Origin of the sequence: Desulfofundulus thermobenzoicus (assembly GCF_009428905.1) — a bacterium.
GTDB lineage: Bacteria > Bacillota > Desulfotomaculia > Desulfotomaculales > Desulfovirgulaceae > Desulfofundulus_A > Desulfofundulus_A thermobenzoicus.
On sequence record NZ_WHYR01000014.1, the window covers coordinates 1 to 57671 of the forward strand.

Genomic DNA, 57671 nt, shown 5'->3' on the forward strand with positions numbered 1-57671 from the left:
CCCCCGCCCACCACCAGCACATCCACATCGTAATCGACACGGCTGAGGTCCACACGGTCGGGGTCAATACGGCTGTAGGCCTCCAGGAGATCCACCAGTTCGTTTTGCATACGCTGTCCCCTGTTGGGACCCACCCTGACCGGCCGCATCCCGTCGGGACGAAAATCGGGGTGGCACTGTTCCAGCAGGCGGTTTTTTTCCTCCGGCGTCAGGCGCGGGATTTCCTGCTGGAGGCGAAAGGCGCGGGTAGCTTCCAGCTTTTTAATTGATTCCTGCATTGCTTCAGGATAGCCCACCTGAAATCTCCTCCCCGGCGTTATAGCTTTTCAAATTCCCGTTCCACGTAAAGTTTCTTTAATTCTTCTTCACTGGCGGCGGCAATGGCATCCAGATCCCGGTCATAGCGGCCGGCCCGGATGGCGGCCACCCGTTCCTGCAGGTGCCGGGGTTTGGGCCGCATGTGCCTGCTGTAATACCGGCGGACAAAAATGGCAATGTTGTACGGCACCAGCTGGGCCGGGCAGCGGGAGGCGCACAGGCCGCACATGATGCAGTCAAAGGACAGTTCCGCCGCCCGGGCAAAATCCCCCCGTACCGCCGCGGCCACATAATACATGGGCTGCAACTTCTGCGGGCAGACACTGGTGCAGGTGTTGCACCCCAGGCAGCGGGTGGCCTCCGGGTAGAGCTGCAGCAGGGTTTCCAGGGGGGAGCCCGCCTGCTCCAGATCATACACGGCTTTGTTTACCGGAAAGTAGGGCAGCTGTACCAGGGTCATGTGGGGCACCACCGGCGTCTGGCAGGCCAGTCCCACCTGAATGCGGAAATTGCCGGGCACCCGGTAATAGGTGGCGCAGGCGCCGCAGAACCCGCCCCGGCAGCCGCACCCGCGGATCAGCCGGTAACCCGCCCACTCCAGGGCTTTCATAATGGTAAGGCCCTCGGGTACGTCGTAGCGCTTCCCCATGATGTAGACTGGAATTAACGACTCTGCCACAGGGGACTACCTCCTTACCCGCGCATTTTGTCCACAACGGCCCCGGCCATTGCGGAGGTGCTGGCGGTACCACCCAGGTCGTAGGTAACCACCCGTCCTTCGCGGATCACTTCGGCCAGCGCCCTTTCCACCCGGTCAGCCGCTTCTTTTTCACCCAGGTGTTTGAGCATCATGACGGCGGAAAAAATCATGGCCGCGGGATTCACCCTGTTCTGCCCGGCGTATTTGGGGGCGCTGCCGTGCACGGGTTCAAAGATGGCTATATCGGTGCCGATATTCGCCCCCGGGGCCATCCCCAGACCGCCCACCAGGCCGGCACAGAGATCCGATATGATGTCCCCGTAGAGGTTGGGCATCACCAGCACATCGTACAGCTCCGGTTTTTGCACCAGCTGCATGCACATGTTGTCCACAATGCGGTCCTCAAACTCAATCTGGGGGTAATCCCCGGCTACCTGCCGGGCCACGGCCAGAAACAGGCCGTCGGTACATTTCATGATGTTGGCCTTGTGCACCGCCGTCACTTTTTTGCGCCCTTCCCGCACGGCATATTCAAAGGCAAAGCGGACGATCCGTTCCGCCCCCCGGCGGGTGATGATCTTGATGCTTTCGGCGGCGTCTTCCCCCACCATGTGTTCGATACCGGCATAGAGGTCCTCGGTATTTTCCCGGACCACCACCAGGTCCACCCGATCATAGCGGGTTTTGACCCCCGCATAGGTCCGGGCGGGCCGCAGGTTGACATATAAATCAAATTCTTTGCGCAAAGCAACGTTCACACTGCGGAACCCGGTGCCCACGGGGGTGGTCAGGGGTCCCTTCAGGGCCACCCTGTTTTTTCTGATGGAGGCCAGGGTATCCTCCGGCAAAAGGGTGCCGTATTCCTTCAGGGCGGTTTCCCCGGCCAGTTTCTCCTCCCACCGGATGGGCACCCCGGTGGCCGCCAGCACCGTTTTGGTGGCGGCCGTGATATCGGGGCCGATGCCGTCCCCGGGAATCAGGGTAATGGTATACATTTACGCCTCTCCCCTCTCAAATAATGGTTAGTCGCCTATTTTTCCGGCCAGTAAATCTGGCGCGGCACGTAGACAAACCCGTCCATAATGCGCCGGGCCGTGCGGGCCACGGCGGCCTTTTCCAGGCGGGGACCGCCGCCGGCGTCCCGGGCAATTTCTATTTCGAACTCCAGGACACCGGCAGGATGGCCCAGCCTGACCACCCTGCCCTGCCGGGCGGCATGGCCCAGAACGCGGCTGACCACCGTCCCTTCCAGTTTGGCGGCGGTGGCCGTGCAGATTCCGCCCGTGACGGCGAAGGCCTTGTGCATCTTCTGCATGGACATGGTCCGGGCCACCAGGTCAATCTGACCGGCGGCGATCACCCGGCCGTCACTGGTCCGGTAGTCACAGGGCGGGGAGACAAAGACAATCTTGGGTACCGCCGGGCTTTTGGCCGTGGCCTCATGCCGGCCGGCCAAACCCATCATTTCCGCGGCAATACTGCGGATTTCCTCAATGCGGGCCAGCAACTGCGGGTCGCTGTTCACCGCATCGGGCAGTTCCACGCCGGTCAGCCCCAGGTCCGCCGCCCGGAAGAACACCGCCGGATTGGCCGCGTCCACCAGGGATACGGTCAGCCCGGTGCCGTCGGACAGGATTATTTCGTCCTGCAAATTGCCGGTGGGGAGCAATTTGCCGGTCACCGCCCCCCCCGAATCCAGGAAGTTCAGGGTGATGCGGGCACCGGTGCCGGGTACGCCGTCGATGGCCAGGTCGCCCCCGGTGAGGGCCCTGCCGTCCTTTACGGGCACTTCCGCCGCAATGATTTTCCCGGTGTTGGTATTGAAAATGCGCACCGTGGTCACCGGCTCCACCGCCTTAACCAGGCCCTCGTCGACGGCAAAGGGACCCACGGCCGAAGAAATATTGCCGCAGTTGCCCCTGTAATCCACCAGGGGGGCCGTGATGCTCACCTGCCCGAAGGTATAATCCACATCGGCGTCCGGCCTGCCGGAGCGCCCGATGATGGCCACCTTGCTGGTTAAAGAATCCGCCCCGCCCAGGCCGTTAATCTGCCGGGGATCGGGGCTGCCGAAAATGGCCAGGATCACCCGGTCGCGGATAACCGGATCCCGGGGCAGATCGTTTTCCAGGAGGAACACCCCTTTGCTGGTGCCTCCCCGGATGATGGCGCAGCGTATTCTTTCAAACTCACGCATTTATGCTCAACCTCCCGCCCTATCTTTTATGGAACCTTGTAAAACAACAAGGCAACCAGCATGTAACTTTTGCTGTTACAACTGGTTGCCTTATCCACTCCGGCCGCCCGGTCCCCCCGGGCGGTGGCAGATAACCGCAGTTGCACCGGAGTTCCCGGCCTCCCGGCCCCAAAGAAACTCCCCGGTATGAAGAAGTATGCAGTTGTTCATTTTCACGATCAACTTCCCGTTTAAATTTTAGCGCATCAACGACGGCAGGTAAAGGGAGATTTTCGGGAACAGCACCAGACAGATAAGGCCAAGGATCATTACCAGAATAAAGGGCAGTATACCCCTGACCACCTCTTCCAGGCGTTCCCGGCCGATGCCGCTGACTACAAAAAGGTTCAACCCCACCGGGGGCGTAATCATGGCCAGTTCCATATTCACCACCATCACCACCGCAAAATGGATCATGCTGATATCCAGGTGTTTAATGATGGGAATAAGCACCGGAAGGGTGATCAGCACAATAGAGACGGCTTCCAGGAACATGCCCATGATGAAAAACATGGTCTGCACGGCCACCCAGAACATGGCCACCCCCAGGTTGCTGTTGCTGATCCACTGGGCAATTTTATAGGGAATCTGCTCACTGGTTAAATACATGGCAAAGGTCATGGCCGCCGGAATAATCAGGAAAATCATCGCCGTGATGCCGATGGATTCTCTGAGAATGGAATGGAATTTGCTCCAGGTCATCTCACGGTAAATGAAGATTGTCACGAAAAGGGCGTAAAATATTGATACTATGGAAGCCTCCGTAGGCGTGCATACGCCGCCGTAAATGGTCCCCAGGATGAGCACGGGCAGCAGGAAACCGGGAATGGCCTTATATGTGTATTCCCACCTGGTTTTCCAGTCGGTTTTCGGTTCGCCGCCGTAATTTTTAATGCGGGCATAGATGATGGCCGTGACCAGCAGCACGCCGCCCAGGAATATCCCCGGCAATACACCGGCCATGAACAATTTGCCGATGGATTCACTGGCTGTGACGCCGATGAGCACAAAGGTGATACTGGGCGGGATTAAGATCCCCAGGGTGCCGGAGGCGGCCACCAGCCCCATGGCATAACGTTTTTCATAACCAGCCTCCACCATGGCCGGTATCAGAATACCGCCAATGGCCGCCGCGGTAGCCGGACTGGAACCCGATATGGCCGCAAAGATCATACAGGCCAGGATGGTGACTATGGAAAGCCCGCCCCGCAGGTGGCCGACCCAGGCCCGCAGGGCGGCAATCAGGTATCGGGATATGCCGCCATGGGCCATAATGGCGCCGGCCAGGACAAAGCCGGGAATGGCCATTAAAGGCGGTGATTCCAGGGCGGAAAACATCTTCTGGGCTACCATGTACAGGTTAAAATCTGTGGTTACCGCCATGGTTACCACACTGGAAATGGCCAGGCTCAGGGCGATGGGGACGTTTAAAAGAAACAATACTACGAAAAGACTAAATAGAAGAGCCGCCTCCATGGTGGGATACCACCCCCTTATTTCTGTCTGCGATTTCCCTGGTCTTTTCTTTGAACCAGCCCTTTCCCCCGTCCTTTAAAAGACGATATAATTCTTCCATAAAACGAACGGCCAGCATCAAAGCGGCCAAAGGCACAAAAAAGTACACTATCCATAGGGGAAACTGGGTATTCATGGACAGCTGACCGGTATGCACATATTTAATTTCCAATAGATAACCCATATAGGTAAGGAATAGGCAAAACAGGATGCTGGCTGTACTGGCAAATATGCTTACGTAACGCTGTATTTTTAACGGCAGAAAATCGTATAACAAATTAACCCGTATGTGACGCCCGTCCCGCTGGGCCAGGCTCCAGCCCAGAATACACCCCCAGACCAGTATGTAAGTGGAAATCTCGTCCACCCAGAAAAGGGGATTTTTAAACACATACCGGCTGATTACCCCGTAGAAGATCAGTGTCACGCCGGCAAAGAAAAATACCCCGGCAACGGCATCCTCAAAAAGGGAATAAATACGCTGGAGACGGCTCATCTCTTTCCACTCCTTCGCCTTAAAACCGGGAACGGTTGGGGTGCACCCCATTACGACATATGTTGTACACCGCTCCGGGCGCCGCACCTGTTGCTCTTCAGCGGCGTGCACTGCATTCGCAGGCCACGAACAGGACGGCACCCAGCCGGCGGTAGATTTGTCGGGCGGTTACCGGCGCACCCCAAGCCCTTCCCTTATATGCCTTTTCCCCGGCCGATACTACTGGTTTACCTTTTTTGCCGCCTCAAAAAGCTCTTTGCCGATAATAGGTTCATACTTGGCCCACACCGGCTGCATGGCCTGTACGAACGCCTGGCGTTCCTGCGGCGTTAACTCGTACACTTTAATCTTCTGCTTTAATTTAGCCAGGCTTTCCTGGTCCAGTTTGTCGGCCTCCTGTCTTTCGTAATCGGTGGCTTCCTTCAGGCACTGCTCCACCGTTTGGCGCAGGTCCGCCGGCAGGCCGTCCCAGAATTGTTTGTTCACCACCACAATATAGGAGAGGTTGTTCACATTGGCTACGGTAAGATAATTGAGCACCTCGGCATATTTTTCGTTTTCGATGTTGTCAAAGGTGGCGATGGTCCCATCCACCACCTTTTGCTGCATGGCGGTGTAAACTTCACTGAAGGGAATGTTGGAAGTCCCGGCGCCCAGTGCCTGGAAGATATCCACCAGCACACCACCGGCGGGAATGCGGAACTTCAGCCCCTGGAAATCGGCCGGGGTTTTCAGTTCCTTCTTGCTGTTCATGAACTGCCGCATGCCGTTGGGCCAGGCCGTAAGACCGAGCATACCCTGTTTCTCCAGGCTTTGCAACAACTTCTTGCCCTCTTCACTGTCCCAGAAGCGGGAAGCGCCCTGGTTGTCCTTGAACAGGAAAGGCATGTCCCCAATCTGGAAACGGGGGTCAAAGCTGATCAGCTTGCCGGCCGAAGGGGCAATAAACTGCACATTGTTGGCCTGCAGGGCTTCAAACTCGTCCTTGTCCCCGTAAAGCTGGGATGATGGGAAAACCTGAATCTCCATCCGTCCCTTCGTACGCTCTTTGACCAGATCGGCAAACTTTTGCGCGGCCAGCCCTTTAGGCGTGCCGGGAGCCGTTACATGACTGAATTTGGCCACAATTTTCTCGGAAGACTGCTGATTCCCGGTTTCCTGTTTCCCGCCGCCGCAGCCGGCAACTAAAAATGATAGCAACAGCACCGAAGCGAAAAGTAATAGCAAATTTCTCCATCTTTTCATTGCTAAAACCTCCTTATTTAAATCAATGAGAATTAGTTAGGATTTTTTATCCCGAAGCATCACCTCCAATTAATTTTAAAAATCAAAACCAAAATAAAAGTTTGAAAAATAAAAAATAGGCAACCACTTAACGCCCGGCGTAAACTGGCTACCTATCCACTCGTACCGTTCGATCACTCGAACGATTGTAGATATTACAGTTGACCGACCAAAATTTATTAAGGACAGTATGATTATTTTTGCGGGTTTTAAGATCTGCCTTGTCCGGGACCGTTGAGATAAGTCCGGTACAGATCTTTGAGGGCGGCCACCAGGGCATTCTGCGCCGCCCCGTGGTAATATTCCTTAATTTCCTGTATTGGCCCTTCTATACCATCTAAAAGGCTGTGGCCCACCAGAATTGAGCTGATGTAGTCCTGGGCCAGGGGAGTAACCAATGTGCAGGATGCCTGCACGATAACCCCGTATTTACGGTCAATTTCCGCCACAATGGCCAGCGTGCCGTATATGCCCTTGGCGGCCATGCCCTGGGGAAGACTGGCATGGCCGGCCACAAACACCGTCTTTTTCACCTTCAAGCCTCCATATACGACAACTCTACCTGCAAATAACCATCATCACCATATATTATGGTGAATTATTTTCATCCTTCGGTGATGCTGCTTGAAAGCAGCATGGAGGTCCCGTGGCAACATACATTTCCCGTTTCCAATTTTCCGAAAACAATAGCGTTTATATTCGACATAAATATTTAATTTTCCTCCTGCCCGGGGCTAAAAATTTTTCTGGGTTCCGCCAGGGATTTAACCACCCATACCGCATTGATCAGCAAAAGTGCACCGGTAACCGGGAAAACGGCATGCACACTAAACCGGGCGGCAATCAATCCCCCGGCCAGCGGCCCGGCAAAATTGCCCAAAAAAGTGGCGCTGGATATTATGCCGTAGGCCTTCCCCCGCTTTTCCTTCGGGAAAAGGTGCCCCACTATGGCATTGGCGGCGGGGAAAATGCCGGCCATGCAGAAACCCAGGAAAAATCTTAAAATGCCCAGCTGCCAGGGGGAACCGGCCAGGGTTTGGGCCAGATACAGGAAACCCGCACCGGTAAGGGACAGCACCAGGGTTAATTTGTAGCCGGCTCTGTCACTGCGGCGCCCCAGCACAGGGGCGCCCAGCACATTGGCCACACCCGTGGAAGCGATGATTATCCCGGCGATTAAGGACAGAAAGCGCTCATCCCGGTATAAGGATTTCACAAAGACAGGTACCATTGGTTCCACAATGCGTACGGATAGCTGGGCAATGAAAATAACGACAAAAACAACCCATAGAGGGGTTTGTCCGGGGGAAGATCCACTTTCCTCCGCCGGATTGTGCATATCCCGCACGGTGCAGCCGGGGCCAAAACTTTCCCTGATCAAACTATATACCATTACCGCTGCCAGGGCGTTAATCAGTGTAATCAGATAGAAAACCGGATGGTAACCGTAAAGGCTGGCTATTAATCCACCAAAGAGGGGGCCCGTGATAGTCCCCGCCACCTGGGCCGTTTGTAAAAGCCCAAGGGCATAACCCAGGTGCTGTTCGGGCGTGTTCACCGCCACCAGGGCAATGGCTGCCGCATTAAAGCCGCTGAAGGCCCCCATCAAAGCCCTGACGGCCGTAAACTGGTAAACATTCTGCGCCAGACTTAAAAAGACGGCAAATACCGCCAGGGCAACCAGTGAGCGCAGAACCATAATTTTGCAGCCGAGGCGTTCGGTCATATTCCCCCACACCGGGGACATAATGGCCGAAGCCAGAAAATTGGCCGAGGCAATGATACCCGTCCAGACGGTTACGGCCCCCGGTTCTGTAACGCCCAGTTTCTCAATATAGAAGGGAAGGAAGGGCATGATCAGCTGCATTGCAGACATGACCAGAAACTGGGTCAGGCACAGGACGTACAAATTTTTTTTCCATAGCAATCTTTTTTCCCCCGATGGTCATGGTGACCGCCGCTACCCGTTTATAAAAAAGACGTGAGTGCGCCGGTCAAAGCATTCAGTGATTGACATTGCACTGAATGCCGGGCCATGAATGCGCCGTTTTGACTGAATTATTACATAACGTCCGGCATAATGATCGGGTGCCGATTTTCCCGGATCTCACTTGGCTTGTTTCATAATAAGATACTGTCGCGCAAACAACCGGAAGGATATTTTTCCTGGATTGGCGACAGTATCGATTGATTACAGGCTCTATTGGTTTTCTTCTATACCGGCAGTGTTTTTCCTTTGGCAGTTTATGCCAGTCAAACAATTCCGTCGGAAATGCCTTTCCCGGACCGTAACGCCATCTTAAATGGTCGCCGGAATAGCAGGGAATTCTCCGCAGTCACTTCCCCTTTCCGATTTTCATTGCCGGTGAAGGACCTGTTTTCCCATGAACAGCTTTTCTTTTAAGCCGGAACCTTTACCGAAGAGGCCCTCGCCAGTTCAAACCCCGCTTCCAGGGCCTGCATATTCAAGGTTTCGGTACCTCCGGGGATGCGGGAAAGCAGCGCCTGCTGCAGCGACAGACGGGATACCGCGCCGGTGAGGCCCACCAGGACGCCCAGGGCCACCATGTTGGCCACCAGTTCTTTGCCGGTCCTTTCCCGGGCCAGGCGGCTGATGGGGAAACCGTACACCCGGGCGGGAGTAGGCGGTACGTTTTTCACGTACGTGTTATCCACGATCAGCAGGCCGCCCTTTTTGACCTTCCCGGCATATTTATCGGCCGCTTCCTGGCTCATGGCCAGCACCACATCGGGCAGGACCACCTTGGGGTAATCAATTTCACCGTCACTGATAATCACTTCCGCCTTGCTGGCGCCTCCCCGGGCTTCCGGGCCGTAGGACTGGGCCTGTACGGCGTTTTTGCCGTCCCGGATGGCGGCATCGGCTAAAATAACGCCCGCCAGGATCAGGCCCTGGCCGCCGGAACCGCTGAGTCTGTATTCCCATGTAGCAGTCATTTCAGATCATCTCCTTAGGGTAGTCGTTAGTCGCTGGACGCAAATAAGGGTCTGTCCCCTATTGTTAATCGCTTCCATTTCTGGTTGTTTCGGCGGCCCGGCCCCGGGCCCGGGCAATGACCTGTTCGTACATGGCGGTATATTCGGGGGCTTCCCCCTTATACAGCTCGCCGATGATGATCTTGTCCTGCAGTTCTGCCGGGCTCATTTTTTCCGCCTGTTTTCTGGTTACGGCATGCTCCTTCTGCCACAGGAGCATCTTTAATCCGTTGCCCATTTTATTGCGCCGCCCGTAACCCACCGGGCAGGCGGTGACGGCCTCGATGACACTAAAGCCCTTATTATTTGCCCCGGCTACAATCAACTTTTCCAGCATGGTGGCGTGGTAGGTGGTGGCCCTGGCCACATAGGTGGCGCCGGCGCCTTTGGCCAGTTCGGCAATATCAAAGCTTCTCTCTATATTGCCGTAGGGAGCGGTAGTTGCCCTTTTGCCGGAAGGAGTGAGGGGTGAATATTGCCCCCCGGTCATCCCATAGATGCTGTTGTTAAAAATGATGGCTGTGAGGTCTATATTGCGCCTGGCAGCGTGTATAAAGTGATTTCCGCCGATGGCCGTGGCGTCGCCATCACCCATCAGTACGAAGACGGCCAGTTCCGGCCGGGCCAGCTTTATGCCCGTGGCAAAGGCCAGCGCCCGCCCGTGGGTGGTGTGCAGCGTGTTGAAATCCAGGTAGCCGGCCGCCCGGGAGGAACAGCCGATGCCGGAAACCACCACGGTTTTGTCCGGGTTCAAGTCCAGTTTCTCAACGGCCCGGACCAGCGCCGATAAAACAATGCCGTTGCCGCATCCGGGACACCATATATGGGGAAAGCGATCGGACCGCAGGTGGGATTCAACTTGCGTGAGCATTTATGGTCACCTCCCTGATGGCCGACAGTATTTCGTCAAAGGCAATCAGTTCGCCGCTTAACCGGTGCACTCCCGTCACCGCAGCCCGGCCCCGCACCGCCCGTTCCACTTCTCCTTTGAGCTGGCCCAGGTTCATTTCGGCCACGATGATGTGCCGCACCCGGCCGGCCAGTTCCGCCACCGCTTCTTCCGGGAAGGGCCAGATGGTTACCGGCCGGAACAGCCCCGCCTTGATGCCGGCCGCCCGGGCGTCCTTCACCGCCCGCTTTGCCGACCGGGCCACCCCCCCGTAGGCCACCACCACCACTTCCGCATCGGCCAGTTCATAGCTATCCACGGTGACAATATCATCCAGGTGATCCGTCAGTTTCCGGTGCAAACGCAGGATTAAATCTTCCGCCACCCGGGGGTCGGTGGTGGGGTTGCCCCGCTCATCGTGCACCAGGCCGGTCACGTGGTAGCGGTAACCATCTCCGAAATTGGCCATGGGCGGCACGCCGTCTTCATCGGACCGGTAGGGCCGATAATCCTGCGGCTTTGACCCGGGCTTTTTCCGTTCGATGATCTCCAGTTCCTCCGCCCGGGGCAGGACCACCCGTTCCCGCATATGGCCGATCACTTCATCCATGAGCAGGATCACCGGCACCCGGTACTTTTCCGAAAGATTCACCGCCCGGACGCTTAAGGTGTATGCTTCCCGCACCGAGGAGGGGCAGAGGACGATTACCGGGTGGTCGCCGTGGGTTCCCCAGCGGGCCTGCATGACGTCTCCCTGGGCGGGGGCGGTGGGGATGCCCGTGCTGGGGCCCCAGCGCTGCACATTGACCACCACGCAGGGTATTTCCGCCATGGCCGCATAGCCGATATTCTCCTGCTTCAGGGAAAAGCCCGGTCCGCTGGTGGCGGTGAGGGCCTTCACCCCGGTGAGGGAGGCCCCGATGACGGCGGCCATACTGGCGATTTCATCTTCCATTTGAATGAACTTACCACCCAGTACGGGCAGGCGCTCGGCCATGAGCTCGGCTATTTCCGTGGAAGGGGTGATGGGGTAGCCGGCAAAAAAGCGCACCCCGGCCGCCAAAGCCCCTTCCACCACCGCCTCGTTGCCCTGCATCAGACGGGCCATTTCCACCACATCACTCATCTTCCCTCACCTCTATGCCAATGGCAAAGTCCGGACAGTGGATTTCACACCGGCCGCAGCCGGTACACCGGTCGGGATTGGCCACCGCGACCCTGCCGGAATCATCCAGGGCCAGCACTTCTTTGGGGCACAGGGCCACGCAAATCCCGCAGCCCTTGCACCACCCCTTGCGCACCTGTATATGCACGTTCCGTGGTAGAACCTGCGCTTCAGCCATTACCATCACCCCATCACATTCAAGAATCCCCGGTCGTCAGAAGTCAACCGTCGGATTAAGCAGGAATCTACTAAAGCGAATTCCAGATTGAAACCTGATTTATCGATTTGCATTGTTTTATGAAGGGTACGATCATTCCCATCGGTACCTCATCTATGAAACCTGCCGAAGCAATATTTATGCCCGAGCTTCATTTTTCGGAAAATATAAAAAGAAAAAGCCGTAGAGCCCTTTTATGGCACGGCTCTGGCAAAAAATAAAGCAGGAAGCCGGTGCTTCCTGCAACCCGATTTTCCGAACCATTATCTCTTCCCGAGACAAAGTCCGTCTCATATTGCGACCAAAGAATGGATCCGGCCAGGAAAATGGCGGTAAACTCAGGCCTCCCGCACGGCCATCTCATTATGAGAGGCAGTCGGGGTGGTTTGACCGCCCCCGGCAGCCTGATCCTTCAAAACCAGGGCCCCGGTTGGACAAACTTTTGCACACTCCCCGCAGCCACTGCACCCCGCCTGCCCCAGGGGCACATCCCCAAAGGTGGTCATTTTCCGCTCAAAACCGCGGTGGGCAAACCCCAGAATGCCTTCCCCCTTAAGCCGGCAGGCCTGCACACACCGGCCGCAGAGGACGCATTTATTGGGGTCGTAGATGACCGCCGGGCTGCTGTCGTCCACCGGCAGGTGGCGGTCCAGCTTCTTCAGCCGCTTCACCCGCAGGGGCAGCCGGCGCTCCCGGGCTATTTTTTGCAACTCACAGGAGCGGTTCCGGGCACACCGGGCGCAATCCAGGTGGTGGTTGGACAGGAGCAGCTCAAAGGCCGTAGCCACCAGGCGGTCCACCCGGGGTGAGCGGGTTTTCACCATCATCCCCTCCCGCACCGGCTCGGTGCAGGCCGTCACCGGCCGGGGATAGCCCTCCACCTCCACAAAGCACAGGCGGCAGGCGGCGGCCGGGTGGTCCCCGGAACGATGGCCGCCGTCACCGGCGGTTCCAGACCGGTCGGGGGCGGCGGGAGCCCCTGCCTCTTTCAGGGCGCAGAGGTTGGGAATGTATATGCCCTTTGCCAGGGCGGCCCGGAGCAGTTTTTCCCCTTCCCTGGCCTGAATGGTTCGTCCATCTATGGTTATGGTGACTGTTTTCATTATCGTCAGCCCTCCGCCAGTTGAAAATGGACCATGCCTGTATTTACCTCGCACAACCACGGGGACCGTCCCCCTGGCCCACCCCGGGCAACCACGGGGACTGTCCACCTGTCCTACCCCTGGCCTACCTGAGGGATTATGTTCCGGTACCCGCCGCCCCGCCCTTTTCCCTTTCGGCCACCAGCCCCGGCGGGGAAAGCTTCACCACCGCCCGGTACTGGGGCGGGCAGGCCTCCATGCAGCTGTTGCACTTCACGCATTTTTCCTGGTTGATCACCTTGATGCGGTCCTCGTTGCTGTAAATGGCCTCCACCGGGCAGCTGCCCACACAGGCGTCACAGGAACGCTCGCATTTTTCCGGCAGGATGTAATAGGCGATGAGTTCCGGACACATCAGCGCCGGGCAGCGCCCCTCTTTTATGTGCGCCTCGTATTCCTCCCGGAAATAGCGGATGGTGCTCAACACCGGGTTGGGCGCCGTTTTGCCCAGACCGCACAGGGAGCCGGCCTTCACGTCTTCCGCCAGTTCCAGCAGCAGGTCGATGTCCTCCGGCCGGCCCCGCCCTTTAGTGATTCCCTCCAGTATCTCCAGCATCTGCCGGGTGCCCAGGCGGCACATGGTGCACTTGCCGCAGGACTCCTTCTGGGTGAAGTCCAGGAAAAAACGGGCCACTTCCACCATACAGTCGTCCTGGTCCAGGATGACCATCCCCCCGGACCCCATCATGGCCCCGGCCCGGGACAGGGAATCAAAGTCTATGGGCAGGTCCAGGGCCGACTCGGGCAGGCACCCCCCCGAAGGGCCGCCGATCTGCACGGCCTTGAAGGCCTTTCCTTTGGGAATGCCGCTGCCCACGTCATAGACCAGCTCCCGCAGGGTGGTGCCCATGGGCACCTCGGCCAGGCCCGTATTCACCACCTTGCCCGCCAGGGCAAAGACGGCGGTGCCGGGGCTGCCGGCGGTGCCGGTTTCCCTGAACCACCCGGCCCCCTTTTCCACGATATGGGGCACGTAGGCCAGGGTTTTCACGTTGTCAATGACCGTGGGCCGGCCCCACAGGCCGGCCGTGGCCGGGAAGGGCGGCCGGTGGCGGGGCAGGCCCGGCTCCCCTTCCATGGAGGCGATCAGGGCCGTCTCCTCGCCGCAGACAAAGGCCCCGGAACCCTGGAAAACGTCCACCTCGCAGTCAAAGCCGCTGCCCAGGATGTTCCGGCCCAACAGGCCCGCTTCCCGGGCCTGGTGCAGCGCCCTTCTGACCCGGTCCACCGCCAGGGGGTATTCGGCCCGGATGTAAAAATAACCCTGCCGGGCACCCACGGCACGGGCGGCAATGAGCAGCCCCTCCAGAACCTGGTGGGGGTTGGACTCCAGGATGGTGCGGTCCATGAAGGCCCCCGGGTCCCCCTCGTCGGCGTTGCAGATCACATACTTTTCACCGCCCGGGGCCAGGCGGCAGGTTTCCCACTTGCGCCCGGTGGGAAAGCCGGCCCCGCCCCGTCCCCTTAAACCCGCAGATTTGATCTCCTCCACAATCCATTCCGGCCCTTTTACCAGTGCCCTGGCCAGGGCGCCGTAGCCCCCCAGGGCAAGGTAATGGTGGATATTCTCGGGATCGATCAGGCCGCACTTTTCCAGGATAATGGGCTTTTCCACCAGCCCCCGGGGGAAATCGGCCAGGGTGGGTACCATGTCGTTGGGTTCCAGGGCCGCCAGGGCAAACTCCAGGCAGGGGTCGCCCCCGGCCAGATAATCCTGCACCAGCCGGGCGGCGATGCCTTCCGTGACATAACCGTAACAGATGGGCGGAAAACCCTGGTTATAAATAACCACCAGGGGTTCGGCATAACAGTGGCCCATGCACCCCACTTCCATGAGATGGGCGTCAATCCCGCTCTTTTTCAGCTCTTCCCTGAAAACCATGACGATTTCCAGGGCACCGGCGGCCCGGCCGCAGGTGGCCGTGCCCACCAGCACCAGGGGCTTTTCATGCAGTGACTGCCACAGGGCTGTAGCTTTAACCTGCAATGCGGCAAAATTTTCTGTCACTATTTCTTTCGATATGTTCACTTTATTTCGCCTTCTTTCCCCTGCTCCCGGCCCTTCTGGATTTTTACCCCGTGGGAGAAAAGCAGGCCGTCCACCCGGGTGGGGGTCATGCGTCCATAGACCTCTTCATCCAGCACCGTCACGGGGGCCATGGTGCAGCAGCCCACACAGGCCACCCTTTCCAGGCTGAATTCCCGGTCTTCCGTCACACCGCCCACGTCGATGCGCAAACGCCTCTTCCAGCAGTCCAGGATGATCTGGCCCCCCTTCATGTGGCAGGCGGTGCCCATGCACACCTTCACCTGGTGTTTGCCGGGGGGTATGAGCCGGAACTGGTTGTAAAAGGTTACCACACTGTAGACATCCATGGGGGGGATGCCCAGATGCCGGGCCACCTCCCCCATGGCCTCCAGGGGCACATAACCCAGCCTCTCCTGCACCTGCTGCAGGATGGGGATCAGATTCCCCCGGTGCCCGGGGTACCGCTTTAAAATATCCCCGGTTTCCTCTATGGCCACCCGTTTTTCTTCTTCCGTTAAATTCATGGCCACCTCTCCCGTCAACTGATGAAAAAACGGCCCGGAAGACCGCAAGGCTTTTATAAAAGCTTTTTCATAATAATAACGCTAAAGATGTTAACGGTCAACAGTTTAAAGAATTGCGATTATCAATTTAACGAAGCAATAGGAGCCCGGCCTCAACCGGGGCCCCTGATTTAAACAATAAACTACTCAACCTGCAACATTTTTAAGGATTTTGATAATCAATCTCACCCGGCAGGGGTGGATCACCAATGATGGATATGACCATGGGGGAAGGGGGAACGGTTTTCTTTTCTTCTTTTATACCCCTGGTCAGGCCAAAAACCACATAAACCTCCCGGAATACAGGCATGGGTAAACCAAGGGACTGCATGGCGCGCCACTGCAATCCCGTACAGGGGAAGCCAGGTGCTTTGGTATAATTTCGTTGCCACTGATTATCGAAAAGAACTGCCAGCCGGTCTTTTAAGGGGTTTTCGTCTTTATAAACTGTAAGGATCCGGTCAACCCGCAATAGACACAGGGAACGTTTCTGCCGGCCCATTAACGTCAGGAATGCAGCACCATCTTCCCTGTGCTCGCGGCAAAAAGCCAGTAACTGCTGGTTGGTTAACCTGCATCTGCGCGAGGCGGCGCTTATTTCGTAATCCTCGGAATGGGGCGGGTCGCTGTAGCGCCAGGTGCCATCTACCTTCAGTACATCACCCACTTCAATATGACCCCCGCACCTGTATTTGATGGCCGGCCAGTTATAGTTCCCCCGCGGGATTAGCCGTACCCAACGCCCCTGCAACGTCATACCCGCCACACAAAAACCTTCCTTCATTTTTGTGACGGCCAGAACAACCACTTCCAAACACCAGCCCTCCCATGCGATAAATAAAACCAATACAAATTACGGCAGCATAGTTAACCGGCTGACAAGCAGGAATGCCGGTTTTCTGGCCTCAAAACAAATGCTCAACCACTATAGCGGGATCGTATCGGACCAGATACTCGGCCACCAGACGGCGGTGGCAGTGCTCCGGTCTATCCTCGGTACATAACAGGCAGTTGATCTCTTTCGGGTTAATCTCCCGCCCCCAGCATTCCTCAGCTCGTCGTTCTTCCAGAATTTTTAGAAATTCCCTTTGATATTCGTTCCAGCTGACTTTCTTGCCCTGATAGGCCCTTAAAAGTTCCTCCGGGGGAGCCAGCCCCGGAAGATGGATGTAATCAATTTCCACCAGGGAAAGAATGTATTCCAAATCTTCTTTTTTAGCAAAACCGGCAAGCTGGGAGGTGTTATGCAATCTGACATCCACCACTCTCTGCACGCCGGCTTCCTTTAAAAGTTCAATAAAACGGCGCAGACTTTTACGGGAAAAACCGATGGTACATAATTTTTTACCAAGAGCCTTTTGTCCTGCTTCCTGACTATAAACCAAAATTAAAAGCCTCCTGGATAAAAAATTCACCGCTCTTCCTTTCCTTTCTGTCCGCGAGGGGGGACATTTCTTCTACCGCGACACCCTTCTCACGTAAAAGGTCACCAACAATGGTGCGGTGACAGTACCGGTAATCCGGACAGAAACAAACCAGAGCCACATTTTTCCCTTCCCGCAAAAGCAACCATAAACGGTGCAGGGCTGCCCTTTTTTCGGGCTGTTTTAATTCTTCTTTAAAACGGGCCTGGTATTGCGGCCACCAACGTTCAGGATCCGCATCTTTCCATTTTTCCAGATAATCCTGGTATAGAGCCGGCCCGGGTGACAGCCCCCGTACCCGAATTGTACCCGCAATATCTTTCCCGGCCCGGGTAATCAGCCAGATCTCCGCACAAAACTCAGCCAGTTCCTTTATCCGGGAAACACTGGCCGTATAAACCTTACCCGATATCTTATTTTTCATTCCCGCCGGGCCACCTTTCTATGAAAATCCTGATTATATTATAACCTGTTAGTGCTGGTAGTTGCCAGTAATAACCAAGATCTGTTTTGTTCCCTGTGCCTGAATCCAGCTACTCCTCCACATCACCGGCCACCCGGCCCATGTCAATGCCGCATTTCTCCACCGGCGAAGAGAGGGCAATCATGGTTTCCGCCCGCTGGAAGCCGTGAATCTGATCGATTTTCGTCAGCAGGATGCGCTGCAGATCTTCGTTATCCCGCGCCCGCACTTTCACCAGGTAATCATAACGCCCCGTGACCACATGCACCTCTTCCACTTCCGGCAGTTTTTTAAACTCCTCAATGGTCCGGTAGGCTTCCTTGCCCTGCAGGGTGCTCAACCCGACGATGGCGGTAACGGGGTAACCGATGCGACGGGCGTTAATCCGCACATGGAACCCTTCGATTACCCCGCTTTCCACCAGCTTGCGCACCCTTTCATACACCGTAACCCGGGAAACACCCAGCCGGGAGGCAATTTCCTGGTAGGAAGCCCGGGCGTTCTGCTGCAAGGACTGCAAAATGGCCAGATCCATATCATCCAACGGCTGCAATAAAATCATCCTTTATCCATACTTTAACCGGCATTTCCAGCACCGGGTTCTACCCTTAATTATATTTCGTGCCGCATTTACCTGGCAAGGTTGGTTTGGATCTTTTCAATGGGCTTTTGGACCATAGAGGTTCCACCGGTATTGAAAACGACAGCCCCCAGAACCAGATCCGTATAGGCGTCTTCCCCGTGCTGGGTGAGATCCAGGCCGGTTTCCTGTTCTTCATCACCGGCCCGCAGCCTGCAGAATAGTTTGATCACCTGAAGGATAATAAAGGTTCCCGCCGCTGCTATGGCCCAGCTGGCGACGACGCCCACCAGCTGGATGACCACCTGCTCCGGATTACCGAAGAAAAGCCCGTCGCTTCCGGCGGAGTTTACCGCCTTACTGGCGAAGAGCCCGGTGGCCAGGGCACCCCATGTGCCACCCACGCCGTGCACGCCAAAAGCGTCCAGGGAATCGTCGTAGCCCAGCCTGGCCTTCAATATACTCACGGCCAGGTAACAGATGGCCCCACCGCCCAGGCCGATGAGTATGGAAGGCATGGGCCCCACAAAGCCGCAGGCCGGGGTGATGGCCACCAGACCGGCCAGGGCGCCGCTGGCGGCACCCAAGACGGTGGGCTTTCCGTTCCGTACCCATTCCACAATCACCCAGGAGAGCATGGCCGCCGCCGTGGCCAGGTGGGTATTCACAAACACACCCGTGGAAAGGCTTCCGGCAGAAAGGGCACTACCGGCATTAAACCCGAACCAGCCAAACCACAAAAGGGCAGCGCCGGTCACCGTCATGGGCAGGCTATGAGGAATCATGGGTTCCGTACCGTATCCTTTGCGCCCGCCCAGTACCAGTGCAGCCGTCAGGCCGGACACCCCGGAAATGATATGCACCACCGTGCCGCCGGCAAAATCCAGAGCACCCAGATTACGCAGCCAGCCGCCCACCCCCCACACCCAGTGGGCCACCGGGTCATAAATAAAGGTGGCCCAGAGAACCAGGAAGATCAGATAGGGGGAAAAGCGCATCCTTTCGGCCACGGAACCGTAAATAATGGCCGGGGTAATGACAGCAAACATCATCTGAAAAATCATAAAGGCCTGGTGGGGGATGGTGGCCGAATAATCCGGGTTTGGTTCCAGGCCCACATTTTTCAATCCGATCCAGTCCAGGGAACCAATGATATGACCGATATCCGGGCCAAAGGCCAGGCTATAGCCGAAAAGAGCCCACTGAATACTGATTACACCCAGAGCAATAAAGCTGCTCATGATGGTGGAAAGGGCATTCTTTTTGCGGGCCATTCCGCCGTAAAATAGGGCCAGGCCCGGGGTCATCAGCATGACCACGGCTGCTGAAAAAAGGATAAAAGCCGTATCCCCCGTGTCCACGGTGTTTGCCGCCGTATCCGCCCAAACCAGGCCGGGGGCCATGGCCAGCAGGGCCAGGGTCAAACCGGCAGTATTAATCAGGTGCTTAACCATTGATTAAACCTCCCTTGAAAATAGATTTTCATGCTTTATGGAGGGAACCAATGTTCCCATGGGCAACTCCTTTAGGAAATAAATTTTCATGCAATATGGTGAAAACAAGTGTGTTCTCGTAGGCTTTTAAAACGTGACAGAGAACCGTCCCCTGTCACACGAAACGTGACAGAGAACCGTCCCCTGTCACACCGTCACACCTTCACCCCGCCGTCAGGTAGCGGTGCACTTCCCATTCGGAAACGGTATTGTGATATTCGTCCCATTCCCTCCTTTTGACCTGCAGGTACAGGCGAACGTAATCCTCCCCCAGGGCCTCCTGGAGCACGTGGTCCATCTCCAGTTCATCCAGCGCCTCGCACAGGTTGGCGGGAAGCAGGTCAATATTGCGCCTCTTCATTTCTTCCACCGTAAAGGCATAGGTATTCTCCGCAAACAACGGGCCGGGATCCACCTGCTCTGCGATGCCGTCCAGCCCGGCGGCCAGGATGGCCGCGCAGGCCAGATACGGGTTGGCGGCACCGTCTACGGTGCGCTTTTCAATGCGCCCGGGACCGGGAATGCGGATCATGACCGTCCGGTTGTTGCCGCCGTAGGTGATATAGACCGGCGCCCAGGTGGCCCCCGAGGTGGTGGGTGAAGTCACCAGACGCTTGTAGGAATTAACCGTTGGGGAGGTAATGGCCGCCAGGGAGCGGGCGTGTTTTAAAATCCCCCCGATAAACCAGTAGGCCGTCCGGGAGAGGCCGTGGGGGTCCTTTTCCTCCATAAACAGGTTCTGCGAACCGGCAGCATCCCAGAGGCTCATGTGATAGTGGCAGCCGTTGCCCGTCAGATTTTTGAAGGGTTTGGGCATGAAGGTGGCCGTCAGCCCTTCCTGTTCGGCCAGGCTGCGGATCATAAACCGGGCAAAGGTCAGGCGGTCGCACTGATCTAAAACCTCGGAACACTGCCAGTTAATTTCAAACTGACAGTTGGCGTCCTCATGGTCGCACTGGTAAACTCCCCAGTTCAGCTCGTTCATATAGCCCACCAGGCGGGTAAAGAAATCCAGATTGCGGGCCAGGGCCTGGGAGTTATAGCATGGTTTGTCCGAATTGTCCATGGGGTCATAGGGTTCAATACAACCATTCACCCGCCGCACCAGGAAAAATTCCGGCTCCATGCCAACTACAAAACGATATCCCCGGTCCCGGGCTTTTTTCACCATACGCTGCAGAATAGTCCGCGGGCAGTAAGGCCACGGCTCACCGTTGACGTACAGGTTGGCGGAAAGCCAGGCCACGTCCCGCCGCCAGGGCAGGATAAACAGCGAAGAAAAATCGGGAATGGCCGAAATATCCGGATCGTGGGGCCCCTGGCCCAGATCCCCGGCGGCAAAACCGGCAAAACCCACCCCACCGGAGGCCAGGGCCTCCAGCGTTTCCGCCGGCACCAGCTTTGCCCGGCTGATGCCGTTCATCTCCACAAAGGACACCATAAAATAACGTATCCCTTTTTCCCTTACAAGCTCCTGCACTGCCGAGATATTCATCAATAACCACCTCCTGATATTTAGCTCCGGGTAAATCCCAGATACACGGCACATGTCCCATCCCGGTACCACGTTCTCCACATAAAGATCACCCGCTCCATTGATCCCCCCTTTAAATCTAAAAAGAAAAGGCCCTTTCCCATGGCCGCATCGCCATGATCAAAGCGCCTTTGCAAATAATACGACCCTGTTATCTTTTTTTATTTGCCACTGCCTTTAATTGGGCTTAAAAACAAGCTCCGACCCCACCAGGGGGATGCCCGTAATGGCCGAGGCTTCCACCGTGAGGGCCCGCAGGTCCTCGGGCTCCAGATTGTGGCAGCTGGTTTTGCCACAGATGCGGGCAATCATCCGCAGTTCCTCGGTCATGGCCCGAATCAGGTTGGCCAGCTTTTCTGCCCCCTCCTCCGGGTCAAATCGCTGCCGCAATGCGGGATCCTGGGTGCACAGCCCGGCCGGACAGCGCCCCGTGGCACACTGCCGGCAGGCCCGGCAACCCAGGGCCACTAAAGCCGCCGTGCCGATGCCCACGGCCTTCGCCCCCAGGGCCAGGGCCTTGGCCACATCGGCGCCGTCCCGGATCCCCCCCATCACCACGATGTCCATTTCCCCTTCGACGCCTTCTTCCCGCAGGGCCTGCATCGCCGCCGCCAGGGCGGCCATGGTGGGGATACCCACATTATCCTTGAAAATCTCCGGACCGGCGCCCGTGCCGCCCTGCATCCCGTCCAGCACCACTATGTCGGCGCCAATCTTGTGGGCGATTTTGACGTCTTCCTTGACCCGGCTGGCGCCGATTTTCAGGGCAACGGGCACCTGCCAGCCGGTGGCCTCCCGCAGTTCCAGGATTTTTAACACCAGATCGTCGGGACCGATAAAATCGGGGTGCCGGCTGGGACTGCGCAGGTCAATCCCCACGGGCAAACCCCTTTGCCCGGCGATCTCCGGCGTAATCTTGGCGCCCATCAGATGCCCGCCCGAGCCGGGCTTGGCCCCCTGGCTGATGAACAGTTCCACAGCATCGGCCCGCTGCAGGTCCCGGGGATTAAAACCGTACCGGCCGGGGGTGCACTGGTAGATCAGCTGCCGGGCCAGCTGCCTTTCTTCCTCCAGCATACCACCCTCACCGGTATTGGACACCGTACCGGCCAGGGTGGAGGCCCGGGCAAAGGCCATTTTCACTTCCCGGGAAACGGCCCCAAAGCTCATGGGGGCGATGATAATGGGGGTTTTAAGCTTTAAAGGCCTTTTGGCATGGCGTGCCCCCAGAATGGTGGCGGTATCGCACTCCTCCCGGTGCACATCAATGCACAGGCGGCTTAAACCGGCAGCCAGAAAAGTGAGCTCATCAAAGGAGGAAACGGGCCGTCTGGCCCCAAAACCTTCAATTATCGTGCGCCCCAGCCGCGCCTTTTCCTGGATCTGTTTGCGGATGCGCTCATCCCATAAAGGACCGGTGGTGATACTCATCCTGTGGCACCTTCCTTCAATAGTGGTGGTGTTTTTGCGCAGAAACAAACTTGCGCCAGGCCGGGGGTCTGGCCAGACCGTAGTGGTCCAGCAGGCGGCCCAGATAAACATTTTCTTCCTCCGTACAGGCCACTTCCTGCACATCCACCCCCGTGCTCCCCACCCGGCCGCCGGTATAAATGGTGCCGCCCACCATATAGTGCCCCAGCAGGTCGCCGGTATCACCGGCCACCACAATGGTCCCGCCGATCATCATGAAGCCGGTCATAAAGCCGCTGTTCCCGCCCACAATGATGGTGCCGCTCTTCATCACCTGCCCGCAGCGGGAGCCCATGTTCCCCCGGATCACCAGCACGCCGCCCCGCATACCCGGGGCGATACAGCTGCCCGCATCGTGGTCCACCACCACCTCGCCGTCCATCAGGTTGTCCACGGAATACCAGCCGACGCTTCCCCGCACATGCAGCTTAATCCCTTCACACAGGCAGCCGCAGAAATAACCGGCGTTACCCTCAATGGTTAACTGCAGCGGCCCCAGCACCCCCACTCCCAGGTGATGCCTGGACCGGGGGTTGAGTATGGTCACCGCCTGGTCCCCGTGCACCGCTTCTTTCAACAGACGGTTGATTTCCGTCACCGCTAACCGGTCCGCATCCAGGGCAATCATTCCATCCCCACCGCCCGGTAAGTCAGTCTGGACAGCTGCCGCCCGCCGTCAATGGACCAGGTGGCCGCCGTACGGGGCAGGGGCTCCTCCACCGTCATGCTTTCCATATCGGGAAGCAGAGCCCGCAGGCCTATTTCCTCCGAAGCCAGCACCACCCTGTCTGCCGTATCCACATAAACCAGGGGCTTGGCGGCAAGCTTATCCCGCACAAAACCCAGTTCCCCCGGTGTGGCCACCAGGAAGGTGTAAGTGCCGTCCAGGTCCAAGAGGCTTTGTTCAAGCACATCCTGCAGCTTCATACCCTTTTCCAGGTAATGGGCATTATAGATGGCAATGAGTTCGGAATCGTTGTCCGTGCGAAAACGGTACCCCTTTCTTTCAAAGTGACGTCGCAGCTTCCAGTAGTTGGTCAGCTGGCCGTTGTGGACGATGGCTATATCAGCAAAACCATAGGCCCAGAAGGGATGGGCCCGGTCCGGGCTGACCATGCTTTCAGTGGCCAGGCGGGCGTGACCGATGCCGTGGGTACCCTCTACCCGGCTGTAGTGATAAACCACATCCAGCCGGTCGGCAGTGCCCAGATCTTTATAAATGACCAGTTCGTATCCGATACTGATGGTCTGCACTTTATATCTGTCCAGCCGATAACACAGTTTGCGCACGGACCCGCTGTATTGCACACCAATGCCCAGGATGGTGCCCGCAACCCGGTGGTCGAGAATCTCTCCCCCTTCTTCTTCCAGAAGGCCTTCCAGAGTGGACAGGACGGCATCTATTTCCTGTGGCGAAGGGTTGCTGCCCACCCGGACATGAATGAGCAGCCTTTCATTGCCGCCCGCCCCATTATTGCTGCTAAAAATGGCCACCCCGCTGGAATCCCGGCCCCGGTGGCGGATGCCGTAGACCAGACGTTTTAAATCTTCCCCCACCGGGCCACTGCCCTTTTTATACAGCACACCGGCTATTCCACACATGGCCTTTCCCCCCTTCGTGCTCTTCACTACCTGCCATCCCGGCCAAACGCCGCCGAAAAGCTGCGGTGAGGGCCGGCAAAACCCGGTGGACATCCCCCACAATGCCGTAGGTGGCCACCTGAAAGATGGGCGCCTCCGGGTCCTGATTAATGGCCACGATAATATCCGCATCGCGCATCCCTGCCAGGTGCTGCACGGCGCCGGAAATACCGCAGGCAAAGTATATTTTCGGTTTCACCTTTTTGCCCGTCTGGCCCACCTGGTGTTTGTAGGGCACCCAGCCGGCGTCCACAATGGCCCGGGAGGCGCCGCAGGCAGCACCCAGGGTTTGCGCCAGTTCCCGCACCAGCCGGTAGTGTTCCGGCCCGCCCAGACCGCGCCCGCCGGAAACGATAATATCGGCATCTTCCAGAGCCGTCTCGCCGGCCCCTTCCCGGGCTTCGCTCACCACCTGCACCCGCCCGGGCAGGCTGCCGGCCTCCAGCAGCACTTCCTCCACCGGTACCGGTCCCTTTTCCACTGGCTCCAGGGGTGAATAGGATCTGGGCAGCACCAGGGCCACCCCGGGTAAGGCAGAAAACTCCTCGGTGGCCAGAACATTACCCCCGTAGAGGGAGCGCACCGCCCGCAGGGTCCGTCCCTTCCACTCCAGAGCAGTGCAGGCAGTTAAAAGGGGCAAACCCGGGCCGGCCGCCAGCCGGGGAGCAATGCTTTTCCCGGCCGTGCTGGCGCCAACCAGCACCACCGACGGCTCCCTTTCCACCACGGCAGCAGCCAGGGCGCAGGCGTGATCTTCCTCGCTGAACCGGGCCAGGGCCGGGTGACAGAGGGCCAGCACCCCGTCGGCCCCGTAACGTCCCAGCATGGCGGCGTCAGAGGGGACGGAGCCCGCCGTGGTGACGGCCGTGACCCGGCCGCCAACCTGGCCGGCCAGCAGACTAGCTGCCGCCAGCATTTCCAGGGTCAGGGTTGCCGTTTTATGGCCTTTGCCTTCCACCCAGACCCATATATCAGTCTGTTTCATAGCATAGCCCTCCTCCCTGCGGGTATACTACCCAGAAGGTTATCCACCAGGCGGTCCACCTGTTCCTCCGGATTCCCCTGCAGGATCATCCCCCGCCGGCGGGCGGGGGCGGGCACCAGGCCGACTAATGTGTTTTTGACGATGGCGCTTAAGGCCTGCGGATCAAGACCGGTTTCCTTCGGCTTTAACACCGGGATGGGCGTTTTCCTGGCCCGGATCACCCCTTTAATGGAGGGAGACCGGGGTTCACCCGTTTCCCGGGAAACGGTTAAGAGCACCGGCAGCGGGGCCAGCAGGGTTTCCACCGTGTCTTCCCGGGTCCGTTCCACCCATACCCGCTCCCTATCCACCCGGATCTTTCTTACACCAACCACGTAAGGTATATCCAGAAAGCCGGCCAGCATGGGTCCCACCCCGCCGCTGCCGGCCACGGTGGATTCCCTGCCGGTGAGGACCATATCGGCGCCGCCGGTGTGGCAGATGGCCGCCGCCAGCACCCGGGCCGCCCACTGGGTTCCGGACGTTCCCCCACACCCGTCCGTTACATGCACCGCCTGATCCGCTCCCATGGCCAGGGCCTGGCGTAAGACGTCCCGGACCTTTTCCCCGCCCAAACCCAGGGCCACCACCGTTGCCCCCAGGGTATCCTTAATCCGTAGCGCCGCTTCCAGGGCGTGGCTGTCAAAAAGATTGATCATGGCTGCCCCGGTCAATTGCTGCAATTCTCCGGTTTCATCAACCCAAACGTCACCGGGAACGGGAACCTGTTTGATGCAAACCACCAGACGCATTTCCCCCACCTCCTGATAACTACCGGAGCTGCTGCCCGCGGCTGTACAGGTGCACGCCCACCACGGGCTGGTCTTCGGCAAAGCGGGTCACCCGGAACAAACCGGCATCATACACCCTGGCTTCCCCGTCCAGAATAATTTCCGCCATGGCCTGGCCGGCCAGCGGCGTAAATTTAAAGCCGTGCCCGCTGTATCCGGCGTTAACATAAAAACCCTCCAGTCCCGGCACGGGACCGATGAACGCCTGGTAATCGGGTGTCACTTCGTAACATCCGGAATAACCGCGGCGCAGGCTGCCCTCACCGAGCCGGGGCAGGCGCCGGACCACCCTGTCCAGAACGTCCTCCACCGTTTCCAGATCCACTTCTTCGTTATAACAATCGGGATCCACCACTTCCACCTCCGACTGGTCGCTGTTGCCCACCAGGGTCAGATCCCCCGTCTCCGATCGCAAATATTGCAGCAAGAGCAGGTCGGAGAGCACCGGATGTTCTCCGGGGAAATCGCCGGGCCGCTCCAGAACGACGATCTGCTCCCGGTGGGCCTGGACGGGAAGATCCAGCTCCGCCAGGGCGGCCACCCTGCCCGCCCACGAACCGGCACAATCAATCACCACCGGCGCGGCGATATCTTCCGCGGGAGTTCTCACCCCCTGCACCCTGCCGCCCGCATGGAGAATCCCCACCACCGGGGTCATTTGCCGGTACTGCACGCCCAGTTCCCGCCCCCGCTGGACCAGGGAGGTCAGGGTCAGGCCGGGATCGGCATACCCCGATTCCGGCTCAAAGGCGGCCCCGGCCACATCCTCCAGGTTGATACCGGGCACCATTTTGGCCACTTCCTCCAGGTCGATCATCTCCACCTTTATACCCAACTCCCGGTGCATGGCCACATTCCGGCGCAGGGTTTCCAGGTTATCCGGCCCGACCAGCACCACATAACCGGTCCTGGTATAACCGCACTCACCGCCGATGATCTCGGGAAAATGCTGCCATATTTCCAGGGATTTCAAGGCCATGCGGGCCAGCTCCGAGTGGGTGTAGTGACAGCGCAGAATGGCACTGGACCTGCCCGAACTGCCCGCCCCCAGGGTGCTTTTTTCCACCACCACCACCCGCCCGGCACCTCGCCCGGCCAGGTGGTAAGCCGTACTGCATCCCATCAGCCCGCCGCCGATGATTACCACGTCCGCTGTCAGCGCCATTATCCAACACTCCCCTTTACCAGGTTGTCCGGTGCAAAAGCTACGGTGCGCGTTAGAGAACAATAAAGGGCCTGCTTCATCAGTGCCACCAGCAAGCGGAAAATAAAAGGGCGCCACTTCCACGGCACAAATACCATGGGAATAGCGCCCTTGCCGTCCTGTGATACGTCACCGGATCACCAGTTAATTATTTACGGGTAATGGATTTACCCTTTGTTTTCAGCCCTTTCCCTAACAAACGATGTTCTTTACTGCTTTCGGGTTAATATTAGCATAGCCGTTTGCCGTTGTCAATTACTTTTTGCAAGTTGGATTATTTTTTCACTTGTAAAAATGATTTTACGATTCACTGCTTCCGGCAGTAACCTGCTCACCCGGCAACCCCTGTAAATTTTTTATTAACCGGGAGGGAAAGTCGTCTTTTCCGCCAAATACAAATAATGTAGAAATAAGTTGCTGGCGGGTCCTTTTCTGTTTTCTGCCCGCAACCCTGCCATGCCGCGCTGGCCGCGCCGCCAATCCGGAGCCCGGGCAATAGCCAGCCCGTGGGCCGGCAGGGCGGAGCGTGACAGGGGGGCGTAACAGGGGACGAGAGCGTGACAGGGGACGCGTGACAGGGGACGGTTCTCTGACACACTGGCGCACAGCGCGGGAGCGCGTGACAGGGGACGGTTCTCTGACACACCAATCTGAAGCGTGACAAGGAACCGTCCCCTGTCACAAGGCAGATTTAGAGTCCTTTGAGTGCTGGGCGATTCACCAAACATTGCCCGCGGGCAATGATATACACCGAAGGGAGCTGTTATTTTGAGTCTTAAAACCTCCTCCCGCCCCCGGCGGGCGGGGTTGACCGGGACCATCCTGGGCTTTCTGCCCTGGATTTTATACTGGAGCCTGCCGGCGCCCTGGGGGCCGGCCGGGGGCCTGGTGGGTGCGGTCATCATTTTTGGCCGGCAGTTGCTGCAGAAGAAACCCAAAATCATGGACGGGTTCTCCCTGTCCTTTTTTGCCCTGGCGGCCCTTATGCTCTACGGCCTGCATTCCCCCTGGTTCGCCCGCTGGGAGGGGGCAGGCGTGACAGGGGACGGTTCTCTGACACACCAATCTGAAGCGTGACAAGGAACCGTCCCCTGTCACAAGGCAGATTTAGAGTCCTTTGAGTGCTGGGCGATTCACCAAACATTGCCCGCGGGCAATGATATACACCGAAGGGAGCTGTTATTTTGAGTCTTAAAACCTCCTCCCGCCCCCGGCGGGCGGGGTTGACCGGGACCATCCTGGGCTTTCTGCCCTGGATTTTATACTGGAGCCTGCCGGCGCCCTGGGGGCCGGCCGGGGGCCTGGTGGGTGCGGCCATCATTTTTGGCCGGCAGCTGCTGCAGAAGAAACCCAAAATCATGGACGGGTTCTCCCTGTCCTTTTTTGCCCTGGCGGCCCTTATGCTCCACGGCCTGCATTCCCCCTGGTTCGCCCGCTGGGAGGGGGTGCTGGTTTTTGCCACCCTGGCCCTGATGGCCCTGGCCTCCCTGGCCGCCCGCTCCCCCTTTACCCTGCAGTACGCCCGGGAGGACTGGCCCCGGGAATACTGGCGGGAGCCCCTTTTTATCCAGACCAATGTACACATCACCCTGGCCTGGGCACTGGCCTTTATCTACGGAGCGGGCATGACGGCGTTGAACACCCTGGTGCCCGGTATCCCCCCCACACCCCTGCTGACCCACCTGGGCACCATAACGGCCCTGGTCTTTACCATTTTCTGGCCACAGTATTATCCCTGCCGGGCCGTTGACCGCCGGTTAAAGGAGAGGGAAGCCCGCCGCCCCCCCTGGCAAAACCCGGATTTTGCGGCCTGGCAGCAGACCAGGCTGTTCGTGCCTTACAACCGCCCGGAAAAGTACGGTTCGGCCGGATGGGCAGGTGCTGAAGGCGCAGCCGGGCATTCCCCCGGCGATGGGCCGGGAGATGGGGGCCAACCGCCCGTGACATGGGAAAGCGACATTACCCCCGGCGGCACCGGGGAAGAACGGCCGCCCATTGCGGGGCCAGCATCACCCCTGCCCATCCCCCTGATCCGGAGAACACCGCCCGCAGATCGTTTTGATGTGATCGTCATTGGGGCAGGGATTGGCGGTCTGACGGCGGCCGCCCGCCTGGCGGACCGGGGCTTGAGGGTTTGCGTGCTGGAACGGCACCACCAGCCCGGGGGGTACTGCACTTCCTTTGTGCGCAAGGGCTACACCTTCGACGGCGGGGTGGAGTCCGTCAGCGGCTGCTGGCCCAACGGGCCGGTCCGGCTGCTGTTGGAGGAACTGGGCCTGGAAAGGCGCATCCGGTTCCGCCGCCACGGACACCGGCTGATCACTCCCGGCGGCGTCCTGGACATCCCCGGCAGCTACGTGGAATTCACCAATATGCTGGTGGACCTGGCCCCCCATGAGGAAGAGGGCATCCGCACCCTGATGGGGGAACTGCAGGCCGCCTACTACCAGGTCTACCAGGACACCCCCCGCACCGGAAAGGTACCCGCACCCCCGGCCACCGTGGAGGAAACCTTGAGTTATCCCCTGGACCACCCCGATTTTTACCGGGCCATGTTTTATTCCTGGGGGGAATTCTTACGGCGGCGGGTGCAGGATGAGCATGTGCTGGGCATTCTGAACATGCTGACGGCCTACCTGGGAGACCGGGGTCCGGATACGCCGGCCGCCCGCATGATCCCCTTAATGGGTTATTACGTGGACGGCGGCGTCTACCCCGTGGGAGGCAGCCAGCGCCTGGCCGATGTGTTGATGGAAGCGGTGCAGGAAAGGGAGGGGGAGGTGCGTTTAAGTACAACGGTGCAAAGGGTCCTGCTGCATGAAGGCCGGGTGGCCGGGGTGTCCCTGGGGGACGGGACATGCCTGCTGGCCCCGGTGGTCATCAGCAACGCCGATCCCAAACAGACCTTTTTCCGGCTGGTGGGCGCAGAACACCTCCCGCCGGATTTTGTAAAACGGGTGGAAAGACTGCGCCCCTCCCCCTCGGCCTTTGTCCTCTACCTGGCCCTGGAGCGCCCGGCCGGCCTGCCGGAGCGGGTTTTCGTCCGGCGGGAGGGGCCCTTGCCCCGGGACACCTTTGGCATCGGCGGCTTCCTTCTGGTCAGCAATTCCCCCCTGGACCCGGAGCTGGTGCCGCCCGGCTGCGGCGACCTGACCATGATCACCTTAACCCGCCTGGAAGCGGATCACTTAAACCGCATGACCCCATCCGGTTACCGGGCCTTCAAGGAAGAGCTGACCCGCACCATGCTGGACTATGTGGAAGAAGTGGTCCCGGGCGTCACAGAACATGTGGTCCATGTGGAGGCGGCCACCCCCCGCACCTTTTACCGTTACACGTGGAACCATCAGGGAGCCATCTATGGCCTGGAGCCGGAGGACGGGCCGGAAGGGCCGGTGTGGCTGGACCGGAAAACCCCCATCCCGGGGCTGTGGCTGGTGGGTGCCTCGGTGGAACCGGGCCCGGGCATCGAAGGGGTGGTCATCTCGGGCACATACTGTGCCAACGAGATCCGGGCCGGGCGGACCGGTTTTACCCTATAACAACTTTATGCAACAAGAAGGTTTATTATGGTTTGATTCAAAAAGTACAATCCATCTGTACATCAATTGTCCTGCTCAATGGGATACTGCCGTGCATGCCGGATTGTAACTACATTTATAGTTTTTCCTTTTATTTCATAGTAAATTTTATAAGGATAATTTTTCTGGAGAAGCATCCTATATACCGTTCTTGTACCTTTTGAGGAATCATAAATTGTAACCATTACATGCATTCCGGCAAACCGGCGAAGTTTCATTTCTGCAACCTCAAAAACTTTTAACCCTAAACCGGGTGAATATTCTTCCAGGGCCTCAATAAAATTTAATGCTTCTAACGTCCAGCGAATTTTCATGTTTTGGCAGTTTTTAATAGACGTTTTCTAGCCTGTTCGGACGTTAAAATGTTACCTCTATCCAAATCATCGAGGCCCCTCCGGATAGAACGCAGATCGTCAGGTGTCTCAGATAAATCAAAATACTTTTCCTCCATGTGGAGAATCCAGTAAGCAAGATCCAGTTGGGAATTCCGGTCAAGCCTGATAATTGCTCTTTGAATTTCTTTCAGGGACGGCTCCATCAAAGAATCACCCCTCCCGGTATATGATGGATACGCAAAGTGCACTTAACAATTAATATAATAAACCCTTTTCCTTAAGGTCCATTATAACATGATCTTCTTCGAACAGGAAGTAACCAGATATCACCGTAGCCCGTGCCGCTGGCTCCCACTCCTAAAGCGGTGTGCGGGTAAAAGTGACGAACCTCTGCCACAAAATATTGCCGGTTAAGGACCTGGTGCCTTCCGGCCTGAGTCCGCAAAAGAACCGTCCCCGGAAAAGGGTACCGCCATCTACCCTCAGGTCAACGGCTACCTGCAAAATTTAAACGGGTTACCCCGTGCCGGGTAACCCGTCAACCAACTAATTCTCCCGTTTTTCCAGATACCTTTCCAGCTTGCGCTTCACCCGCTGCAGGGCGTTGTCGATGGATTTGACGTGCCGTTTTAAATCTTCGGCGATTTCCTGGTAGGATTTGCCCTCCAGGTAGGACATCAGCACCTTCCATTCCAGGGAACTTAAGATTTCACCCATCTTTTCCTCAATGTTGTCGAACTCTTCCCGGCTGATGATCAACTCTTCCGGGTCGGTGATCTTCGTGCCGGATATGACATCCAGAAGGGTGCGGTCGGAATCCTCATCATAGATGGGTTTGTTCAGGGAAACGTAGGAATTCAGAGGAATATGCTTTTGCCGGGTGGCCGTTTTGATGGCCGTGATGATCTGCCGGGTGATGCACAGTTCGGCAAAGGCCCGGAAGGATGACAGCTTGTCCAGCCGGAAGTCACGGATGGCTTTATAAAGGCCGATCATTCCTTCCTGGATAATGTCCTCCCGGTCCGCCCCGATGAGGAAATAGGAGCGTGCCTTGGCCCGGACGAAGTTCTTGTACTTGTTGATGAGATATTCGAGGGCGGCATTATCGCCTTCGCGGGCATATTCGACCACTTCTTCATCATCCATCAAGTGATAACCGCTCGCCAACTCCCTCTGGACGCTCAGGCTCACAGTATCCCCCCCGCTTTATATGTCCAGTTTCCCCCACTGCACCGTGAAAACAAAATGCCGGGTACCGGTAAACCCGGAAAATCTTTCTCTTCTTCGGATAAAGTACATTCAGCACCCTTTTCTCTTGTTTTTGCCACACATATTATATCCCTCCCCTTCTAACCAGTCAAGAAAGAATAGGACAGCCTGAAACCCCATGACCCCACATCTAGTCCTTTTTGCGCCGCCATCGTTCGAATATTGCCCGGATCTCTTCCACCAGGCGGTTTTCCAGGTAACTGTCGGCCGGGCGGCTGTTTTGGTAATGTTTGCGCCCTTCCTGCTCAAAACGGATCACCCTTTGCCACAGCTCCCGGGGGGTAAGGCGGTAGGCACCCCGGCCCAGGATGGTCTGCTGCTCCGCCCAGTCATAGGTGACCACATGGACGGTACCCTGGCGGGCCAGCTCCCCCACCAGCCTCTCAATGACCGAGTCGGCCGTTTCCCCTTCGGCCGTAAAAATCACCTGCACCCCCTGTACCATTTCCGCCCGTTCCACCGCATTCTTCACCTGATGGGCGTCAAAGACCACCACCACCCGTTCACCACTCAGGGCCGCGTAGTTCACCAGAATATCCACCAGCCTGGTCCGGGCGTGCTCCAGGCTGGATTCAGCCAGCTTTTCCAGCTCCGGCCAGGCGTGAATGATATTGTAGCCATCAACCACCAGGTGATCACTCATGGGCCCGTCCCCTCTGCCGGACCACCTCGTAGGCCAGCAGGGCCGCAGCCACCGAGGCATTGAGGGAGCCCACCCGTCCGGCCATGGGTAGACTTACCAGAAAGTCACATTTTTCCCGCACCAGCCGGCCCAGGCCCCTGTCCTCGCCACCAATGACCAGGGCGATGGGTCCGTCCAGCCGGGCATCCCAGTAAATCTGCGGCGCCGCCGGATCGGCCCCCACCACCCACAGGCCCCGTTCCTGCAAACGGGCGATGGTCCGGGCCAGGTTGGCCACCCGGGCCACGGGCACATGTTCCACCGCCCCGGCCGAGGCCTTCACCACCGCCGGGGTAAGGGCCGCGGCACGGCGCCGGGGGATGATCACCCCGTGGACGCCGGCGGCATCCGCCGTACGTAAGATGGCCCCCAGATTATGGGGATCCGTAATCTCGTCCAGCAGGATTAAAAAGGGATCCTCACCGGCGGCTAAAGCCAGGATCTCTTCCACGGAAAGGTATTCCCGGGGTGCGGCCAGGGCCGCCACACCCTGGTGGGGCACCTGCGGCACCAGCCGGTCCAGATAGACCCGTTCCACCTGCTGCACCGGAATACGGCGCTCCCGGGCCAGGTGGATGATTTCCTGTAAGTTGGTGGCGCCCCTGGCCACCAGAATTTTGTTCACAGCCCGCCCGGCCAAAAGGGCTTCCTTCACCGCATGTCGTCCGGCAATGGCATTATCGGCGCTTGCAGTCATGTTTCCTCCACCACCTGCCGGGCCAGGTTAATGATTTCCTCCAGACGCTGCCACTGGCCGGACAAATAGAGATAACCCACCAGGCTTTCCAGACCCGTGCTGTAGCGATAGCTGAGCACATCGCCCCCCCGGGGCGGGTGGCTGCCGTGGGCATTGCGGCCCCGCCGGGCCACGGCCTCTTCCGCCGGGCTCAACCGATCCTGGAGGGCGTGCATCACCCGGGCCTGATTGTCCGCCCGCACATATTTTACGGCTTCTTTGTGCAGTTGATTCACCCGGGTCAATCCCCGGCCCACCAGATACTGGCGGATGGCCAGCTCATACACGGCATCGCCGATATAGGCCAGCACCAGGGCCGGCAGCCGCTCCGGATGGGAAATATCCACGGGGGGGGAGAATAAGGTCAAATAAACCCTCTCCTTAAATGGTCGCCGGTCGTAGGCGTCAGACACCGGATTAAGTAGCCCGGTACCCACCGGCATACCAGGTCTTCGTAAAACCGGTGGCATCAATCAAACCTGAAACACCGGGAGCAAAGTAGTATTCTGGTGAGTGCCGGGTATTATAACCACCGGTTCCAGTATACCTTTACCGTTAACTAAGTTTCTTCCAGCGCACACCGGACGGGGTGTCTTCCAGAAGAATGCCCAGTTCCTTCAAGCCGTCCCGGATGCGGTCGGCGGTGGCCCAGTCCTTTTTGGCCCGGGCCTGCTGGCGCACCGCCAGCAAAAGATCCATCAGGGCGCCGGCCAGGTCGTCGCCCCCGCCGGCCTTTTCCTCCTGCAGGAACCTGCCGGTGGTTTCATCCACCCTTAAGATGCCCAGCACCTGGTTGAAGGAACGGAACAGGTCCATGGCCCTTTCCAGGGCCTTCCCGGCGGGGAGACCTTCCCGGTCATGCAGGTAGGCATTTACCTCCCGGGCCAGCTCAAAAAGGATGCCGATGGCCAGGGCGGTATTGAAGTCATCATCCATGGCCGCCCCAAATTCCCTTTCATACTTTGCCATGGCGGCTAAAAATTGATCATCCTCTTCCTTCAGTCCATTCCGGACCGGCCGGTCCAGGGCCTCATGCAAAAGCCTGATACTGTTTCTGATGCGCTCCAGCCCCCGCCCCGCCGCAGCCATCTTCTCATCGTCAAAATCCAGGGGGCTGCGGTAGTGGGTGGACAGGAGGAAAAAGCGGACCACTTCCGGGGGGAACTTATTCAGAATTTCACGTACCAGGAAGAAATTCCCCAGGGACTTGGACATTTTTTCCTGGTTCACGGTGATAAAACCATTGTGCATCCAGTAACGGACAAAGGGCCGCCCGGTGGCCGCTTCGGCCTGGGCGATCTCGTTTTCGTGATGGGGGAAGACCAGGTCGAATCCCCCGCCGTGGATGTCAAAGCTGTAGCCCAGGTATTTCAGGGCCATGGCCGAGCATTCAATATGCCAGCCGGGGCGGCCTTTGCCCCACGGACTGTCCCAGGAAGGCTCGCCCGCCCTGGCCGCCTTCCACAGGGCAAAATCCATGGGGTGCTTCTTGCGCGGGTCCACCTCCACCCGGGCACCGGCCTGCATTTCCTCCAGGGTGCGGCCGGAAAGTTTGCCGTACTCCGGAAAGGCACTGATGGCAAAATAAACATCCCCGTCCACCTCGTAGGCGGCTCCCTTTTCCATAAGGGCGGCAATCAGGTCGATGATCTCGGGGATGTGACCGGTGACCTGCGGGTGCACGTCGGCCCGACGCACATTGAGGGCGTCGGCATCCTTAAAATACTCATTTATATACTTACGGGACAGGGCCAGGGCGTCCACACCCTCTTCCCTGGCCCGGTTGATGATCTTGTCATCCACGTCGGTAAAATTCTGAATGTATTTCACCCGGTAACCCCGGTACTGGAAATAACGGCGCACCGTGTCAAAGAAAACCAGGGGGCGGGCGTTGCCCAGGTGGATGAAATTATAGGTGGTGGGGCCGCAGACGTACATATCCACCCGCCCCGCCTGCCGGGGTACAAATAATTCCTTCTTTTTGGTGAGGGTATTGTATATAACTATGGCCATAAAAACGGTCCTGGTCCCGGCACCCAACTGTTCTGTCCAGTCAAGGCGGTCTCCCCACGACCAGGCTTTCGCTCCTTTCCATTGGTTTGGCCGACTCCCGGGGAGTGCCATACAAAGGGGAGGTTTAGTTCCAAAAGCAATGCCCAAACCGGCGCAGGCACGGCGTTATCCCGCCGCCCTTTAGAAGTGAGATGCTCCGGTGCTCCACAACCACGTCTCGCTCTGTCAGGGGAGCCTTTGTTTTGGGAGAAGCGATTTAACCGGATGTTTGCCCTCGACTATTTTCCCCGCCACCGGTGAATACGCTTTTCACCGCAGGCTCGCAGGCCTCCGGGGGCGGGGCGGCGGTCTGGCGGGCCAGCTGTTTTTCCAGTTCCAGCACCCGTTTTTCCAGCCGGTCTATGTTGTGCAGCAGGCAGTTGATGGCCTCGGCCACCGGGTCGGGCAGCAGGTCGTGGCGCAGGTCAATCACCGGGGCGGCGGCCGGGCCGACCCGCCGGCCGTCCCGGGCCACCACCTTGCCCGGCACCCCCACCACCGTGCTGTTGGGGGGTACGGGTTTCAACACCACCGAGCCGGCGCCGATTTTGGAGTTGTCCCCCACGGTAAAGGAACCAAGGATCTTGGCCCCGGCGCTGATGACCACATTATTGCCGATGGTGGGGTGGCGTTTGCCCTTTTCCTTGCCCGTGCCGCCCAGGGTCACCCCCTGGTAAATGGTTACGTTATCCCCGATTTCCGCCGTCTCCCCGATGACCACCCCGGCCCCGTGGTCAATGAACAGACCTTCGCCGATTTTGGCCCCGGGGTGGATCTCAATCTGGGTGAGAAAGCGGGAGAACTGGGAAATGAGACGGGCTATGGTAAAAAGGCGCTTCCGGTAAAAGAAATGGGCCACCCGGTGCATCATGATGGCGTGCAGCCCGGGATAGCACAGCAATACCTCGATAATATTTTTGGCCGCCGGGTCCCGCTCGAAAACGGCCCGGATATCCCGCTTCAGGCCCTTGAACATATTCTATCCCTCCGGAAAAACGGCATGTCCTGGAGTGTTTCATTCTCCGTATAATAAACTGCGGGAACAGAATGCTTACGTTAATAGATGTACCCCTTACCGGCCGTTAACTCATCCTGCTTAAAACGGCATAGTGCCGGCCGGGTTTACCCCGGGTCAACGGTTTAATGCCCTTTCTACGCGTTCCAGCACCTTCTCCCTGCCCAGCAGGGGGATTACCTGGTACAGCTCCGGGCCGTGGGTGCGTCCGGTCAGGGCCACCCGGAGGGGCATGTAGACCTTCTTACCCCCCAGGCCCAGTTCCCGGGGCAGTTTTTTCAGCATGGCCCGGGCGACCTCTTCGTCCAGTTCATCCACGGCCCGCACCTTTTCCGCCACAGCCCGCAGCACCGCCGGCACCTGCTCCCCGGCCAGCACGGAGCGGGCTTCCCCATCTGCGGGCGGCACTTCCGCTGCAAAGAAAATATCCACATGCTGCGTAATCTCGGACAGGTTGGAAAGGTAGTCCCGCACGGCGGCCACCAGCGCCTTCAGCCATTGATACCTTTCCGGCGTAATTTCCTCCGGCACATAGCCGGCCTTCTGCAAAAAGGGAATGGCCAGGTCGGTGATGCGCTCCAGGGAACTGGTGCGGATGTAATGGCCGTTGAGCCAGTTTAACTTATCCAGATCGAAGACCGCCGGATTTTTGGCCACCCGGTCCAGGGAAAACTGCTCCTTTAACTGGTCCAGGGTAAGGACCTCTTCCTCACCTCCCGGGGACCAGCCCAGAAGGGCCAGGAAGTTCACCAGGGCTTCGGGCAGGTAACCCATCTCCCGGTACTGCTCGATGGAGGTGGCCCCGTGACGCTTGCTCATCTTGGTCCGGTCCTCCCCCAGGATCAGGGATACATGGGCGAACCGGGGCTCCGGCCAGCCCAGGGCCCGGTAGAGCAGGACCTGGCGGGGGGTGTTGGACAGGTGTTCCTCCGCCCGAATCACATGGGTGATGCCCATGGTGTGGTCGTCCACCACCACGGCAAAATTATAGGTGGGGATGCCGTCGGACTTGACGATGATAAAGTCCCCCATGCCGTCGCCATCAAAGGAAACGCTGCCCCGCACCAGGTCCCGGATGATGATCTTCTCCCCGGCGGGCACGGCAAAACGCAGCACGGGACGGCGCCCCTGGGCCTCCAGGCGACATCGCTCCTCACCGGTTAAATGGCGGCAGCGGCCGGTGTAGCGGGGCATTTCCCCCCGGGCCAGCAGTTCCTCCCGCTGGGCGGCCAGCTCCTCTTCGGTACAGTAACAGCGGTAGGCCCACCCCGTCTCCAGCAGCCTGTCCGCATACTGCCGGTAAATGGGCAGGCGCTCCGTCTGGCGGTAGGGACCGCCGGGGCCGCCCACGCCGATGCCCTCATCCCAGTCCAGGCCCAGCCAGCGCAGGCCGGCCAGGATGTTTTCCTCCGATTCCCGGGAAGAACGCTCCAGGTCCGTGTCTTCTATACGCACAAGAAAAGTACCGCCCCGGTTGCGGGCAAAGAGCCAGTTAAACAAAGCCGACCGGGCGCCGCCGATGTGCAGAGGCCCGGTGGGGCTGGGGGCGAATCTGACTTTGACTTGAGCCAAAAAGGGTTCCTCCTTGAACAACTTCCCCGTTTTTCGCCCCCTATTATATCACCCGCCCGGCGGCAGAGGCAACTTGTTTGCGCGCCGGGCCGGTTATTTGCTTGTCAATCCTTTTCCTGCGATATATAATCATTGTACAATAACCCGGCTATAGTCGATTGCCCAACAGGAGGCGATACTATGAGCCTGCCGGAAAATGAGATCGCCATTCCCCAAAAAGAAGTTTATACCTATGACGATTATGCCCTTTTGCCGGAAGGCGCTCCCTATCAGTTAATAGGAGGCAAACTGGTGATGACCCCCGCACCCAGCACCTTCCACCAGATTATTTGTGCCCGCATTCAGGGCAAATTGTATAATCATGTTAATGAAAAAGATTTGGGCCTGGTTCTTTTCTCACCTATAGATGTATATTTCGAAGAAAAAGAAACCTATCAACCAGACATAATCTTCATTGCGAAAGACAGGCTGCATATTATAAAATCCGCAAAAGTAACCGGCGCCCCCGACCTGGTGGTGGAAATTCTATCCCCCTCCACCGGCTACTATGATTTAAAGAAAAAGGCCAGGATATACGCAAAGCACGGAGTAAAGGAATACTGGATTGCCGACCCGGAAGACACCAGTATCGAAGTGCATACCGGCCAGGGAGGCCGCTTTGTTTTAAACCAGAGGGTAGAGGGGGAAGGCAGGGTCAGATCGCTTATCCTGGAAGGGTTTGAAGTGCAGGTTAAAGATATCTTTGCTCCCCTGGACGTGGTCACCGAACCGGGGACTACTGCCGCCCCCAGGTAAGTTCACAGGAACAACGGGGTAATTGTGATGGAAGACGGGGGGTGCAATGGCATGGAAGAGTTAAAGGGTCCGGATAACCATTACCACCTCTTTTCAGCGGACGCAAAGGGGATTTACCGTGCTGCAGTATTACCCGGCCTCTGGCTGAAGGTGGAATGGCTGTGGCAGGAAGAAATGCCTTTGGTGATAGACGTGCTGCGGGAAATAAAGATGATAGATTAAAGCAGTCCGGGACCATCCTGGACAAAAGGGGTTTTATTCGCTTCTCATGCTAAACCCATCGCTGCCGGACCCGGACAGTTCGGCGGTGCAGATTTTCCGGCGGTCGAAACGGTTAAACAGGTGGGAAACCACGGCCGCCAGGGGCTGCTGGTAGAGCATGCCCAGGGTCACCGGCACGGCCACGGCGGGCGGGAAAAAGGACACGGCCAGCACCGCGCCAAAGCTGATATTGCGCATACCCACGTTGTACACCATGGCCGCCACCGTATCCCGCCGGCGCTCCGGCAGGGCCAGGGAACCCAGATAACCCAGGTAATATCCGCACGATACCTGCAACAAAACAACCAGCAGCATTTTTACCAGGGAAAGGTTCCAGTGGATTTCCGGGGCCACGGCGCTGGCGTTGATGAAAACCACCCAAAACAGGGCCACCTTGGAAGTAAACCCGCCAAAGGAACGGGCAAATTGATCCAGGCGGTGGCGGGTGAGATCTTTTATGGCCATGCCCAGCAAGCTGGGGATGGTCACCATCCACAAAAGCCCCGTGAGCATGTGCACATAATCGATATGCACCGCCCGCCCGGCCACCAGGGCCAGGAAAAGGGGCAACAGAAAAGGGCTGACCAGGGTGTCCGCGGTCACCGCCACCAGGGCCAGGGGCACATCCCCGTGCACCAGGGAAGTCCATATAATGGAGGTAACCCCGATGGGTATGGAGGCGCCAATTAAAAAACCCAGCCGGATCAACGAATCCTGGGGATAAAAGACCAGCCCCACCCCCCAGGCCAGCAACGGCATCACCCCGTGAATCAATACAAGCACCCACAGGGCAACCCACGGCCGGGCCAGCACATGCAAAAAGTCCTTGAAACTGGTATCCAGGGCGGTGATGAAGGTCATGTAGGCAAAAAGAGCCACTGCCAGTTTACTTAAAGAAGGCGAAGAGGGCAGGGGCAAGGTGAAGCCGACCAGCAGGGCGGACAGCACCACATAAAACATATGCCGCCCCAGCCAGGCGTTCCAGCAGGATAAACGTTTCAGCATGTTCCACCATTCTTCCTGAAAATTTATATGATTTAGCTGTTTACCGACCAGTCCACCTTAAGATAGGCCGTTTTAGCCTCTTACCACTATAACTTTTTTTCAGCCAAACTGTCAACCGGACCCTGTGGAAGAAAAAAAGGGGGCTGTCCCCTTTTTCTTCGCCGTACCGCCGGGCAGACGCCCCGCCCGGCGGGCGGCCTCCCTTAATAGAAATGCGATATGGGCGTTCACACTCCGCAATTCATCGGCAGGCTGCGTCACAAAGACTGGAATTTATGCCGGGGGGTCAGACCCCTTTTGGGGTGATTTGCCATCTGGTTGGGCACCCGGTTGCGCCCGGGCCAAAAGCTCGATGGTGTGCATGACCTGCAGGGGCATCTTTGCCTGGCCCAGGCCGTCGGTGAGCTGCATACGGCAGGCGGGGCAACCGGTGACCACCGCCTAGGCCCCGGTGCCGGCAATGTCCTTGATCTTGTGGGTCAGGATCTGGCAGGACAGGGGGTAGTGGGTCAGGCTGAAGGAACCGGCGTTACCACAGCAGCGGTCGGGTGCCTTTAAAGGAACGAACCTGATCCCCGGAATGCTCCGGATCAGCGCCAGCGGCTCCCGTACCACCCCCAGTCCCCGCCCCAGGTGGCAGGGCTGGTGATAGGTAACGGTTAAGTCCAGCGGCTTTAAGCCTTCCTTATCCAGGGGTAGCTGATATAAAAACTGCGTTATATCCACCACCTTGCTGGCCACCTCCCGGGCTTTCGGGGCATAGGCGGGGTCGTCTGCCAGCAGTTCGGGGTAATGATGTTTGAACGTTTCCCCGCAGGTGCCGCACATGGTGATGATGGCCTCTGCCTGAACGTGGCTGAATAAATCCACGTGGGACCTGGCCATATCCCGCACCATCTCCGCCGCGCCGTTATACAAAAGGGGCGCACCGCAGCAGTGCTGTTCCGGTGGAATAACCACCGCCACCCCGTTCCTCTGCAGCACGTGCAGCGCCGCCCGGCCAATTTCCGGATATACGTAGTTAATCAGACAGCCGGTGAACAGGGCCACGGTGGCCCGGGAGCGCTCCACAGGATGATTGGCCGCCACCTGTTCCCGGAAACTGACCGGCGCCAGGGGAGGAATGATGCGGCGCATTTCCAGGCCCAGGGGGAAGCGGGGCTGCATTTTATCCGGAGCGGTCCGCTTGAACAGCAATCCCTGCAGGCGGGCGGCCGTCCTGGCCCCCAGGTGGAAAAGGCGCGGCCGGCGGACCACGGAAAAGACTGTTTTCTTCACCAGGGGCAGCCCTTTTTGCACCGCCACCGCCGTCCGGGCGGCCAGGATGATGCGGTCCACCTGCACCCCGCTGGGGCAGGCGGCCTGGCAGGCCAGGCAGGTCAGGCAGAGGTCGAAACGCCCGGCCAGGGCCGGGGTTGCCCTTACCTCCCCCCGCAGCAGGGCTGCCGCCAGCTTTATTTTCCCCCGGGCCACGGACGGCTCCCGGCGGGTTTCTTTATATATGGGACACACCGCCTGGCAGTTGCCGCATTTCATGCACTTGATTATTTCTTCTTCTACCGCCGCCAGTCCGTTAAATATGCTCATGGTCTACTCCCCTTTTGCACACTCTACCATTTTGCCCGGATTGAGCAGGTTGTCCGGATCCAGCGCCTGCTTGATCCGCCGCAGTACCTTAACCCCCGCATCGCCCATTTCCCAGGGTAAAAAGCGCATCTTGGCCATGCCGATGCCGTGCTCGCCGGTGAGGGTGCCGCCCAGGGACAGGGCCGCCCGGAAAATTTCGTCCACCGCCGCCCGCACCCGTTCCATTTCTTCCGCATTGCGGCCGTCGGCCAGGATGGTGGGGTGCAGGTTGCCGTCCCCGGCATGGCCGAAGGTGCCGATGATCAGGTTGTGGCGTTTCCCGATTTCCTCCACCGCCAGCAGCATCTCCGTGATTTTGCTGCGGGGAACGGTGGCGTCCTCCAAAATGGTGGTGGGCTTACGCCGGGCCAGGGCGGGCAGGGCGGCCCGGCGGGCGGCCCACAGGCCGTCCCTCTCGGCCTCGCTGGCGGCCGTTTTCACCCACCCGTTGTTTTTGGCGATTATTTCCCTGACAATGGCCGCCTCGGACTTGACCACCTCCGGGATACCGTCCACCTCGATGAGCAGCACGGCGGCCACATCGGTGGGCAGGCCCACATGGGCGAAGTTTTCCACCGTCTCCACGGTCACCCGGTCCATAATTTCCATGGTGGCCGGGATGACCTTCTTCTCGATGATGCCCACCACCGCATTGCCGGCGTCGGCCAGGCTGCCGAATCCCGCCAGGATGGATTCCCGGGCCTCCGGCGCCGGGATGAGGCGGACAATAATTTCCGTGATGATGCCCAGAGTACCCTCGGAGCCCACAAACAGGCGGACCATATCGTAACCGGTGACGTTCTTCACCGTTTTGCCGCCGTAACGGACCACCTCGCCATCGGCCAGGACCACTTCCACTCCCATCACATAGTGCCTGGTTACCCCGTATTTCAGTCCCCGCAGGCCCCCGGAACACTCGGCCACACTGCCCCCCATGGTGGCGGTGGCCACCGTCCCCGGATCGGGCGGGTAAATCAAGCCGTAGGGAGCCACCGCATCGTTCAGGTCCTGAATGATCACCCCCGGCTGCACCGTGGCCGTCAGGTTGGAGGGATCCACCTCAATAATCCGGTTCATTTTTACCGTGGTCAGGACAATGCCGCCCTTTATGGGGACGGTGCCCCCGCTCAAGTTGGTGCCCGACCCCCGGGGGTAAACGGGCAGGCCGTACTGCCGGGCAATTTTAACCACTTTCACCACCTGACCGGTATTCTCCGGGGTAACCACCACGTCCGGCTTCCCCTCCGGCAGGTCCGGTGTGGCGTCAAAGGAATAACAAAGCAAATCTTCCGGGCCGGTAATCACATTCTCTGCGCCCAGTTCCCGGCGCAGGGCTTCAATGGCCTGTGCGACGGACATAAACTTCCCCCCTTGAAAATAGACCGCCGGCCGTCAGACGCCGGTCGACGGGTACGGATGAAAACAAAACCCAAATATACAGCAACCTGAAAGGGAGCTGATCCCTGATTTTGGGGTCCGACTCCATGGTCGGTTGGTCTGACCACCTTATATTAAACAACATTCTCTTTATTTTCGGAATATCCTGCTGGCTTAAAAAAATCACCTCCATGGGCTATGGAGGGATTTCTCAAATAAATGAACATTTCCGGTACATCAACCCATCTATAATGGCTGGTCAAACCCGGCTGAATCAGTCGATCCAGAACTCCCAGGCGCAAAAATATTCTTCCGGATGTTCATCGGGCGGGCAGCAGATGCAGCGGGTTTTTATGCGCGGATCGATGGTCCGGGCAAAGCCGGAGTATTCCACCAGACCCACGGGCTTGCAGGGAAAATCGGGCAGGTTTTTGCGCTTGCGGGCCGATTGCACCCGGCAGTCATTCATGCGGAAGATGATCCGGTTTTCATCCACGTCAATTATTTCCTGGCGGTTGAGCAGGGCGTACAGGCGGTAGCCCAGCGCCTTTTTCAAGGCCGGAATGCCCCCGTTTTCCGGGATGCCGTGCAGTTGCATGATCCGCCTGGCTTCATTGACCGTGAACTGCTCCCAGGCCGCCGCATCGGCCCTGATGGCCGCATCCATACCATGCTCCCGCTCCACGGCCTGGAACCACAGCCCGTCGTGGGCCAGCCACCGTTTGGCGAAATCACCCAGCACCGCCAGCAATTCTTCTCTGGTAAGGCCGGCAAATTGATTGGACATGCTCTCTCCCCTTTTCTGAATAATTAATATATTAATAAAATTATACCACACCCTGGGTACAGGTGTGGAAATTATTTTTCCACCTTTCATTATTTAAAACCGTCGCCGACCATCCCGGATGCCAGTGGTCTAAAGGGAAACAATATTAAAGGGGACCTCAGATGTCCGGCAACCCTTTTCACCGACGGAAGCAGTTATTCCCGGGGACAACCTGACCGGGGATTATGGTACAAACGGCATAAGCCGCCATCCCCTGGCCACTGCCGGTAAAGCCCAGCCCTTCGGTGGTGGTGGCTTTTACATTTACCCGCTCCTCCGCCACACCCAGAACACGGGCCATGTTCGCCCGCATCCCGGGAATAAAGCCGGCCAGCCGGGGGGCCTGGGCCACAATCACGGCGTCGATGTTGTTAACCGCAAAGCCCCCGGCGGCCAGTAAACGCCCCACCCGTTCCAGGAGCAAAAGGCTGGATATGCCGGCATACCGGGGATCGTTATCGGGAAAGTGGCAGCCGATGTCCCCCAGCCCGGCCGCCCCCAAAAGGGCATCCATGACGGCGTGCACCAGCACATCGGCATCGGAGTGCCCGTCCAGCCCCCGGTCGAAGGGTATGGTAACACCCCCCAGCACCAGCGGCCTGCCGGCCACCAGCCGGTGCACGTCATAACCGAAACCCACCCGCAAAGTTTAAACCTCCTTAGCGCGTGTCAGGCGTGTCAGGGGACGGCGTGTCAGGGGACGGTTCCTTGACACGAAAGCTAGCATGTGTCAGGGGACGGTTCCTTGACACGAAAGCTAGTGTGTCAGAGAACCGTCCCCTGACACAGGGCTGCCGCTTTTGATCTGCACCGAGCCGTTTTCCGGGCTGCAGCGCAGCAGGGCTTCGGCCACGGCCAGATCTTCGGGTGTGGTAATCTTGATATTACGGTAGGAGCCGGGGACCAGTTTCACCGGCCGGCCCATGGCTTCCACCAGAGAAGCGTCGTCGGTGGCGGTTATTTTCTCTTCCCGCGCCCGTTGGTGGGCCTCCACCAGCAGCGCATAATGAAAAGCCTGGGGGGTCTGGGCCAGCCACAGGGAATCCCGGGGCAGGGTGCGGGCCGCAAATTCATCCGGACCGGCCTGTTTCACCGTGTCTTTTACGGGCACGGCGGCGATAGCCGCCCCCCACCGGGCGGCCGCTTCGGCCACCCTTTCCACCAGGCCCGTATAAACCAGGGGACGGGCACCGTCGTGCACCAGCACCACCGCCGTTTCCCGGGGCAGGGCCAGCAGACCGTTGAAGACCGACTCCTGCCGACTCCCGCCCCCCGCCACCACGCTAAGCAGCTTGCGACAAAACCACTGCTGCCGGGCCATGTTATTGAAGCGTTCTACATCATCCCGCCCAGCCACCAGCACATAGCCCTTTACCGGTACGGCCCGCTCAAAAACCTGCAGGCTGCGGGCCAGCACGGGAATACCGCCCAAAGGCAGGAGCTGTTTGTTAATTCCCTGACCCATGCGCAAGCTGCGGCCAGCGGCCACTATAACGGCAAAGAGGTTATCCAAGCATATTCACCCCGTTGCATGTATCAAACCGACATAAAGAAACCGTCCCCTGACACACTCCTGTGTCAAGGAACCGTCCCCTGACACACTGACACACTGTGCATGTGTCAAGGAACCGTCCCCTGACACACTATCCCCTGACACACTGTGACGGCAAAGAGGTTATCCAAGTACATTCACCCCGTTGTAGCGGGCGTTCCCGGTCTCTCCCCGGCGTTCCTGACGGGGTTTGGCAAAGATCATCCGCCCGGCCGCGGTTTGCAGTACGCTGGTAACCATGACGCTGATGGTTTGACCCATATACTTTTTGCCTCCATCCACCACAATCATGGTACCGTCGTCCAGGTAACCCACGCCCTGGCCGGCCTCCTTGCCGTCCCGCACCACCTGCACGGTCATTTCCTCGCCGGGGAGCACCACCGGCTTGATGGCATTGGCCAGTTCGTTGATGTTCAGCACCTTAACGCCGTGCAGTTCGGCCACCTTGTTCAGGTTGAAATCGTTGGTCATAATCTTGGCCCCCAGGCGCTGGGCCAGTTTCACCAGCTTGGAATCCACCTCGGCCACGTCGTCCAGGCCGCGCACGTTATCCAGGATCTGCACCTTCACGGCGGAATCCTTGCGCATCTGGTTCAAAATATCCAGCCCCCGCCGGCCGCGATTGCGCTTCAAGACGTCGGGAGAATCGGCAATATGCCGCAACTCCTCCAGGACAAAGGCCGGAACCAGCAATGTCCCCTCGATAAAACCGCTTTCACACAGGTCGGCAATACGGCCGTCGATAATCACGCTGGTATCCAGGAGCTTTAAATTATTGGGGCGGGCTTCCCCCCTGGGTGCTTTTTCCTTGCCAAACCGGGGCAGGCTGCTGAACAAACCCAGCAACTCCTCCCTTTTTTTCACGCCAATGCTCATACCCAGGTAACCCAGCAAAAGGGTGCCCAGAAACCAGACCAGCTTGCCCACGGGCCCCAGAACAAAGAGGATAGACCCCAGCAAATTAGCAATTATGAGTCCAATAATCAGTCCCACGGAACCCATGACCAGATCATGGGTGGGGGTTTTTTGCAAATACTGCTCCAGGAGGGTGGTCAGCCGCAGCGCCCCCCGGATAATGGGGCGACCCAGCACCAGCCCCAGCACCAGGCCCACCAGCGCCCCCAGGGCGATCATGCCCAATCTCAGCTGGGGTATTCCGGCCGGAATAGGGATGAGGGCTCTATCCAGCAAATAAAGGCCGGTATAAAAGCCGGCGGCCGTAAATAGAGCAATCAGCAGAAAAAAAATAATCCGCCTGACCATTTTTTCACCTCCTTCCTCCAGGTATTATTTACAGGAAAGACATTTATATTATAGTGCCTGTAACGGTATACTTCAACCAATAAAATGGAGATTCTTACCTGTTCGAAAAAAAATACGCCAGTTTAGTGGCGTATTTTTTAAGCGAGGGCACTGTCAACCATTGATTGGGCCTTTTCTTCCTCCAGTTCGGTGGCCAGGGCCAGCTCGCTGATCAGTATCTGGCGGGCATTTTCCAGCATCTTTCTTTCACCGGAAGAAAGCCCCTTTTCCTTATCCCGCTTGATCAAGTTGCGGACCACTTCGGCCACTTCGTAAATATCACCGGTCCGTATCTTTTCCAGGTTGGCCCGGTAACGGCGGTTCCAGTTGGAAGACATGGGCTTTCCCTTTTCCCGGAGAATATGCATCACTTTTTGAACGCCTGCCCCGTCGATAACCTCGCGCAGGCCCACCTCCCGGCAGTTGGCAATGGGAATCATCACCTTCATGTCACCCACGGGCAAGCGCAGGATGTAATACTGCCTCTTTTCCCCCAGGACTTCCTTTTCCTCGATGGCTTCGATGATCCCCGCCCCGTGCATGGGGTACACGACCTTATCACCAATTTTAAACAACGCCGGACCCCCTTAACCAAAACTATACGTCTTTAAGTATAGCACAATCTCCGGCCATTGTCAACAAGCTAATATTTTAGCATAGCTGCCATACGGTGTCAACAATATTTTTTTAATTTATTTTTTTCCTGTAACCTGCAGGAAGAGCGGCCTGGGCTTTTCTTCTACAGTTTTTGTCATTTTTCGCCCCTTTCATAATTTGCAAATCGGGAAAAAAAGGCGCGAGCTTGTGTGCTCACGCCCTTACGTGTGTCTTTCCTGAATCAGTTGTTCCCGGTAACGGGCCAGGCCTTCTTTAATGGAGCGGGCACGCACTTCTCCGATACCTTCCACTGCGTCCAGCTCTTCAATGGAGGCCTCCAGAATCCTTTTCAGGGAACCAAACTCCTTGACCAGATTTTCAATGACGGGCAGGGGCAGGCGGGGAATTTTGTCCAGAATACGGTAACCCCGCGGGTAAACGGCCTGGTCCAGAATGCTGGTACTGCCGGGAAAGCCCAGCGCCCGGGCAATCAGGGACAGGTCCAGCAGGTCTTCCGCCGGCCAGCTGTTGATCATGGCCAGAATGCTGGTGGGTGGTTTATCCCCCGGAGTGGCATAATCCCGGATGGCCAGCAGTCCTTCGTGCTCCACCCCGGTGACCAGTTCCTCCAGCTGCATGGTAATCAGCCGTCCCTCCACACCCAGCTCACAGATGTATTTCTCGATTTCCTTCACCACCCGCAGAACCATCTCCACCCTCTGGATGGTCCGGGTCACATCAAAAAGGGTCACGGCCTCATCCAGCTCCAGGATGGAAAGTTCCGTCACCACCCGGTCCAGCACCGAACGGTATTTTTCCAGGGTCTGGAGGGCCTGGTTGGCCTTGGCCAGAATCACCCCCACATCCCGGAGCACATATTTGAGATTGCCCTTATAAACGGTAATGACACTGCGGCGCTGGGAAATGGAAATCACCAGCGCGCCCGTCTGTTTGGCCACCCGTTCGGCGGTGCGGTGCCGGATACCCGTCTCGCTGGAAGGGATGCTCAAATTGGGGATCAACTGGGTATTGGCGGCCAGAATGCGTTTGGCGTCGGCGCTTAAAATTATGGCCCCGTCCATCTTGGCCAGCTCATAAAGGTTGGCTGGAGAAAACTCGGCGTTGACGGCAAACCCCCCCTCGGAAATCTCCAGCACCTCGGGGGAATCGCCGATCACAATCAACCCCCCTGTTTTCGCCCGCAGGATATTTTCCAGACCCTCCCGCAGGGGCGTGCCCGGCGCCACCGCCCGCAGCACCTGCAACAACCTGTCTTCCACCCGTTCCTCCTTCAAGGTTTCACCACTCCAAAGACCAGTCCTTTCGCTGTGAAGACCGGCCGTTTAAAGGCCGTTTTCATCAGGAACAACCGTTTTTGTTACTTTTAATATCGTACCAAATTGCTACGGTCTATACCCCGCAGGTAAAAAGGGGACAGGCTACTTTTTCTACCATCTGCCCCAAATAAATTAATAACTTTGTGGCCGGCACATTCCAAATAAATTTCTCTCCACCAGGTTTTAATGCCTTTCGTATCAACCCAGGACCAGCTCTATGGCTTCACTCAAGGTTTCCGCCCCCAGCACCTGCATGGTTCCCATCCGGACCTGATCCACCCGGGCCAGATTGGTGCGGGGCACCAGACACCGGGCAAAACCCAGCTGTGCCGCCTCCTGCAGGCGCTTTTGTATGCCCGTGACCGGGCGCAGTTCACCGGTCAGGCCGATTTCCCCCGCCACCGCCAGGCGGGTATCCACGGGACGGTCCCGGAAACTGGAGGCCAGGGCCACCGCCACTCCCAGGTCCACCGCCGGCTCTAAAAGGCGCACCCCGCCCACGGCATTGACATAGACATCGTAATTGCCCAGGTGCAGCCCCACCCGCTTTTCCAGCACGGCACAAACCAGCATCACCCGGTTGTAGTCCACCCCGGCCGTCATCCGCCGGGGTGTGCCGAACCCGGTGGGGGAAGCCAGGGCCTGTATCTCCACCAGCAGGGGCCTGGTCCCCTCCAGGGTGGGCACCACCACCGCCCCGGGCACCGGCCCGGCGTGATGGGGGGTGATAAACAGGGAGGACGGGTTGTTCACCTCCATCAAACCGCTGTCCCGCATTTCGAAAACACCGATTTCATTGGTAGAACCGAAGCGGTTTTTCACCCCGCGCAGGATACGGAAGGACTGATGTCTCTCCCCTTCAAAGTAAAGGACCGTGTCCACCATATGTTCCAGCACCCGGGGGCCGGCCAAAAGGCCCTCCTTGGTCACATGGCCCACCAGAAAAACGGCTATGCCCGTGCTTTTAGCCAGGCGCATGAGCTGGACGGTGCACTCCCGCACCTGTCCCACGCTGCCCGGAGCGGAAGACAGATCGGGCCTGTAGATGGTCTGGATGGAATCCACCACCACCAGGGCCGGGTGCAGGGATAGAATACTTTCTTCCACCAGATCGAGGTTGGTCTGGGCCAATAGATATAGTTCCGGGGATTCCACCCCCAGGCGGCAGGCCCGCAGGCGCACCTGGGGCAGGGATTCTTCACCGGTGACGTAGAGCACCGTCCGGCCGCTGCCGGCAACACCCCGGGCCACCTGCAGCAGAAGGGTGGATTTGCCGATGCCCGGATCTCCCCCCAGCAACACCAGGGAGGCCGGCACCACCCCGCCGCCCAGCACCCGGTCCAGTTCGGCCATGCCCGTGGTGAAACGCTCTTCTTTCTCCAGTGAAACACTGGTAATGGGCACGGCCGGCTCGGCCGGGGCACTGCCCGCCGGGGGCCGGCTTCCCCCGGAAACCATTTCCTCCACCAGGGTGTTCCAGGCGCCGCACTGGGGACAGCGGCCCAGCCAGCGGGGGGTGCGGTGCCCGCACTCCTGGCAGTAAAAACGGGTTTTACCGGCCATGGCTTTTCTCCCATATTTTTTACATAGTATAACATTTCTCAGTGAGTTTTTAAAGATTAACAGCTTGAATAGGAAAAGAGGTACGGAAAACCCGCACCCCCGGTGGATCGGTGAAAGTCTGGTTGTCTTTATTGAAACTCTAAGCACTTTGAGCGTTTGCCGGCATCTTGTCCGCCGCCTGTTCGTCCCCGGCCCGGCGTACGGTGATCTGCCCGTCCCGGCCGTCCACCACCACATGATCGCCCTTCTTAAAGGTGCCCTTCAACAATTCTTCGGACAGCCGGTCTTCCACCAGGCGCTGGATGGCCCGGCGCAGGGGCCTGGCGCCGTAGGTTTCGTCAAAGCCTTCTTTGGCCAGGATTTCTTTAGCGGCGTCGGTGAAGGAGACCGTCACCTCGCTCTCCTGCATCCGGTCGGCCACTTCCTTGAGCATCAGGCCCACAATTTCCTTAATATGCTCCTGGCTTAAGGAATGGAAGACGATGATCTCGTCGATGCGGTTTAAAAATTCGGGCCGGAAGGTTCGCTTCAATTCCTCCGTCACCCGCTCCTTCATCCGCTCGTAGCCGGCCTCCTGGTCCCTTGCGGTGCGGAAGCCCATGGTGCCCTCCTTACGCAGGGTATGCACGCCCACGTTGGAGGTCATGATGATCACCGTATTGCGGAAATCCACCGTGCGTCCCTTGGCGTCGGTCAGGCGGCCGTCCTCCAGCACCTGCAGCAGGATGTTGAACACATCGGGATGGGCCTTTTCAATTTCGTCCAGCAGCACCACGGTGTAGGGCTTGCGCCGTACCGCCTCGGTGAGCTGGCCGCCCTCTTCGTAACCCACATAACCCGGAGGCGCGCCCACCAAACGGGAAACGGCAAAGCGCTCCATGTATTCGCTCATGTCCAGGCGCACCAGGGCGTCCTCATCGCCGAAAAGGGCTTCCGCCAGCGCCCGGGCCAGCTCGGTCTTACCCACGCCGGTGGGACCCAGGAAAATAAAGGAACCAATGGGGCGTTTGGGATCCTTCAGGCCGGCCCGGGCCCGGCGCACCGACCGGGCCACGGCCCGCACCGCCTCGTCCTGGCCCACCACCCGCCGGTGCAGCACCTCTTCCAGGCGCAAAAGGCGTTCCGATTCCTCCTCGGCCAGCTTTTTCAACGGAATGCCCGTCCAGCTGCTGACAATCTGGGCAATGTCCTCTTCGGAAACCACCAGTTCCTCCTTGCCCCTGTTGGCCCGCCAGGCTTCCCGCCGGGACTCCAGTTCCTGCTTCAGCTGCTGCTCCTGGTCCCGCAGCTGGGCCGCCTTTTCAAACTCCTGGTTGTTTACCGCCGCTTCCTTTTCCTTTTGAATTTCTTCGATTTTCTTTTCCAGATCCTTTACGTTGGGCGGGGCGGTAAAGGCCTTCAGGCGCACCCGGGAGCTGGCCTCATCCACCAGGTCGATGGCCTTATCGGGCAGGAACCGGTCGGTGATGTAGCGGTCCGAGAGGCGGGCCGCCGCTTCCAGGGCCTCATCGGTGATGCGCACCCGGTGGTGGGCTTCATACTTGTCCCGCAGCCCCTTTAAGATGGCTATGGTCTCCTCCACCGTGGGCTCCTCCACGGTGATGGGCTGGAAGCGCCGCTCCAGGGCCGGGTCCCGTTCGATGTGTTTGCGGTATTCGTCCAGGGTGGTGGCCCCGATGCACTGCAACTCGCCCCGGGCCAGGGCCGGCTTTAAAATGTTGGCCGCGTCGATGGCCCCTTCCGCCGCCCCGGCGCCAATCAATGTGTGTAATTCGTCAATGAAGACGATAATATTACCGGCCTTGATGATCTCGTCGATGACCTTCTTGATCCGTTCTTCAAACTCGCCCCGGTATTTGGTACCGGCCACCATGGAAGCCAGGTCCAGGGTGACCACCCGCTTGTTCAGCAGCACCTCCGGCACATTGCCCTGCACTATGCGCTGGGCCAGCCCCTCGGCAATGGCCGTCTTGCCCACGCCGGGCTCGCCGATGAGCACCGGGTTGTTCTTGGTGCGCCGGCTCAAGATCTGGATCACCCGCTCGATTTCCTTTTCCCGGCCCACCACCGGGTCCAGTTTATCCTCCCGGGCCAGGCCGGTAAGATCCCGTCCAAACTGGTCCAGGGTGGGGGTGTTGGTCTGGCCCTGGGGCCGGGCCACACCGGGCTGCCCCGGCGCCGAACCGGCGGCACCGCCCAGCATCTGCATGATCACCCCCCGCACCCGGTTTTGATCCGCTCCCAGGGAAGACAGCACCCGGGCGGCCACCCCTTCCCCTTCCCGGATCAGTCCCAGCAGCAGGTGCTCGGTACCCACGTAATTATGCCCCATACGTCTGGCCTCGTCCACGGCCAGCTCCAGCACCCGCTTGGCCCGGGGGGTCAGGGTGACCTCCGGGGGCACGGGGCCGGTCACCTTTTCCACCATCTGCTCCACCAGGGAACGCACCTTTTCCGCTTCAATGCCCAGGGCGGCCAGGGCTTTGGCGGCCACACCCTCGCCTTCCCGGATCAGTCCCAGTAATAAATGTTCCGTACCCACGTAGGGGTAATTAAGCCTCCTGGCCTCTTCCTGGGCCAGGAACAATACTTTTTGCGCCCGCTGGGTAAAACGGCCGAACATAGATCAAAACCTCCTTTAAATAATGATGTGAGAGGTGAGAGGTTGGAGGTGGGATTAAGTAGAAACTGGCTATGCCAGTTTCTGGATAAACCTCCTTCTAAAATAAATGGTCGCTGGTCATTGGTCGTTAGCCTATAGCCAGTTGGGCATAACCTCTTTTACAGGCTAAACAAGTTAAAAGCACCCGGGCCACCGTCACTCCTGTTGAGCCGCCGACAGTTTCCTGCGGATTAACTGCGCCCGGTAAACGTCCCGCTCCACCGGGCTCAGGTCCCGGCCCGTGACCTTGACCAGAAAGGCCGGGCGGGTCAACACCATTAATTCCATAATCAGGGACACCGGAATATTTTTAATAATGCCCAGATCGATACCCAGGCGCAGGTCGGAAAAGAGGCGCATGGCTTCCTCCGAGGTCATCACCCGGGCGTGTTTCAACACCCCGTAGGCCCGGCCCACCCGGTCCTCCAGCTGCTCCTTGCGCTCCCGGTACAGCGCCTGCCGGGCCGCCCTTTCCTGGGCCAGGAGCTGGCGGGTCACGGAAATGAGGTTGGCAATGATGTCTTCCTCGGCATGGCCCAGGGTGATTTGATTGGACACCTGGAAGAGGTTCCCTGCAGCCTCGGTACCCTCGCCGTACAATCCCCGCACCGTCAATCCCAGCTTGCCGATGGTGGCCAGCACTCCCCGGATCTGGTTCACCAGCACCAGGCCGGGCAAATGCAGCATCACCGAGGCCCGCATCCCGGTCCCCACATTGGTGGGACAGGCGGTGAGGTATCCCAGTTTTTCATCAAAGGCATAGTCCAGGGTGGCCTCCAGGCCGTCGTCCAGCCCGTTGACCAGCTTCCAGGCTTCCTCCAGTTGCAGCCCGGGCAGCAGGCACTGCAGGCGCAGGTGGTCCTCTTCATTGACCATGACGCTTAAAACTTCGTCATCCCGCAGGGCCACGGCCTTGCGCTCAAAATTCTCCAGCAGGTCGGGGCTGATCAGGTGCTTTTCCACTAGTATCTGTCTTTCCACGGGGGTCAATTCGTTCAGGCGCACTACGGCCAGCCGTCCCACCCGGCGCTGTAATTCCTCATTTCCCACAGCCGCCTCCACGGCCCGGATCACCTGTTCCGCCTTTTCCCGGGAAAGCAGGTGGGGAAAGGGCAGGTGGGCCAGGTTCCGGGCCACCCGCACCCGGCTGCTGATCACTATGTCCGCCTCGGGCCCCGCGCCATTCATCCATTGACTCCTGGCTTCACTGACCGTTTCCTTTATGGACATACCTACTCCTCCCCTCCCTCCTGACTTAACTGCCTTTCCAGCTCCCGGATGCTGTCCCGCAGCTGCGCCGCCCGCTCGAATTCTTCCCGGCTGACGGCCTCCCGCAGTTCGGTCTTCAACCTTTCGATGCGGTTGATCACCCGCACCCGGCCCCCGGTACGCTCGGGCACCTTGCCCGTATGGCAGGTGTTGCCGTGTATGCGCCGGAAAACCGGCTCCAGGCGCTCCCCAAAATAGTGATAGCATTCGCCGCAGCCTAAAAGACCCTGCCGGGCAAACTGGGCCTCGGTCAAACCGCAGGCCTCACAGCGGGCGCCCGTGGGAGCCACCGCAGGTCCGGCGGCCGGAAAACCAAATGCGTTATGCAAAAGGCCGGCCAGGAAATTGTGCAAATTCATCTGGGGGAAAAACCCCATGGTTTCCGCCTGCACCTCCCGGGCACACTGCTCGCACAGGCGCATGGTCCGCTTTTCATTGTTGATGATTTCCGTCAGATGCACTGTGGCCGGTCTCTGGTGACAGCGTTCGCATTCCATACCCTTCCCTCCCTGGTCGTCGGTCGTTAGATGCACCAAGTAATTTCTTGGCGAATTTCATATAACTTGCTTATCCGGCTTTCACCGTTTGCAAGGGAGTGAGCATTCCTGTGGAAACCCCTTACACTGGAAATGCCGGGTCAAGCCGGTTAAGGCACGATTTTGCTGAACACTTACTTGCACTGGAGCCTGCACTAATATTCACCCCGGGGCTTTATTTTACCCCGTTTCCCGGCTTCGCAACAGGGTTAAAATCATGGCCCGCAGAATCAGTGCCCGTAACTGGTCCCGGGCCGGCAGACCCAGACGGAGCACCTGCCGGTTAACGGCGGCCTGCATCATCCGTGCCTCCCGGGTGGTAATCAACTTTTCCTCCAGCAGGCGCTGGATAATTCTCAGTGCCCGCTGCTGGGAGATTTCCTCCCCGATCAGGGTTAAAACTTTGCTGATCGGATCCCTTTCCCCCTCCCAGGGCAGGCGCATAATCCGGATGTACCCGCCGCCGCCCCGGCGGCTTTCCACCAGAAAACCATGCTCGATGGTAAAACGGGTGGCCAGCACATAGTTGATCTGGGAGGGGACGCAATTAAATCTTTCGGCCAGCTCGTTCCGCCGGATCTCAATGATGCCGCCGGAGCCGGCCAGCAGTTCCTTTAAGTAACTTTCAATGAGGTCGGAAATATTGGACAGCAACGATCCCCCCTTGAATCCTCCTGGAATTCTCCATCCGGTGCCCACCCTCTGACTTTGACCTTGACTGACCTTTACCTTTATTATAACCATACACAGGGGATAAAATACAAGCCGTTAAATATATGGGGCAAACTCCTGGGGAATTATTGCGGAACAAAAATGCCGTGATTTTCCGGGAAACCTTTTAAATGCTTTTATTTTCGGCCTGGTTTGCCACCGGGCGGTTTAATCCCCATTTATATGGATGCCGGTTTCCAGCAAAACCGCCCGGTTTTTAGCCCTGCCAAAACAAAAAGCATACCCGCTTAAAACCGGGTATGCTTTACTTTCCTGGCTCCCCGAGCAGGATTCGAACCTGCAACCCTCCGGTTAACAGCCGGATGCTCTACCGTTGAGCTATCGGGGAACAAGCTCAACACCAGCACTTATATTACCATGTATCCCAACCGGCCGTCAAGGCCTTTTTACCCAAACCCACCCCCCGCGTAATATCAACAGCCACCCCACAGGGGGGAATGCCCGGGGGAATGTTCTTTAAATCACTTTCCCGGGAACCGGGGACAACAAAACAACGCCCGCCGGCCCGATATTTTGAAAAACCTATCGGTGCACGAGGCCATGGTCACTCCCGCGGCCGCATGAGCGGGAAGAGGATGACATCCCGGATGGAAGGGGAGTCGGTTAATAACATCACCAGGCGGTCGATGCCGATACCCAGCCCTCCGGCCGGGGGCATGCCGTATTCCAGGGCGGTGATGTAGTCCTCGTCCATCATATGGGCCTCATCGTCACCGGCCCGGCGCTTTTCCACCTGTTTTAAGAAACGCTCCTTCTGGTCGATGGGATCGTTCAGCTCGGAAAAGGCGTTGGCCATCTCCCGGGCGTAAATAAACAGCTCGAAACGGTAGGTCAGGGACGGATCCTCCGCCTTGCGCTTGGCCAGGGGGGAGATGTCAATGGGGTAGTCCAGGATAAAGGTGGGCTGGATCAATGCCGCCTCCACCTTTTCTTCAAAGACCTTGTTCAGCACCGCGCCCCAGCTGTCCCGCTCCTCTACCTCCACCCCCAGTTCCCGGGCCGCCCGGCGGGCCAGGGTCTCACTCCTCAGCTCCCGGAAATCCAGGCCGGTATGCTCCTTCACCGCCTCCAGCATGGTCTGCCTCTTCCAGGGGGGGGCCAGGTTGATCTCCACCCCCTGGTAGGTGATGGTGGTGGTGCCCAGCACCTCCCGGGTCACCGCGGCAATCATTTCCTCGGTAAGGGCCATCATGTCGTGGTAGTCGGCATAGGCCTGGTAAAGCTCCAGCATGGTGAATTCCGGGTTGTGCCTGGTGGAAATACCCTCGTTGCGGAAGTTGCGGTTGATTTCGTAAACCTTTTCAAACCCGCCCACCAGCAGGCGCTTTAAGTAAAGTTCCGGGGCAATGCGCAGAAACAGATCCATATCCAGGGCGTTATGATGGGTGATGAACGGCCTGGCCGCCGCACCACCGGCAATGGGGTGCATCATGGGGGTTTCCACTTCCAGGAATCCCTTATTCTCCAAAAACCGCCTGATGGCCTGGATTACCCGGCTGCGGATAACAAAGGTGTGCTTCACTTCGGGATTGACAATCAGGTCCAGGTAGCGCTGGCGGTAACGCAGGTCCACGTCCTTTAAGCCGTGCCATTTTTCAGGCAGGGGACGCAGGGATTTGGCCAGCAGTTGCATCTCCTGCACCGCCACCGTAACCTCTCCCGTACGGGTTTTGAAAACTTTTCCCCGTACACCGATAATGTCTCCCACATCCAGTTTTTCAAAAAGGGCGTATATCTCCGGCCCCACGTCATTTAACCGCAGGTAGATTTGAATCTGTCCCGACTCATCCCTGATGTTACCAAAACTGGCTTTA

Annotated in this window: 55 protein-coding genes, 1 tRNA gene and 1 pseudogene (1 of these 57 running past the window's edge); 4 read left to right on the top strand and 53 right to left on the bottom strand. The window is 58.3% G+C overall.

The window, feature by feature from the left end:
- The 28 genes and pseudogenes from GFC01_RS06675 to GFC01_RS06810 all read right to left on the bottom strand — a co-directional run.
- Nucleotides 1-296: pseudogene (locus GFC01_RS06675) on the bottom strand (succinate dehydrogenase/fumarate reductase flavoprotein subunit); the annotation flags it as partial.
- A gap of 20 nt (nt 297-316) precedes the next feature.
- Nucleotides 317-997, bottom strand: a complete 681-nt coding sequence (locus GFC01_RS06680) for a 4Fe-4S dicluster domain-containing protein (protein WP_341473800.1) — start codon at nt 995-997, stop codon at nt 317-319.
- 14 nt (nt 998-1011) lie between these two features.
- Nucleotides 1012-2013, bottom strand: coding sequence for an isocitrate/isopropylmalate dehydrogenase family protein (locus tag GFC01_RS06685; RefSeq protein WP_152945862.1), 1002 nt, complete (start codon nt 2011-2013; stop codon nt 1012-1014).
- A 35-nt stretch (nt 2014-2048) separates the two neighbouring features.
- The gene (locus GFC01_RS06690; protein ID WP_152945863.1) at nt 2049-3215 is read right to left on the bottom strand and encodes a 2-methylaconitate cis-trans isomerase PrpF family protein; all 1167 of its coding nucleotides are present in this window, start codon (nt 3213-3215) and stop codon (nt 2049-2051) included.
- Between the two features lie 237 nt (nt 3216-3452).
- Nucleotides 3453-4730, bottom strand: coding sequence for a TRAP transporter large permease (locus GFC01_RS06695; RefSeq protein WP_152945864.1), 1278 nt, complete (start codon nt 4728-4730; stop codon nt 3453-3455).
- Nucleotides 4708-5265 carry a TRAP transporter small permease gene (locus tag GFC01_RS06700; protein WP_194174850.1) on the bottom strand — a complete coding sequence of 186 codons (558 nt, stop codon included), beginning with the start codon at nt 5263-5265 and terminating at the stop codon, nt 4708-4710. The genes GFC01_RS06695 and GFC01_RS06700 overlap by 23 nt, the downstream gene beginning before the upstream one ends.
- Nucleotides 5266-5484: 219 nt before the next feature.
- Nucleotides 5485-6510 (bottom strand): TRAP transporter substrate-binding protein, encoded by a 1026-nt coding sequence (locus GFC01_RS06705; RefSeq protein ID WP_152945866.1) that lies wholly within the window; start codon nt 6508-6510, stop codon nt 5485-5487.
- Nucleotides 6511-6758: 248 nt separating this feature from the next.
- The gene (locus GFC01_RS06710) at nt 6759-7082 is read right to left on the bottom strand and encodes a DUF3870 domain-containing protein (protein WP_341473801.1); all 324 of its coding nucleotides are present in this window, start codon (nt 7080-7082) and stop codon (nt 6759-6761) included.
- Between the two features lie 179 nt (nt 7083-7261).
- On the bottom strand, nt 7262-8476 hold the full coding sequence (locus tag GFC01_RS06715; protein WP_152945868.1) for an MFS transporter: 1215 nt from the start codon (nt 8474-8476) through the stop codon (nt 7262-7264).
- Between the two features lie 473 nt (nt 8477-8949).
- Nucleotides 8950-9507 (bottom strand): 2-oxoacid:acceptor oxidoreductase family protein, encoded by a 558-nt coding sequence (locus GFC01_RS06720; protein WP_152945869.1) that lies wholly within the window; start codon nt 9505-9507, stop codon nt 8950-8952.
- Between the two features lie 64 nt (nt 9508-9571).
- Nucleotides 9572-10417, bottom strand: a complete 846-nt coding sequence (locus GFC01_RS06725; protein WP_152945870.1) for a 2-oxoacid:ferredoxin oxidoreductase subunit beta — start codon at nt 10415-10417, stop codon at nt 9572-9574.
- Nucleotides 10401-11561, bottom strand: a complete 1161-nt coding sequence (locus tag GFC01_RS06730; RefSeq protein WP_152945871.1) for a 2-oxoacid:acceptor oxidoreductase subunit alpha — start codon at nt 11559-11561, stop codon at nt 10401-10403. The genes GFC01_RS06725 and GFC01_RS06730 overlap by 17 nt, the downstream gene beginning before the upstream one ends.
- Complete coding sequence (locus tag GFC01_RS06735; protein WP_152945872.1) at nt 11554-11778, bottom strand: 4Fe-4S binding protein; 225 nt, start codon at nt 11776-11778, stop codon at nt 11554-11556. The genes GFC01_RS06730 and GFC01_RS06735 overlap by 8 nt, the downstream gene beginning before the upstream one ends.
- Before the next feature lie 377 nt (nt 11779-12155).
- Nucleotides 12156-12920 carry a 2Fe-2S iron-sulfur cluster-binding protein gene (locus GFC01_RS06740; protein ID WP_152945873.1) on the bottom strand — a complete coding sequence of 255 codons (765 nt, stop codon included), beginning with the start codon at nt 12918-12920 and terminating at the stop codon, nt 12156-12158.
- A gap of 136 nt (nt 12921-13056) precedes the next feature.
- Complete coding sequence (locus GFC01_RS06745; protein WP_423244369.1) at nt 13057-14988, bottom strand: NADH-ubiquinone oxidoreductase-F iron-sulfur binding region domain-containing protein; 1932 nt, start codon at nt 14986-14988, stop codon at nt 13057-13059.
- Nucleotides 14985-15512, bottom strand: a complete 528-nt coding sequence (nuoE, locus tag GFC01_RS06750; protein WP_152945874.1) for an NADH-quinone oxidoreductase subunit NuoE — start codon at nt 15510-15512, stop codon at nt 14985-14987. Before nuoE ends, GFC01_RS06745 begins: the two co-directional genes overlap by 4 nt.
- A gap of 202 nt (nt 15513-15714) precedes the next feature.
- Nucleotides 15715-16359 (bottom strand): dual OB domain-containing protein, encoded by a 645-nt coding sequence (locus tag GFC01_RS06755; RefSeq protein WP_423244370.1) that lies wholly within the window; start codon nt 16357-16359, stop codon nt 15715-15717.
- Nucleotides 16360-16456: 97 nt separating this feature from the next.
- Entirely contained in the window at nt 16457-16936 is a 480-nt protein-coding gene (locus tag GFC01_RS06760; RefSeq protein WP_152945876.1) for a DUF488 domain-containing protein, read from the bottom strand.
- Entirely contained in the window at nt 16926-17399 is a 474-nt protein-coding gene (locus GFC01_RS06765) for a DUF488 family protein, N3 subclade (RefSeq protein ID WP_152945877.1), read from the bottom strand. The genes GFC01_RS06760 and GFC01_RS06765 overlap by 11 nt, the downstream gene beginning before the upstream one ends.
- Before the next feature lie 109 nt (nt 17400-17508).
- Nucleotides 17509-17991, bottom strand: coding sequence for an Lrp/AsnC family transcriptional regulator (locus GFC01_RS06770; RefSeq protein WP_194174851.1), 483 nt, complete (start codon nt 17989-17991; stop codon nt 17509-17511).
- A 77-nt stretch (nt 17992-18068) separates the two neighbouring features.
- The gene (locus GFC01_RS06775) at nt 18069-19472 is read right to left on the bottom strand and encodes an ammonium transporter (protein WP_152945879.1); all 1404 of its coding nucleotides are present in this window, start codon (nt 19470-19472) and stop codon (nt 18069-18071) included.
- A 202-nt stretch (nt 19473-19674) separates the two neighbouring features.
- The gene (gene glnT, locus GFC01_RS06780) at nt 19675-21006 is read right to left on the bottom strand and encodes a type III glutamate--ammonia ligase (protein ID WP_152945880.1); all 1332 of its coding nucleotides are present in this window, start codon (nt 21004-21006) and stop codon (nt 19675-19677) included.
- Nucleotides 21007-21222: 216 nt separating this feature from the next.
- A complete protein-coding gene (locus GFC01_RS06785) occupies nt 21223-22476 on the bottom strand; it encodes an FMN-binding glutamate synthase family protein (RefSeq protein WP_194174852.1) in 1254 nt (417 codons plus the stop codon).
- 16 nt (nt 22477-22492) lie between these two features.
- Complete coding sequence (locus GFC01_RS06790) at nt 22493-23143, bottom strand: GltB/FmdC/FwdC-like GXGXG domain-containing protein (protein ID WP_152945882.1); 651 nt, start codon at nt 23141-23143, stop codon at nt 22493-22495.
- The gene (locus GFC01_RS06795) at nt 23140-24117 is read right to left on the bottom strand and encodes a class II glutamine amidotransferase domain-containing protein (protein WP_194174853.1); all 978 of its coding nucleotides are present in this window, start codon (nt 24115-24117) and stop codon (nt 23140-23142) included. Before GFC01_RS06795 ends, GFC01_RS06790 begins: the two co-directional genes overlap by 4 nt.
- Nucleotides 24089-25141, bottom strand: coding sequence for an electron transfer flavoprotein subunit alpha/FixB family protein (locus tag GFC01_RS06800; RefSeq protein ID WP_152945884.1), 1053 nt, complete (start codon nt 25139-25141; stop codon nt 24089-24091). The genes GFC01_RS06795 and GFC01_RS06800 overlap by 29 nt, the downstream gene beginning before the upstream one ends.
- Nucleotides 25138-25932 (bottom strand): electron transfer flavoprotein subunit beta/FixA family protein, encoded by a 795-nt coding sequence (locus GFC01_RS06805; RefSeq protein ID WP_152945885.1) that lies wholly within the window; start codon nt 25930-25932, stop codon nt 25138-25140. The genes GFC01_RS06800 and GFC01_RS06805 overlap by 4 nt, the downstream gene beginning before the upstream one ends.
- A gap of 19 nt (nt 25933-25951) precedes the next feature.
- Complete coding sequence (locus GFC01_RS06810; RefSeq protein WP_152945886.1) at nt 25952-27136, bottom strand: NAD(P)/FAD-dependent oxidoreductase; 1185 nt, start codon at nt 27134-27136, stop codon at nt 25952-25954.
- Nucleotides 27137-27943: 807 nt separating this feature from the next.
- Here GFC01_RS06810 and GFC01_RS06815 point away from each other — a divergent pair.
- Nucleotides 27944-28252, top strand: a complete 309-nt coding sequence (locus GFC01_RS06815; protein WP_152945887.1) for a hypothetical protein — start codon at nt 27944-27946, stop codon at nt 28250-28252.
- A gap of 107 nt (nt 28253-28359) precedes the next feature.
- Entirely contained in the window at nt 28360-30717 is a 2358-nt protein-coding gene (locus GFC01_RS06820; protein ID WP_152945888.1) for a phytoene desaturase family protein, read from the top strand.
- 62 nt (nt 30718-30779) lie between these two features.
- Here GFC01_RS06820 and GFC01_RS06825 read toward each other — a convergent pair whose 3' ends face one another.
- The 9 genes from GFC01_RS06825 to gltX all read right to left on the bottom strand — a co-directional run bounded on the left by GFC01_RS06825 (nt 30780) and on the right by gltX (nt 38417).
- Entirely contained in the window at nt 30780-31070 is a 291-nt protein-coding gene (locus GFC01_RS06825; protein WP_152945889.1) for a type II toxin-antitoxin system RelE/ParE family toxin, read from the bottom strand.
- The gene (locus GFC01_RS06830) at nt 31067-31297 is read right to left on the bottom strand and encodes a hypothetical protein (protein WP_152945890.1); all 231 of its coding nucleotides are present in this window, start codon (nt 31295-31297) and stop codon (nt 31067-31069) included. The genes GFC01_RS06825 and GFC01_RS06830 overlap by 4 nt, the downstream gene beginning before the upstream one ends.
- 340 nt (nt 31298-31637) lie before the next feature.
- Nucleotides 31638-32282 (bottom strand): RNA polymerase sporulation sigma factor SigH, encoded by a 645-nt coding sequence (gene sigH / locus GFC01_RS06835; protein WP_341473802.1) that lies wholly within the window; start codon nt 32280-32282, stop codon nt 31638-31640.
- 208 nt (nt 32283-32490) lie between these two features.
- Complete coding sequence (locus GFC01_RS06840) at nt 32491-33003, bottom strand: NYN domain-containing protein (RefSeq protein ID WP_152945891.1); 513 nt, start codon at nt 33001-33003, stop codon at nt 32491-32493.
- The gene (rlmB, locus tag GFC01_RS06845; RefSeq protein ID WP_152945892.1) at nt 32996-33739 is read right to left on the bottom strand and encodes a 23S rRNA (guanosine(2251)-2'-O)-methyltransferase RlmB; all 744 of its coding nucleotides are present in this window, start codon (nt 33737-33739) and stop codon (nt 32996-32998) included. Before rlmB ends, GFC01_RS06840 begins: the two co-directional genes overlap by 8 nt.
- On the bottom strand, nt 33736-34146 hold the full coding sequence (locus tag GFC01_RS06850) for a Mini-ribonuclease 3 (RefSeq protein WP_243137321.1): 411 nt from the start codon (nt 34144-34146) through the stop codon (nt 33736-33738). Before GFC01_RS06850 ends, rlmB begins: the two co-directional genes overlap by 4 nt.
- 187 nt (nt 34147-34333) lie before the next feature.
- Nucleotides 34334-35785: a cysteine--tRNA ligase gene (cysS, locus tag GFC01_RS06855; RefSeq protein WP_341473808.1), complete on the bottom strand. Its 1452-nt coding sequence runs from the start codon at nt 35783-35785 to the stop codon at nt 34334-34336.
- 262 nt (nt 35786-36047) lie between these two features.
- A complete protein-coding gene (cysE, locus tag GFC01_RS06860) occupies nt 36048-36806 on the bottom strand; it encodes a serine O-acetyltransferase (protein ID WP_152945895.1) in 759 nt (252 codons plus the stop codon).
- Between the two features lie 156 nt (nt 36807-36962).
- Nucleotides 36963-38417 carry a glutamate--tRNA ligase gene (gene gltX, locus GFC01_RS06865; RefSeq protein ID WP_152945896.1) on the bottom strand — a complete coding sequence of 485 codons (1455 nt, stop codon included), beginning with the start codon at nt 38415-38417 and terminating at the stop codon, nt 36963-36965.
- A gap of 180 nt (nt 38418-38597) precedes the next feature.
- On the opposite strand from gltX, the gene GFC01_RS06870 reads away from it, so the two are divergent.
- On the top strand, nt 38598-39212 hold the full coding sequence (locus GFC01_RS06870) for a Uma2 family endonuclease (RefSeq protein WP_152945897.1): 615 nt from the start codon (nt 38598-38600) through the stop codon (nt 39210-39212).
- A gap of 51 nt (nt 39213-39263) precedes the next feature.
- Entirely contained in the window at nt 39264-39434 is a 171-nt protein-coding gene (locus tag GFC01_RS06875) for a hypothetical protein (RefSeq protein WP_152945898.1), read from the top strand.
- A gap of 33 nt (nt 39435-39467) precedes the next feature.
- On the opposite strand, the gene GFC01_RS06880 is transcribed toward GFC01_RS06875, so the two are convergent.
- The 16 genes from GFC01_RS06880 to lysS all read right to left on the bottom strand — a co-directional run.
- Nucleotides 39468-40478, bottom strand: a complete 1011-nt coding sequence (locus GFC01_RS06880) for a bile acid:sodium symporter family protein (RefSeq protein WP_152945899.1) — start codon at nt 40476-40478, stop codon at nt 39468-39470.
- A gap of 441 nt (nt 40479-40919) precedes the next feature.
- Entirely contained in the window at nt 40920-42065 is a 1146-nt protein-coding gene (locus GFC01_RS06885) for a (Fe-S)-binding protein (RefSeq protein ID WP_243137322.1), read from the bottom strand.
- 3 nt (nt 42066-42068) lie between these two features.
- Nucleotides 42069-43463: an FAD-binding oxidoreductase gene (locus GFC01_RS06890; protein ID WP_152945900.1), complete on the bottom strand. Its 1395-nt coding sequence runs from the start codon at nt 43461-43463 to the stop codon at nt 42069-42071.
- A gap of 292 nt (nt 43464-43755) precedes the next feature.
- On the bottom strand, nt 43756-44268 hold the full coding sequence (locus tag GFC01_RS06895; protein ID WP_152945901.1) for a DUF6125 family protein: 513 nt from the start codon (nt 44266-44268) through the stop codon (nt 43756-43758).
- A 178-nt stretch (nt 44269-44446) separates the two neighbouring features.
- Complete coding sequence (gene ispF / locus GFC01_RS06900; protein ID WP_152945902.1) at nt 44447-44953, bottom strand: 2-C-methyl-D-erythritol 2,4-cyclodiphosphate synthase; 507 nt, start codon at nt 44951-44953, stop codon at nt 44447-44449.
- A 111-nt stretch (nt 44954-45064) separates the two neighbouring features.
- Complete coding sequence (gene ispD, locus GFC01_RS06905) at nt 45065-45820, bottom strand: 2-C-methyl-D-erythritol 4-phosphate cytidylyltransferase (RefSeq protein ID WP_194174854.1); 756 nt, start codon at nt 45818-45820, stop codon at nt 45065-45067.
- A 162-nt stretch (nt 45821-45982) separates the two neighbouring features.
- Nucleotides 45983-47122, bottom strand: coding sequence for a PIN/TRAM domain-containing protein (locus GFC01_RS06910; RefSeq protein WP_152945903.1), 1140 nt, complete (start codon nt 47120-47122; stop codon nt 45983-45985).
- A 137-nt stretch (nt 47123-47259) separates the two neighbouring features.
- The gene (locus GFC01_RS06915) at nt 47260-47736 is read right to left on the bottom strand and encodes a CarD family transcriptional regulator (protein ID WP_152945904.1); all 477 of its coding nucleotides are present in this window, start codon (nt 47734-47736) and stop codon (nt 47260-47262) included.
- A 243-nt stretch (nt 47737-47979) separates the two neighbouring features.
- Complete coding sequence (gene disA / locus GFC01_RS06920; RefSeq protein ID WP_152945905.1) at nt 47980-49053, bottom strand: DNA integrity scanning diadenylate cyclase DisA; 1074 nt, start codon at nt 49051-49053, stop codon at nt 47980-47982.
- Nucleotides 49054-49293: 240 nt separating this feature from the next.
- A complete protein-coding gene (gene radA / locus GFC01_RS06925) occupies nt 49294-50658 on the bottom strand; it encodes a DNA repair protein RadA (protein WP_152945906.1) in 1365 nt (454 codons plus the stop codon).
- A gap of 139 nt (nt 50659-50797) precedes the next feature.
- Entirely contained in the window at nt 50798-53281 is a 2484-nt protein-coding gene (locus tag GFC01_RS06930) for an ATP-dependent Clp protease ATP-binding subunit (protein WP_152945907.1), read from the bottom strand.
- 195 nt (nt 53282-53476) lie between these two features.
- Nucleotides 53477-54550: a protein arginine kinase gene (locus tag GFC01_RS06935; RefSeq protein WP_152945908.1), complete on the bottom strand. Its 1074-nt coding sequence runs from the start codon at nt 54548-54550 to the stop codon at nt 53477-53479.
- A 2-nt stretch (nt 54551-54552) separates the two neighbouring features.
- Nucleotides 54553-55086, bottom strand: coding sequence for a UvrB/UvrC motif-containing protein (locus tag GFC01_RS06940; RefSeq protein WP_152945909.1), 534 nt, complete (start codon nt 55084-55086; stop codon nt 54553-54555).
- Between the two features lie 219 nt (nt 55087-55305).
- Entirely contained in the window at nt 55306-55779 is a 474-nt protein-coding gene (locus GFC01_RS06945; protein WP_479723380.1) for a CtsR family transcriptional regulator, read from the bottom strand.
- A 331-nt stretch (nt 55780-56110) separates the two neighbouring features.
- Nucleotides 56111-56185 (bottom strand) — tRNA-Asn (locus GFC01_RS06950).
- A 216-nt stretch (nt 56186-56401) separates the two neighbouring features.
- Nucleotides 56402-57671, bottom strand: the 3' portion of a protein-coding gene (lysS, locus tag GFC01_RS06955) for a lysine--tRNA ligase (protein ID WP_152945910.1). It continues 221 nt past the right edge of the window; the window shows 1270 of its 1491 coding nt (coding positions 222-1491); the start codon falls outside the window, past its right edge; its stop codon occupies nt 56402-56404.

Bases quoted from the DNA above. Each gene is read 5' to 3' on its own strand.
- GFC01_RS06700 (WP_194174850.1), bottom strand. From the start codon at position 5,265: ATGAGCCGTCTCCAGCGTATTTATTCCCTTTTTGAGGATGCCGTTGCC.
- cysE (WP_152945895.1), bottom strand. From the start codon at position 36,806: ATGTTCAAGGGCCTGAAGCGGGATATCCGGGCCGTTTTCGAGCGGGAC.
- GFC01_RS06775 (WP_152945879.1), bottom strand. From the start codon at position 19,472: ATGGTTAAGCACCTGATTAATACTGCCGGTTTGACCCTGGCCCTGCTG.
- GFC01_RS06870 (WP_152945897.1), top strand. From the start codon at position 38,598: ATGAGCCTGCCGGAAAATGAGATCGCCATTCCCCAAAAAGAAGTTTAT.
- GFC01_RS06840 (WP_152945891.1), bottom strand. From the start codon at position 33,003: ATGAGTGATCACCTGGTGGTTGATGGCTACAATATCATTCACGCCTGG.
- rlmB (WP_152945892.1), bottom strand. From the start codon at position 33,739: ATGACTGCAAGCGCCGATAATGCCATTGCCGGACGACATGCGGTGAAG.
- GFC01_RS06825 (WP_152945889.1), bottom strand. From the start codon at position 31,070: ATGAAAATTCGCTGGACGTTAGAAGCATTAAATTTTATTGAGGCCCTG.
- GFC01_RS06810 (WP_152945886.1), bottom strand. From the start codon at position 27,136: ATGGCGCTGACAGCGGACGTGGTAATCATCGGCGGCGGGCTGATGGGA.
- GFC01_RS06690 (WP_152945863.1), bottom strand. From the start codon at position 3,215: ATGCGTGAGTTTGAAAGAATACGCTGCGCCATCATCCGGGGAGGCACC.
- GFC01_RS06885 (WP_243137322.1), bottom strand. From the start codon at position 42,065: ATGAGCATATTTAACGGACTGGCGGCGGTAGAAGAAGAAATAATCAAG.
- GFC01_RS06785 (WP_194174852.1), bottom strand. From the start codon at position 22,476: ATGAGTATCACCACCGGTCCTTTATGGGATGAGCGCATCCGCAAACAG.
- GFC01_RS06880 (WP_152945899.1), bottom strand. From the start codon at position 40,478: ATGCTGAAACGTTTATCCTGCTGGAACGCCTGGCTGGGGCGGCATATG.
- GFC01_RS06910 (WP_152945903.1), bottom strand. From the start codon at position 47,122: ATGGTCAGGCGGATTATTTTTTTTCTGCTGATTGCTCTATTTACGGCC.
- GFC01_RS06735 (WP_152945872.1), bottom strand. From the start codon at position 11,778: ATGGCTGAAGCGCAGGTTCTACCACGGAACGTGCATATACAGGTGCGC.
- GFC01_RS06875 (WP_152945898.1), top strand. From the start codon at position 39,264: ATGGAAGAGTTAAAGGGTCCGGATAACCATTACCACCTCTTTTCAGCG.
- GFC01_RS06685 (WP_152945862.1), bottom strand. From the start codon at position 2,013: ATGTATACCATTACCCTGATTCCCGGGGACGGCATCGGCCCCGATATC.
- GFC01_RS06765 (WP_152945877.1), bottom strand. From the start codon at position 17,399: ATGAAAAATAAGATATCGGGTAAGGTTTATACGGCCAGTGTTTCCCGG.
- GFC01_RS06795 (WP_194174853.1), bottom strand. From the start codon at position 24,117: ATGTGTGGAATAGCCGGTGTGCTGTATAAAAAGGGCAGTGGCCCGGTG.
- GFC01_RS06790 (WP_152945882.1), bottom strand. From the start codon at position 23,143: ATGATTGCCCTGGATGCGGACCGGTTAGCGGTGACGGAAATCAACCGT.
- GFC01_RS06805 (WP_152945885.1), bottom strand. From the start codon at position 25,932: ATGCGTCTGGTGGTTTGCATCAAACAGGTTCCCGTTCCCGGTGACGTT.
- radA (WP_152945906.1), bottom strand. From the start codon at position 50,658: ATGGCCGGTAAAACCCGTTTTTACTGCCAGGAGTGCGGGCACCGCACC.
- GFC01_RS06935 (WP_152945908.1), bottom strand. From the start codon at position 54,550: ATGTCCATAAAGGAAACGGTCAGTGAAGCCAGGAGTCAATGGATGAAT.
- GFC01_RS06740 (WP_152945873.1), bottom strand. From the start codon at position 12,920: ATGAAAACAGTCACCATAACCATAGATGGACGAACCATTCAGGCCAGG.
- GFC01_RS06895 (WP_152945901.1), bottom strand. From the start codon at position 44,268: ATGTCCAATCAATTTGCCGGCCTTACCAGAGAAGAATTGCTGGCGGTG.
- nuoE (WP_152945874.1), bottom strand. From the start codon at position 15,512: ATGAATTTAACGGAAGAAGAAAAACGGGTGGCCATAGAGGAAACCGGG.
- GFC01_RS06705 (WP_152945866.1), bottom strand. From the start codon at position 6,510: ATGAAAAGATGGAGAAATTTGCTATTACTTTTCGCTTCGGTGCTGTTG.
- GFC01_RS06890 (WP_152945900.1), bottom strand. From the start codon at position 43,463: ATGTCCGTCGCACAGGCCATTGAAGCCCTGCGCCGGGAACTGGGCGCA.
- GFC01_RS06725 (WP_152945870.1), bottom strand. From the start codon at position 10,417: ATGCTCACGCAAGTTGAATCCCACCTGCGGTCCGATCGCTTTCCCCAT.
- GFC01_RS06695 (WP_152945864.1), bottom strand. From the start codon at position 4,730: ATGGAGGCGGCTCTTCTATTTAGTCTTTTCGTAGTATTGTTTCTTTTA.
- glnT (WP_152945880.1), bottom strand. From the start codon at position 21,006: ATGAATATCTCGGCAGTGCAGGAGCTTGTAAGGGAAAAAGGGATACGT.
- GFC01_RS06730 (WP_152945871.1), bottom strand. From the start codon at position 11,561: ATGAGTGATGTGGTGGAAATGGCCCGTCTGATGCAGGGCAACGAGGCG.
- GFC01_RS06720 (WP_152945869.1), bottom strand. From the start codon at position 9,507: ATGACTGCTACATGGGAATACAGACTCAGCGGTTCCGGCGGCCAGGGC.
- GFC01_RS06800 (WP_152945884.1), bottom strand. From the start codon at position 25,141: ATGAAACAGACTGATATATGGGTCTGGGTGGAAGGCAAAGGCCATAAA.
- GFC01_RS06930 (WP_152945907.1), bottom strand. From the start codon at position 53,281: ATGTTCGGCCGTTTTACCCAGCGGGCGCAAAAAGTATTGTTCCTGGCC.
- GFC01_RS06940 (WP_152945909.1), bottom strand. From the start codon at position 55,086: ATGGAATGCGAACGCTGTCACCAGAGACCGGCCACAGTGCATCTGACG.